At 61.4% G+C, this 57,225-nt stretch carries 51 protein-coding genes (2 of these 51 only partly in view); 26 read left to right on the forward strand and 25 right to left on the reverse strand.

Annotated elements, in window-relative coordinates; genetic code table 11:
• The 3 genes in view from ABK249_RS19655 to ABK249_RS19665 are tightly spaced (at most 39 nt apart) and all read right to left on the reverse strand, a layout consistent with a single transcriptional unit that may run on beyond the window.
• Positions 1–1,916: the 5' portion of an efflux RND transporter permease subunit gene (locus tag ABK249_RS19655; RefSeq protein ID WP_227703884.1), read on the reverse strand. Its footprint begins 1,249 nt before the window's first position; 1,916 of the gene's 3,165 nt are visible here — the first part of the coding sequence; it begins with the start codon at positions 1,914–1,916; its stop codon lies beyond the left edge, outside the window.
• 32 nt (positions 1,917–1,948) lie between these two features.
• The gene (locus tag ABK249_RS19660) at positions 1,949–3,106 is read right to left on the reverse strand and encodes an efflux RND transporter periplasmic adaptor subunit (protein WP_227703885.1); all 1,158 of its coding nucleotides are present in this window, start codon (positions 3,104–3,106) and stop codon (positions 1,949–1,951) included.
• Positions 3,107–3,145: 39 nt separating this feature from the next.
• Positions 3,146–3,748, reverse strand: a complete 603-nt coding sequence (locus tag ABK249_RS19665) for a TetR/AcrR family transcriptional regulator (protein ID WP_227703886.1) — start codon at positions 3,746–3,748, stop codon at positions 3,146–3,148.
• A gap of 187 nt (positions 3,749–3,935) precedes the next feature.
• On the opposite strand from ABK249_RS19665, the gene ABK249_RS19670 reads away from it, so the two are divergent.
• On the forward strand, positions 3,936–5,876 hold the full coding sequence (locus ABK249_RS19670; RefSeq protein WP_227703887.1) for a hybrid sensor histidine kinase/response regulator: 1,941 nt from the start codon (positions 3,936–3,938) through the stop codon (positions 5,874–5,876).
• 54 nt (positions 5,877–5,930) lie between these two features.
• Positions 5,931–6,233, forward strand: coding sequence for a BON domain-containing protein (locus ABK249_RS19675; protein WP_227703888.1), 303 nt, complete (start codon positions 5,931–5,933; stop codon positions 6,231–6,233).
• A gap of 117 nt (positions 6,234–6,350) precedes the next feature.
• On the opposite strand, the gene ABK249_RS19680 is transcribed toward ABK249_RS19675, so the two are convergent.
• Positions 6,351–8,690, reverse strand: coding sequence for a glucose/quinate/shikimate family membrane-bound PQQ-dependent dehydrogenase (locus tag ABK249_RS19680; protein ID WP_227703889.1), 2,340 nt, complete (start codon positions 8,688–8,690; stop codon positions 6,351–6,353).
• 177 nt (positions 8,691–8,867) lie between these two features.
• On the opposite strand from ABK249_RS19680, the gene ABK249_RS19685 reads away from it, so the two are divergent.
• Both ABK249_RS19685 and ABK249_RS19690 read left to right on the forward strand, forming a co-directional pair.
• Positions 8,868–9,503 carry a UdgX family uracil-DNA binding protein gene (locus ABK249_RS19685; protein WP_348863720.1) on the forward strand — a complete coding sequence of 212 codons (636 nt, stop codon included), beginning with the start codon at positions 8,868–8,870 and terminating at the stop codon, positions 9,501–9,503.
• 2 nt (positions 9,504–9,505) lie between these two features.
• A complete protein-coding gene (locus tag ABK249_RS19690) occupies positions 9,506–10,234 on the forward strand; it encodes a glutathione S-transferase (protein WP_227703890.1) in 729 nt (242 codons plus the stop codon).
• Between the two features lie 4 nt (positions 10,235–10,238).
• On the opposite strand, the gene ABK249_RS19695 is transcribed toward ABK249_RS19690, so the two are convergent.
• On the reverse strand, positions 10,239–10,745 hold the full coding sequence (locus ABK249_RS19695) for a sigma-70 family RNA polymerase sigma factor (protein ID WP_227703891.1): 507 nt from the start codon (positions 10,743–10,745) through the stop codon (positions 10,239–10,241).
• A 151-nt stretch (positions 10,746–10,896) separates the two neighbouring features.
• On the opposite strand from ABK249_RS19695, the gene ku (ABK249_RS19700) reads away from it, so the two are divergent.
• Positions 10,897–11,763 (forward strand): non-homologous end joining protein Ku, encoded by an 867-nt coding sequence (gene ku, locus ABK249_RS19700; protein ID WP_227703892.1) that lies wholly within the window; start codon positions 10,897–10,899, stop codon positions 11,761–11,763.
• A gap of 2 nt (positions 11,764–11,765) precedes the next feature.
• Positions 11,766–14,288, forward strand: a complete 2,523-nt coding sequence (gene ligD / locus ABK249_RS19705; protein ID WP_227703893.1) for a DNA ligase D — start codon at positions 11,766–11,768, stop codon at positions 14,286–14,288.
• Between the two features lie 326 nt (positions 14,289–14,614).
• On the opposite strand, the gene ku (ABK249_RS19710) is transcribed toward ligD, so the two are convergent.
• The gene (gene ku / locus ABK249_RS19710; RefSeq protein ID WP_227703894.1) at positions 14,615–15,421 is read right to left on the reverse strand and encodes a non-homologous end joining protein Ku; all 807 of its coding nucleotides are present in this window, start codon (positions 15,419–15,421) and stop codon (positions 14,615–14,617) included.
• A 108-nt stretch (positions 15,422–15,529) separates the two neighbouring features.
• On the opposite strand from ku (ABK249_RS19710), the gene ABK249_RS19715 reads away from it, so the two are divergent.
• Positions 15,530–15,733 (forward strand): hypothetical protein, encoded by a 204-nt coding sequence (locus ABK249_RS19715; RefSeq protein ID WP_227705276.1) that lies wholly within the window; start codon positions 15,530–15,532, stop codon positions 15,731–15,733.
• 213 nt (positions 15,734–15,946) lie between these two features.
• On the forward strand, positions 15,947–16,126 hold the full coding sequence (locus ABK249_RS19720) for a hypothetical protein (protein ID WP_227705277.1): 180 nt from the start codon (positions 15,947–15,949) through the stop codon (positions 16,124–16,126).
• Between the two features lie 8 nt (positions 16,127–16,134).
• Here the strand turns inward: ABK249_RS19720 and ABK249_RS19725 are convergent, their stop codons facing one another.
• Entirely contained in the window at positions 16,135–16,464 is a 330-nt protein-coding gene (locus ABK249_RS19725) for a hypothetical protein (protein WP_037154734.1), read from the reverse strand.
• Positions 16,465–16,619: 155 nt separating this feature from the next.
• Here ABK249_RS19725 and ABK249_RS19730 point away from each other — a divergent pair, with 155 nt between their 5' ends.
• From ABK249_RS19730 to ABK249_RS19755, 6 genes are all read left to right on the forward strand, one after another.
• Positions 16,620–17,207 (forward strand): cysteine hydrolase family protein, encoded by a 588-nt coding sequence (locus tag ABK249_RS19730; protein ID WP_037154762.1) that lies wholly within the window; start codon positions 16,620–16,622, stop codon positions 17,205–17,207.
• Between the two features lie 78 nt (positions 17,208–17,285).
• Positions 17,286–17,471, forward strand: coding sequence for a hypothetical protein (locus ABK249_RS19735; protein WP_037154736.1), 186 nt, complete (start codon positions 17,286–17,288; stop codon positions 17,469–17,471).
• Positions 17,472–17,558: 87 nt separating this feature from the next.
• Positions 17,559–18,056, forward strand: coding sequence for a YciE/YciF ferroxidase family protein (locus ABK249_RS19740; RefSeq protein WP_227703895.1), 498 nt, complete (start codon positions 17,559–17,561; stop codon positions 18,054–18,056).
• A 395-nt stretch (positions 18,057–18,451) separates the two neighbouring features.
• Positions 18,452–18,811, forward strand: a complete 360-nt coding sequence (locus ABK249_RS19745) for a DUF2934 domain-containing protein (protein ID WP_037154741.1) — start codon at positions 18,452–18,454, stop codon at positions 18,809–18,811.
• Positions 18,812–19,110: 299 nt separating this feature from the next.
• Positions 19,111–20,589: a glycogen synthase GlgA gene (glgA, locus tag ABK249_RS19750; RefSeq protein ID WP_227705203.1), complete on the forward strand. Its 1,479-nt coding sequence runs from the start codon at positions 19,111–19,113 to the stop codon at positions 20,587–20,589.
• A gap of 117 nt (positions 20,590–20,706) precedes the next feature.
• On the forward strand, positions 20,707–21,192 hold the full coding sequence (locus tag ABK249_RS19755; RefSeq protein WP_227703896.1) for an NUDIX hydrolase: 486 nt from the start codon (positions 20,707–20,709) through the stop codon (positions 21,190–21,192).
• A 17-nt stretch (positions 21,193–21,209) separates the two neighbouring features.
• Here the strand turns inward: ABK249_RS19755 and glgX are convergent, their stop codons facing one another.
• Positions 21,210–23,288, reverse strand: coding sequence for a glycogen debranching protein GlgX (glgX, locus tag ABK249_RS19760; protein WP_227703897.1), 2,079 nt, complete (start codon positions 23,286–23,288; stop codon positions 21,210–21,212).
• A gap of 307 nt (positions 23,289–23,595) precedes the next feature.
• Positions 23,596–23,880 (reverse strand): hypothetical protein, encoded by a 285-nt coding sequence (locus ABK249_RS19765; protein WP_227703898.1) that lies wholly within the window; start codon positions 23,878–23,880, stop codon positions 23,596–23,598.
• Positions 23,881–23,993: 113 nt separating this feature from the next.
• Between ABK249_RS19765 and ABK249_RS19770 the strand changes: the two genes are divergently transcribed.
• On the forward strand, positions 23,994–24,260 hold the full coding sequence (locus ABK249_RS19770; protein WP_227703899.1) for a hypothetical protein: 267 nt from the start codon (positions 23,994–23,996) through the stop codon (positions 24,258–24,260).
• Positions 24,261–24,489: 229 nt separating this feature from the next.
• Here the strand turns inward: ABK249_RS19770 and ABK249_RS19775 are convergent, their stop codons facing one another.
• The 5 genes from ABK249_RS19775 to coxB form a co-directional block, all read right to left on the reverse strand.
• Positions 24,490–25,554, reverse strand: a complete 1,065-nt coding sequence (locus ABK249_RS19775; RefSeq protein ID WP_227703900.1) for a c-type cytochrome — start codon at positions 25,552–25,554, stop codon at positions 24,490–24,492.
• Complete coding sequence (locus ABK249_RS19780) at positions 25,551–26,213, reverse strand: cytochrome c oxidase assembly protein (protein ID WP_227703901.1); 663 nt, start codon at positions 26,211–26,213, stop codon at positions 25,551–25,553. The genes ABK249_RS19775 and ABK249_RS19780 overlap by 4 nt, the downstream gene beginning before the upstream one ends.
• A gap of 206 nt (positions 26,214–26,419) precedes the next feature.
• Complete coding sequence (locus ABK249_RS19785) at positions 26,420–26,803, reverse strand: hypothetical protein (RefSeq protein WP_037152605.1); 384 nt, start codon at positions 26,801–26,803, stop codon at positions 26,420–26,422.
• Complete coding sequence (ctaD, locus tag ABK249_RS19790; protein ID WP_227703902.1) at positions 26,800–29,316, reverse strand: cytochrome c oxidase subunit I; 2,517 nt, start codon at positions 29,314–29,316, stop codon at positions 26,800–26,802. The genes ABK249_RS19785 and ctaD overlap by 4 nt, the downstream gene beginning before the upstream one ends.
• Positions 29,313–30,386, reverse strand: a complete 1,074-nt coding sequence (gene coxB, locus ABK249_RS19795) for a cytochrome c oxidase subunit II (protein WP_227703903.1) — start codon at positions 30,384–30,386, stop codon at positions 29,313–29,315. The genes ctaD and coxB overlap by 4 nt, the downstream gene beginning before the upstream one ends.
• Positions 30,387–30,586: 200 nt before the next feature.
• Between coxB and ABK249_RS19800 the strand changes: the two genes are divergently transcribed.
• Both ABK249_RS19800 and ABK249_RS19805 read left to right on the forward strand, forming a co-directional pair.
• Positions 30,587–30,787 carry a hypothetical protein gene (locus ABK249_RS19800; RefSeq protein WP_037152610.1) on the forward strand — a complete coding sequence of 67 codons (201 nt, stop codon included), beginning with the start codon at positions 30,587–30,589 and terminating at the stop codon, positions 30,785–30,787.
• A 40-nt stretch (positions 30,788–30,827) separates the two neighbouring features.
• Complete coding sequence (locus ABK249_RS19805; RefSeq protein ID WP_227703904.1) at positions 30,828–31,388, forward strand: type 1 glutamine amidotransferase domain-containing protein; 561 nt, start codon at positions 30,828–30,830, stop codon at positions 31,386–31,388.
• 2 nt (positions 31,389–31,390) lie between these two features.
• Here ABK249_RS19805 and ABK249_RS19810 read toward each other — a convergent pair whose 3' ends face one another.
• The 6 genes from ABK249_RS19810 to ABK249_RS19835 form a co-directional block, all read right to left on the reverse strand.
• Entirely contained in the window at positions 31,391–32,494 is a 1,104-nt protein-coding gene (locus ABK249_RS19810) for a DNA topoisomerase IB (RefSeq protein ID WP_348863723.1), read from the reverse strand.
• Between the two features lie 57 nt (positions 32,495–32,551).
• Complete coding sequence (locus ABK249_RS19815) at positions 32,552–34,252, reverse strand: sensor histidine kinase (RefSeq protein WP_227703906.1); 1,701 nt, start codon at positions 34,250–34,252, stop codon at positions 32,552–32,554.
• Positions 34,253–34,488: 236 nt separating this feature from the next.
• Positions 34,489–35,595, reverse strand: a complete 1,107-nt coding sequence (locus tag ABK249_RS19820) for an ABC transporter ATP-binding protein (protein ID WP_227703907.1) — start codon at positions 35,593–35,595, stop codon at positions 34,489–34,491.
• Between the two features lie 6 nt (positions 35,596–35,601).
• Positions 35,602–36,483: a carbohydrate ABC transporter permease gene (locus ABK249_RS19825; RefSeq protein WP_052182913.1), complete on the reverse strand. Its 882-nt coding sequence runs from the start codon at positions 36,481–36,483 to the stop codon at positions 35,602–35,604.
• Positions 36,480–37,406, reverse strand: coding sequence for a carbohydrate ABC transporter permease (locus ABK249_RS19830; protein ID WP_227703908.1), 927 nt, complete (start codon positions 37,404–37,406; stop codon positions 36,480–36,482). Before ABK249_RS19830 ends, ABK249_RS19825 begins: the two co-directional genes overlap by 4 nt.
• Positions 37,407–37,687: 281 nt before the next feature.
• Positions 37,688–38,944, reverse strand: a complete 1,257-nt coding sequence (locus tag ABK249_RS19835; RefSeq protein ID WP_037152618.1) for an ABC transporter substrate-binding protein — start codon at positions 38,942–38,944, stop codon at positions 37,688–37,690.
• A gap of 260 nt (positions 38,945–39,204) precedes the next feature.
• Here ABK249_RS19835 and ABK249_RS19840 point away from each other — a divergent pair, with 260 nt between their 5' ends.
• A complete protein-coding gene (locus ABK249_RS19840) occupies positions 39,205–40,257 on the forward strand; it encodes a LacI family transcriptional regulator (RefSeq protein WP_227703909.1) in 1,053 nt (350 codons plus the stop codon).
• A 66-nt stretch (positions 40,258–40,323) separates the two neighbouring features.
• Here ABK249_RS19840 and ABK249_RS19845 read toward each other — a convergent pair whose 3' ends face one another.
• From ABK249_RS19845 to ABK249_RS19865, 5 genes are all read right to left on the reverse strand, one after another.
• Entirely contained in the window at positions 40,324–41,829 is a 1,506-nt protein-coding gene (locus tag ABK249_RS19845) for a tripartite tricarboxylate transporter permease (protein ID WP_037152622.1), read from the reverse strand.
• Between the two features lie 9 nt (positions 41,830–41,838).
• The gene (locus ABK249_RS19850; protein WP_037152624.1) at positions 41,839–42,300 is read right to left on the reverse strand and encodes a tripartite tricarboxylate transporter TctB family protein; all 462 of its coding nucleotides are present in this window, start codon (positions 42,298–42,300) and stop codon (positions 41,839–41,841) included.
• A gap of 202 nt (positions 42,301–42,502) precedes the next feature.
• A complete protein-coding gene (locus ABK249_RS19855) occupies positions 42,503–43,486 on the reverse strand; it encodes a tripartite tricarboxylate transporter substrate-binding protein (RefSeq protein WP_037152626.1) in 984 nt (327 codons plus the stop codon).
• 211 nt (positions 43,487–43,697) lie between these two features.
• Complete coding sequence (locus ABK249_RS19860) at positions 43,698–45,083, reverse strand: sigma-54-dependent transcriptional regulator (protein WP_037152628.1); 1,386 nt, start codon at positions 45,081–45,083, stop codon at positions 43,698–43,700.
• Positions 45,080–46,906 carry a sensor histidine kinase gene (locus ABK249_RS19865; RefSeq protein WP_265105706.1) on the reverse strand — a complete coding sequence of 609 codons (1,827 nt, stop codon included), beginning with the start codon at positions 46,904–46,906 and terminating at the stop codon, positions 45,080–45,082. The genes ABK249_RS19860 and ABK249_RS19865 overlap by 4 nt, the downstream gene beginning before the upstream one ends.
• Positions 46,907–47,146: 240 nt before the next feature.
• Between ABK249_RS19865 and ABK249_RS19870 the strand changes: the two genes are divergently transcribed.
• The 8 genes from ABK249_RS19870 to ABK249_RS19905 all read left to right on the forward strand — a co-directional run.
• Entirely contained in the window at positions 47,147–47,641 is a 495-nt protein-coding gene (locus ABK249_RS19870) for a DUF4126 family protein (RefSeq protein WP_227703910.1), read from the forward strand.
• A complete protein-coding gene (locus ABK249_RS19875; protein WP_227703911.1) occupies positions 47,638–49,011 on the forward strand; it encodes an FAD-containing oxidoreductase in 1,374 nt (457 codons plus the stop codon). Before ABK249_RS19870 ends, ABK249_RS19875 begins: the two co-directional genes overlap by 4 nt.
• 103 nt (positions 49,012–49,114) lie before the next feature.
• The gene (gene asnB, locus ABK249_RS19880; protein ID WP_227703912.1) at positions 49,115–51,082 is read left to right on the forward strand and encodes an asparagine synthase (glutamine-hydrolyzing); all 1,968 of its coding nucleotides are present in this window, start codon (positions 49,115–49,117) and stop codon (positions 51,080–51,082) included.
• On the forward strand, positions 51,079–52,392 hold the full coding sequence (locus ABK249_RS19885) for a lipopolysaccharide biosynthesis protein (RefSeq protein WP_407721502.1): 1,314 nt from the start codon (positions 51,079–51,081) through the stop codon (positions 52,390–52,392). Before asnB ends, ABK249_RS19885 begins: the two co-directional genes overlap by 4 nt.
• Positions 52,389–53,546, forward strand: coding sequence for a GNAT family N-acetyltransferase (locus tag ABK249_RS19890; RefSeq protein WP_227703913.1), 1,158 nt, complete (start codon positions 52,389–52,391; stop codon positions 53,544–53,546). Before ABK249_RS19885 ends, ABK249_RS19890 begins: the two co-directional genes overlap by 4 nt.
• 112 nt (positions 53,547–53,658) lie before the next feature.
• Positions 53,659–55,323: a GumC family protein gene (locus ABK249_RS19895; RefSeq protein ID WP_227703914.1), complete on the forward strand. Its 1,665-nt coding sequence runs from the start codon at positions 53,659–53,661 to the stop codon at positions 55,321–55,323.
• Between the two features lie 2 nt (positions 55,324–55,325).
• Entirely contained in the window at positions 55,326–56,666 is a 1,341-nt protein-coding gene (locus ABK249_RS19900; RefSeq protein ID WP_227703915.1) for an O-antigen ligase family protein, read from the forward strand.
• Positions 56,659–57,225 carry the 5' portion of a polysaccharide deacetylase family protein gene (locus ABK249_RS19905; RefSeq protein WP_227703916.1) on the forward strand. 207 nt of this gene lie beyond the right edge of the window, so 567 of the gene's 774 nt are visible here — the first part of the coding sequence; it begins with the start codon at positions 56,659–56,661; its stop codon lies off the right edge, out of view. The genes ABK249_RS19900 and ABK249_RS19905 overlap by 8 nt, the downstream gene beginning before the upstream one ends.

Below are 57,225 nucleotides of genomic sequence, written 5' to 3' on the forward strand. Positions count from 1 at the left end.
TCCTCATCCTTCGACATGACGAGGAGCTGCGCATAGTTCGGATTGCGGAGCTGCTGGTCGAGCGGCAGGAAGAAGCGCGGCACGCCTTCGCCGATATAGGTGGCGACGAAAGTCTTGTCCTGATCGGGCAGGATCTTGGTTTCAAGCGCCTTCGCCTGCCGTTCCACTTCCTCGATCGCGGTCCCTTCCGGCAGCCACATGTCGACCAGGATTTCCGGCCGCGAGGACTGCGGGAAGAAGCTCTGCGGGATGAACTGGAAGGACCAGAGGCTGCCGAAGAAGGCGGCGAGCGTCAGGGTGAGCACGATGATCCGGTGGCGCACCGCCCAGCCGACCGTGCTGCGCAGGCGGTGATAGAAGCGGGTGTCATAGGCATCGTGATGGGTGCCGGCATGCGCCCGCTGCTTGAGGATCATGTAGCCGAGCCAGGGAGTGAAATAGACCGCCACGAACCAGGAGGTGACGAGCGCGATGCCCACCACGTAGAAAAGCGTGCGGACATATTCGCCGGCGGTGGATTCGGCAAAGCCGACCGGGATGAAGCCGGCGGTCGTGATCAGCGTGCCGGTCAGCATCGGGAAGGCGGTGGACGAATAGGCGAAGCTCGCCGCATCGATGCGGTGCAATCCCTCCTCCAGCTTGCGCTCCATCATCTCGACGACGATCATCGCGTCGTCGACGAGCAGCCCGAGCGCGATGATCAGCGCGCCGAGCGAGATGCGCTGCAGCTCTATGCCCATGTAATACATGATGGCGAGCGTCGCCGCGAGCACGAGGGGGATTGCGATCGCGATCACGATGCCCGAGCGCCAGCCGATCGAAATCAGCGAGACGATCAGGACGATCACGAGGGCTTCCATCAGCGCCTTGGTGAATTCGCCGACGGCTTCGGTCACGACCTCCGGCTGGTTGGAAATCTGGTGCACCGAAACGCCGACCGGCAGCGTCTCTTCGAAGCGGTGATAAGTTGCCTCGATATCGTGACCGACATCGGTGACCTTGAACCCGTTCGCCATGACGACGCCAAGCTGCACGCTGTCCTGGCCGTCGAAGCGGAACTTGCGCTGGTAGGGGTCCTCGAGACCTTCCTTCACCGTCGCTATGTCGCCGAGCCGGATCACCTGGCTGCCGGCGCGCAGGCGCAGTTCCCGGATATCTTCGGGCGTCGTGACATCGCCTTCGACGGAAATGCGAACCGAGCGCTCGGCGGTCTCCACGCTGCCGGCCGGATCGACATTGTTCTGGCCGGCAAGCGCATTCTGGATGTCGACGACGGTCAGGCCGCGTTCGGCCAGCGCCTTTGAGGAAACGTCGATGAAGATCTTCTGCGGCTGGTCGCCGAGGATGACCGCCTTCTCGACACCCGGCGTGGCAAGCAGCATGTCGCGCGCCTGGATGGCGAACTGCTTCAGCTCCGGATAGCTGTATCCCTCGCCGACGATCGCGTGCATCGTGATGAACGTGTCGCCGAATTCGTCGTTGAAATAAGGACCGAGCAGGCCGGAGGGCAGATCCTGCTTGATGTCGCCGATCTTCTTGCGCACCTGATAGAAGGCGTCGGCCACTTCCTCGGAATTCGTATCGCCCTTGACCTGCACGGTGGTGATCGCAAAACCGGCGCGGGTATAGGACTTCACCCAGTCGAGATGCGGCGTTTCCTGAAGCTTGCGCTCGATCTTGTTGACGACCTGGTTCTGCATGTCGTCGATCGAGGCGCCGGGCCAGACGGACTGCACGACCATGACGCGGAAGGTGAAATCCGGATCCTCCTTCTGACCCATGTTCATGACGCCGAGCACGCCCATGGCGATGATCAGACCGAAGAGGAAGCGGGCAATGCTCGGATGGCCGATCGCCCAGCGGGACAGGTTGAACCTGGCCTTTTCCGGAGGATTGTCCTGATGGGAGGAGTTCATGATCGTGGTCCTTTAGGGCCGGGTTCTTGAAATCAGGGCATAACCGAAGCGGTGCTGATGCTGCTGGCGCTGCCGAAGCGGGAGGCAACTGCTTCCGGCAGCTTCACCTTCATGTCTTCACGCATGAATTGCGTGCCCGCCGAGACGACGAGGTCACCTTTCGAAAGCCCTTCGGAAATGCGCACGCCGTCATCGGAAAAATCGGCAACGGTCACCGGGCGCGAACCCACCATCCCTTTTTCACGATCGACGATCCAGACGACCGACTGGCCGTCCTTCTTGGCAAGAGCCGCAAGCGGAATGGACCAGGTCGGCGCGGCGTTGTCCTCGATAGCCTCGATCGTCGCGGTCATGCCGAGCAGGACGCGCGGGTCCTCCGGCAGGCTGACGCGGATCGCAAAGGTCCGCGACTGGGGATCGGCGCTGCCTGCGATTTCCCGAACCTTGCCGTCAAGCACAAGGTCGGTCGCCGACCAGAAGCGCGCCTTGACCGTCTTGCCGGGGCTGAACTTGGCGACGTCCATTTCCGGAACGGCGATCTGCACTTCCTTACCGCCATCAACGGCGACGGAAATGACCGCCGTTCCGACGCCCACGACCTGGCCGATATCGGCGCTGACGGCGGTGACGATGCCGTTCTGATCCGACTTGAGTTCGGCATAGGCAACCTGGTTGCGCGCCTCCTGCAAAGCCGAAACCGCCGACTGGCGGGAGGAGACGGCCTGGTCATAGGCAAGCGCCGCCTGCTCCATGTCCGATTGGGAGGCAACGTTCTTGGAATAGAGAGAATCGGCACGGCGCTTGGCGAGCTCGGTGATCTCCGCCTGCTTCTGCGCGGCGGCGAGATCGGCCTCCGCCCGGCGGACGGCGAGCTGGTAATCGGTCGCATCAAGCCGGGCAAGCACATCGCCCGGCTTGACCCGCTGACCGATATCCACCAGCCGCTCGGTGATCTTGCCAGCGACACGGAAGCCGAGATTCATCTCCGTGCGCGCCTTGACGGAGCCGGAATACTCTACCTTCCGGCCCTGATCGGCGGCAGAGACCTCGATTACCTTGACAGGCCGAACCACCTCTGGCGCTTCGGCCTTCTTCTCTTCCGAGCAGGCCGCCAGCGCACCAAGCGCGGTCGCAACAACGAGGCCTTTGACGAGAAACGAGACATCACGTCTGGTCTTCACAAAAAACATGGCGCCGCACTCCTGATGGCGGGATTTCGATAAGGACAGTTATTTCAAGGCACGCAGGCCGAATTCCACGAGATCTTCCGGCTGCCCGATCTGCCTTTCGAGCAGGCAATCGGCGATCAGCATCGGATGGCACAGCTTCACCATGCACGACATGAAGTTCTCGGCCGCCAGCAGCGGGTTCTGTTCCCGGAATTCACCAGCATCGATGCCTTCCCGGATGAGGTCGGCGATCAGCAAGCGGAGGCGGTCCAGATGCTGCTGGATCACCGGCCATTGCTGCTCGATGGCGATCACCACCATCTCGTGCACCTTCTTCTCGTCGAGCATGGTCTCGAGGGTCAGCCGATGCTGTTGCAGGACGTGATCGTGCAGGCGCTCCGTCGCGCTCGCCGGCCGCTTCGCATTGGCCAAAGCCATCTGATAGCTGCCGTCGAGCATGCGGTTCGCCAGCGCCTGGTGAATATCCGCCTTCGACGAGAAGAAGCGGTAGATATTGGCGGGCGACATCCCGAGATCGCGGGCGATATCGGCGACATTGGTCTTGGTATAGCCGTAGTGCTTGAAGAGGCGTTCCGCCGCATCGAGGATGCGGCTGACGTTCTCCTGCCTCGTCGCCTCTATGGTATTTTCACTGGCTTCCATGGATTGACGGCTTTCACTTAACGACTGACGATTTTCATTTTTCGTCAGTCGTAAAGCGAAAACTGTCATCTGTCAACCTTTACGGAGCGGCTACGCTTTGTGACAAAAAATCATCTCTGGCGGGAACCAAAAGTTACAAATGACGTTTGAGCGTGTTGAACCGCGTTCGGCGGGCCGGGGAAATTGGATGAGCATGCCGCAAAGCTACGACGTTTCGCTACTTGATGAGGAGCGCTATCGGCTTCTTGTTGATGCGATCACCGATTATGCCATCTATATGCTCGCCCCTGACGGCAGGGTGGCGAGCTGGAATCCGGGGGCGCAGCGCTTCAAGGGCTACGAGGCGTGGGAAATCCTCGGAGAGCATTTTTCCTGCTTCTACACGAATGAAGACCGCCTCGCCCGGGTGCCCGAAAACGCCTTGCGGACGGCGGCGACGGAAGGACGTTTCGAAAGCGAAGCCTGGCATGTTCGCAAGGATGGCACTCGCTTCTGGGCGCATGCCATCATCGATCCGATCTGGGGCCGGTCCGGTGAGATCCTGGGCTTCGCCAAGGTCACCCGCGATCTGACGGAGCGGAAGCAGGCGGAAGTCGACCTCAGGCAGAGCGAGCAGAAGTTCCAGCTCCTCGTGCAGGGCGTCACAGACTACGCGCTCTACATGCTTGATCCGGAAGGCTATGTCAGCAACTGGAATATCGGAGCCGAGCGCATCAAGGGATATACGGCCGATGAGATCGTCGGAAAGCATTTCTCACAATTTTATACGGAAGAGGACCGCGAGCGCGGCGAGCCGGCAAAAAGCCTGGAAACCGCCAGGAGAGAAGGACGCGTCGAGAAGGAGGGGCTGCGGCAACGCAAGGACGGCAGCCGTTTCTGGGCACATGTGATCATCGATGCCATCCGCAACGAGCATGGCGAGCTCCTGGGCTTTGCCAAGATAACCCGCGACATTACCGAAAAGGTTGAGGTGCAGAAAGCACTCACCCAGGCACGTGAGGAGCTTTTCCAGGCACAGAAGATGGAGGCCATCGGCCAGCTGACCGGCGGCGTCGCGCACGACTTCAACAATCTTCTGATGGCTGTCCTCGGCAGCCTGGAAATCCTGAAAAAACGCCTGCCGAACGATCCGGCACTGATGCCGTTGATCGACAATGCCATACAGGGCGCCGAGCGTGGTGCCGCCCTGACCCAACGCATGCTCGCCTTCTCGCGTCGGCAGGAACTCAACATGGAGGCCGTCGACGCACAGGCCCTGATGAACGGCATGATGGATTTCGTACAACGCTCCCTCGGTGCCGATACCCGGATCGAGACCCACTTCCCGCCCCATCTTCCCCCGGTCATGACCGACCCCGTACAACTCGAAACCGCACTTCTCAACCTTGTCGTCAATGCCCGCGACGCAATGATGAACGGCGGTCTGATCACCATCGATGCCGAGGAACATGTGGTAGACGGAGGGTCGGAAAAGCTGAAGCCCGGCCGTTACGTCCGGCTTTCGGTCGCCGACACCGGCGAAGGGATGGATGAGGAAACGCTGGCGCGGGCGACGACGCCTTTTTTCACCACCAAAGGCGTCGGCAAGGGAACAGGACTTGGCCTTCCGATGGTCCAGGGTTTGTCCGAGCAATCGGGTGGCAAGCTCGTGATCCAAAGCGAGAAGGGCAAGGGCACCACGGTTTCGCTCTTCCTGCCCGTCGCAGACGCAAATGACGCCCCGCAATTTTCGGAGACATCCATGCCCTCACCCGCCGAGGCTCCCAAGGGAGCCTTCACCATCCTCGCCGTCGATGACGACGCCCTGGTCCTCATGAACACGACGCTGATGCTGGAGGATCTGGGGCATGTGGTGATCGAAGCCTATAGCGGTGCAGAGGCGTTGGACACGCTGCGCAAAGGGGAGCGTCAGTTCGATCTCGTCATTACCGACCATTCCATGCCGCGCATGACCGGCTCGGAACTGGCGGCCGCCATCCGCGAAAAATGGCCGGGGCTGCCGGTCGTGCTCGCAACCGGCTATGCGGAATTGCCCACCGGTGGCGACAACCGTCTGCCGCGGCTGCCGAAGCCTTTCTCGCAAAATCAGCTTCAGGACGTCATCGCTTCGGTCCTTGGCGCCTCCTGAAACCAATTCGCCGGGACAAACGTTGTTTTCCCATCGGAAACGGGAGAACGACAGATGGTCTTCAAACACCAGCATTTTCATGAGACGACCGCCGAAGTGGAGACGGAGTTTCCGCCGCGTGCGGTGCTTGAAAGCGCGGTCGCCGATGCACTGGCTTCGGCCGGTGGCGTCGACGCAAGCGACGTGACCGTGACGGTGCAAGGCGGCGAGGTGACGCTCGGGGGCGTGGTCCAGGTTCCGGAGGAAATCAGCCGGGCCGAAGAGGTGGCCCGCGGCGTACCCGGCGTCACGACGGTTCGCAACGAGATTCGCTCTATTGCTCCCTCCTTCTTCAATGACGCGCCAAGGCCGCTGTAACCGGCTTGCCCAATCCTCGAGGAGAAGGATCGGATCGAAGGTCGGGGGGTGGAGTGATCGTCGCACCCCATCCATCGCCTCGTGGCGGCCCGCCCCTCAGAGGGAACCGAACAACGATCAGCGCGGCAGCGCGTAGGCGATCACGTAATCGCCGGGCTTGGTGCCGACCGAACCGTGGCCGCCCGCGACCATCACCACCAATTGCCGGCCGTCGTCGATCGCGTAGGTCATCGGCGTAGCCTGGCCACCGGCCGGAAGCCGTGCCTTCCACAGTTCCCGGCCATTGGTGAGGTTATAGGCACGCAGATAATTGTCGACGGCTGCACCGAGAAAGGCGACGCCGCCCTTGGTGATCATCGGCCCGCCGATGCCGGGCACGCCGACCTTGAAGGGCAGCGGCAGCGGCGTCATGTCGTAGACCGTGCCGTTGCGGTGCATGTAGGCGATCTTGCCCGTGCGCAGATCGGCGCCTGCCACGTAACCCCAGGGCGGCGCCTGGCAGGGAATCTGCAAAGGTCCCAGGAACGGCCCCATATAGACGCCGTAGGGCGCGCCCTCGTTGCGGTTGAGCCCCTGCTCGCTGCCCTTCTCGTCCTGTCCCTTCGGCGGGATTTCCGCGCGCGGCACGAGCCGCGAGGTGAAGGCGAGATAGGTCGGCATGCCGAACATCACCTGCCGTTCCGGATCGACCGCGACGCTGCCCCAGTTGAACGTGCCGAAATTGCCGGGATAGACGATCGTGCCTTTGAGCGAGGGCGGCGTATAGCGGCCCTCGTAGTTGTACTGGTGATACCGGATACGGCACACCATCTGGTCGAACATGGTGATGCCCCACATATCCTTTTCTCGCAGCGGCTGCGGCTTGAAGGTCAGTGCCGAGGTCGGCTGCGTTGGCGCGGTGTGATCTTCGGGGATGGCACCGCCCGGTGCCGGCTCCTCGGTGACCGGAATGATCGGCTCCCCCGTACGCCGGTCGAGAACATAGATGTCGCCCTGTTTGGTCGGCCCGACCAGCGCCGGCACGACCGTATTGTCCGGCATGGTGAGATTGAGGAGCACCGGCTGGGCGGGAACGTCCATGTCCCAGAGATCGTGATGCACCGTCTGGCGCACCCAGCGATCTGCGCCGGTATTCAGGTCGAGGGCCACGATCGAGGAGGAGTATTTCTCGACGTTTTCGCTCCGCCCCATGCCGAGCTGGTCGGGCACCTGGTTGCCGAGCGGGATATAGACGAGGCCGAGTTCCTCGTCGATACTGAAGACGGACCAGCTGTTCGGCGAATTGGTCGTGTAGGTTTGCCCCGGCTGGAGCGGCTGCGTCTGGGTGGGGTTGCCGGAATCCCAGTTCCAGATGAGCTGCCCCGTATTCACGTCATAGGCGCGGATGACGCCGGACTGTTCCTGTGTTGAATAGTTGTCGTTGACCGCCCCGCCGATGATGATCTTGTTGCCCGCGATCGCCGGCGGCGAGGTCGAGTAATAATAGCCGGCGGGATTGTACTGCATGCCGGTTTCGAGATGCAGCGTGCCGTTGTCTGCGAAGGACGCGCAGACCTCACCGTTTGCCGCATCGAGCGCGATCAGCCGCGCATCCGAGGTGGGCAGGTAAACCCGTTCGGCGCAGGGTGTACCGGGAGCCGCCTGGTCTCGATAATAGCTGACGCCGCGGCAGGTCTGGTGCTGGCGGTCAGGGTTCATGCCGGAATTCGGATCGTATTTCCATTTCTCCTGACCGGTCGTCGCATCGAGCGCAATCGCCAGATTGTGCGGCGTGCAGAGGTAAAGCGTGTTGGCGACCTTCAGCGGCGTCACCTGATAGGTCGTTTCGCCCACATCGTCCGGCCGCTTCACGTCGCCCGTCCGGTAGCGCCAGACCTCCTGGAGATTCGCGACGTTCTCGACATTGATCTGGTCGAGCGGCGAATAACGCTGGCCGTAGGGGGTGCGGCCGTACTGGTGCCATTCGCCGGGCGGCACGTCGCCCCCCATTGCGGGGGCTGCGGCGACGGACTGCTCCGGCAGCTCGCCACTCTGATCCAGCGGATCGATGAACATCGAGAAGATCGCCACCGCGATGGCGATGACGACCGCAAGCGCCAGCGGCGTGCTGCTTGCGCCGTAACGCATGCCGGTCGGGCTTGAAAAACCGAGCGGCCTGCGGATCCAGGGCGTCAGCAGCCAGATACCCAGCAGAATGATGACGCCACCGCGCGGACCGAGTTGCCACCAGTCGAACCCGACCTCCCAGACCGCCCAGACGAGCGAGGCGAGTATGAGGACGGCATAGACCCTGAGGGCGATAGCAAGCCTGAGAAACAGAAGAACGGCGGTCAATATGAAACCGAGACCGCAAATCAGATAATAGGCGCTTCCGTCGAGCAGCACCAATTGCCCACCCCCGACAGCCAGCGCGATCCCGATCAGCGTGAAGAGGATCGCGGTAATCTTAACGGCCATAGTGAAATCCTGTCCCTGAAAACAATAAAGCGAGGTGCGCGGGAACTCTGCGGCACCTTCGCGCTTTCAACACGGGTTTTGCGCAAAAGTTCCAATGGATATTGGACAACCTTTTCCGACAACTTCCGGAACCGCCGGACATCGAACTGGTTTGGCGCCCATGAAGGGAGTTCCGCCATGTTGACGTCGCGCAAGGGCCCCGCCTTCGAGACAACCGGTGCAGAAGGCTCAAGCATTTCCAGGGTCAGGGAAGAGGCGGAAAGCTGCACCCGTTGCGATCTCTACAAGAGCGCCACTCATCTCGTCTTCGGAAACGGGCCGGCAAGAGCGAAGGTTCTTTTCGTCGGCGAACAGCCGGGCGACAGGGAAGATCAGGCCGGACAGCCTTTCGTCGGCCCCGCCGGCAAGCTGCTCGACCGTTGCCTCGATGAAGCCGGCATCGATCGCGACCTGTGTTACGTCACCAATGCAGTGAAACATTTCAAATTCACGCCGCGTGGCAAGCGGCGCATCCATTCAAAACCGAATACCGGAGAGGTGCAGGCCTGCGCCTGGTGGCTGGCGGCGGAATTGCGCCTCATCAAGCCGGCACTGGTAGTGGCGCTTGGCGCGACTGCGCTCTATTCTCTGCTGGGCAGACAGGCGAAAGTCATGCGTGACCGCGGCCAGATCCTGAATTCGCCGAACGGTGTGCCTATGCTTGTGACGATTCACCCCTCGGCCCTGCTGAGGAGCCGGGATCGGGCGGATGCGGAGCTCAACCGTGCCCGCTTTATCGAGGACTTGAGGAAAATTGCCGATTTTCTGGAGTGATCATGGCTTACGAACTTTATTACTGGGACGGCCTCCAGGGGCGCGGCGAATTCGTGCGGCTGGCCTTGGAAGAGGCCGGTGCCAAATATGTGGATGTCGCCCGATCGAGCCACGGCATGTCGGCGATGATGGCCTACCTGCATGGCAAGCAAGGGTATCTGGCGATGCCTTTTGCACCTCCCTTCCTGAAGGACGGCGATATCGTCGTCTCGCATGTGGCAAATATCCTCCATTATCTCGGGCCGAAGCTGAACCTCGTGCCCAAGGAGGAGAAAAGCCGCATCTTCATCCATGGCCTTCAGCTTACCCTGACGGATTTTGTCGCGGAAGCACATGACACCCACCATCCGATCAGCACCACAGACTATTACGAGGATCAGAAGGAAGAGGCGAAGGCCCGCACGCAGGCCTTCCTGAGGCATCGGGTGCCGAAATTTCTGGGCTATTTCAACCACGTCATCCAGGTGAACCCGGCAAAGAACGGTCACACCGTCGGTGACGCCCTGAGCTATGCCGATCTATCGCTCTTCCAGATCGCCGAAGGGCTCGCCTACGCCTTTCCCCGTGCCATGCGGAACTTCGACAGGGACTATCCGGATGTCGCGAAGCTGCGCGACCTCGTCCGCAGGCGTCCCAATATCGAGGCTTATGTCAATTCGAAGCGCCGGCTCGCATTCAACGACTCGGGCATATTCCGGCACTATCCGGAATTGGACCAGGACCCGGCCTGATGGCTTAGGTCGTCTCTTCGCCCAATTCCTGCAGGATCTGGTGCCGGGCCCGGTTGAGCCGGCTTTTGACCGTACCGACGGCGCAATCGCAGATTTCGGCCGCTGTCTCATAGCTTTCGCCGAGAATCGCCACCAGCGTCAGCACCTCGCGATAATGCGGCGGCAGTTTCTGGAGCGCCCGCTGCACCTCCCTCGCCCGCGCGGCCATTTCCTGCGATGCGGCTACGGCCGTATCGCCCGAAACGTTCTCCTCGATTCCCGGCGCCTCGCGTCCCAGCACCTTGGCGCGCGTGTAGAACGTGTTGCGCATGATCGTGAAGAGCCAGCTCTTCAGCTTGGTGCCCGGCTCGAACTTGTCGAGATTGGCGAGCGCCTTCATCAGCGTTTCCTGCACCAGATCGTCTGCATCGGTGGGATTGCGGCAGAAGGTACGGGCAAATGCGCGGAGAGCCGGAATGAGCCTCACTATGTCTGCACGTGCAAGATCACCATTCAACTGTGATTCAGACACCGTTGCCTACCTCTCCGAAGTCTCGATGGGCGGGGATTTTGGTGGCAAACGCGCGCCTTGCGCATTTGGTTCCCCCAAGATGAACGGCCTGTTCATACCGATGACGGAACAAAGCGGCCGGCAGGCCGGTTGATAGGTTTTTCACGGAGTTATGATCGTGGCACCGCGTGCGAACTGGAAAGGTTATCTCAAAATCGGGGAACTGAGCTGCCAGGTAGGGCTTTATACGGCCGCCTCCACATCCGACCGCGTCAGTTTCCATATTATCAACCGTGAGACCGGCAACCGTGTCCACCGCCAGATGATCGATGCCGACACCGGCAAGCCGGTGGAAAGCGACGACATCGTCAAGGGCTACGAAATTTCAAGCGGCGAATACGTCTTCCTCGAACCGGACGAAGTGAAGGCGGCGGTACCCGAAAGCGACAAGACGCTCGAACTCGAAACCTTCATCCCCTGCGATGGGGTGGACACAATCTATCTCGACCGCCCCTATTATCTGATGCCGGTGGACAGGCCGTCCGCCGAGGTCTTTGCGCTGATCCGCAAGGCGCTGGAAGAAAAGAGCGTCGCAGCACTGGCCCGCACGGTTCTCTTCCGGCGCCTGCGGACGCTGCTCATCCGTCCGAGCGAAAGCGGCATGATCGCCAGCACGCTCAACTATGAATACGAGGTGCGATCCGCCAAGGAAATCTTCTCCGATATCAAGGACTTCAAGATCGAGGGTGAAATGCTGGACCTTGCCGGGCACATCATCGACACCAAGCGCGGAAAATTCGACCCGACCGAATTCGACGACCGATACGAGGCGGCCCTCGCCGAACTCGTCAGAGCGAAGATCGAAGGCCGCAAGCTGAAGAAGAAGCCCAAGCCGGAGGTCAAGAAAGTGTCGAACCTGCTTGACGCGCTCCGCCAGAGCGCCGGCGCTCCCGCCACGCGGAAGAAGACGACCGCCAAGAAGACCGCCTCCAGGGCAACCTCGCGTAAGACGACCACCCAGCAGAGAAAGGTCGGCTGATCATGGCGCTTGAAACCTACCACCAGAAGCGCAACTTCAAGGTTTCTCCCGAACCAACAGGAAGGGTATCTCGCACCCGCAAGACAAAGGCGGCCGGCAACAGTTTCGTGATCCAGAAGCACGACGCGACCAGGCTGCATTACGATTTCCGGCTGGAAATGGATGGCGTGCTGAAAAGCTGGGCCGTGACCCGCGGTCCGAGCCTCGTGCCCGGCGAAAAGCGCCTTGCGGTCCATGTGGAAGACCACCCGCTCGACTATGGCGGCTTCGAGGGCATGATCCCGGAAGGCAATTACGGCGCCGGCGCGGTGCTGCTCTGGGATCGTGGGGCCTGGGAGCCGATCGGGGATCCGCACAAGGCCTACCGGAAAGGCCACATGGAATTCGAATTGAAAGGCGAGAAGCTGGAAGGCCGCTGGCACCTCGTCCGCATGGGGCAGAGGCAAGGTGAGAAACGCGAAAACTGGCTGCTGATCAAAGGCGAAGACGAATTCGCCCGCGACGAAGGCGACCCTGACATTCTCGAAGAAATGCCGCTTTCCGTGAAAACCGGCAAGACGATCGAAGAGGTCTGGGGCAGGAAGCGGCCGGCAAAAAAGGCGCGCTCGAAAACGAAGCTCCCGACCGATCCAGACCCGCAAGGCACGGACATCGCGGTTTCGAAGATCCGGGGGGCGAAGAAGGCCAAGCTGCCGGATTTCATCGAACCGCAGCTTGCGACGCTGGTCAAAAGCGCCCCTTCCGGAAAACGCTGGGTCCACGAGATCAAGATCGACGGCTATCGGCTTCAGGCACATATCGAAAACGGCGAGGTGACGCTGCTCACCCGAACCGGCCTCGACTGGACCCACAAGTTCGGCAAGCAGATCGTTGCGGCATTCGCGAAGCTTCCGGTCTCCGAGGCCATCATCGACGGCGAGGTCGCGGTCGAAGCAGGCTCCGGCGCGACGGATTTCTCGCTGCTCCAGCAGGCTCTCAGCGAGGGCCACACCGATCACTTCACCTTCTATGCCTTCGACCTTCTTCATCTCGATGGTTATGACCTGACCGGCGCAACCCTGCTCAGGCGCAAGGAAGCGCTTGAAACACTTTTCGCCGACAGCGGCTCGGTGCTGCGCTACAGCGAGCATTTCAGCGACGAGGGCGCGCTGGTGCTGAAACATGCCTGCCGGCTGAGCCTGGAGGGCATCATTTCGAAAATCGCCGATGCCCCTTACCGCCCCGGTCGCGGGCGCGATTGGGTCAAATCGAAATGCTCGGCAAGGCAGGAATTCGTGGTTGCGGGTTACGTTCCTTCCTCCGTCAACCGCAAGGCGATCGGTTCGCTGGTCATGGGTTATTATGAGAAGGGAAAGCTTCGTCATGCCGGCCGCGTCGGCACGGGCTATTCGAATACCGTGGCACAATCGCTCTTCAAGCGGCTCAACGGCATTCGAAGCGACAAGAGCCAATTTGACGAAAAGCTCGCGGCAGTGGAAAAAAAGGATGCCGTCTTCGTCAGACCGGAACTGGTGGCGGAAGTCGAGTTTCGCGGCTGGACGGCGGATGCCCATATCCGCCACGCCTCTTTCAGAGGTCTGAGGGAAGACAAGGATCCGAAGGATATCGTCCGGGAGGGCGGGCCTGTGAATGCTGCGGAAGAACCGAAACCGCCCAAGCGGACGGTCAATCTCACCCATCCGGATCGGGTGTACTGGCCGGATGCCGGGGTGACCAAGGCCGGACTTGCGGACTATTATACCGAGGTCTGGCGGCTGATGGCGCCTTTCGTCGTCAACCGGCCGCTGGCGCTCGTTCGCGGGCCGGACGGAATTACCAAACCGCTGTTTTTCCAGAAGCACGCCTGGAAAGGCATGACGAAAAATGTGGTTCTGGTGAAGGATCCCGCCGACCCGAGCGAGGAATATATCTCCATCCGCGACCTCGACGGGCTGCTCGGGCTCGTGCAGGGCGGGACACTGGAAGTCCATCCCTGGGGGGCATCGCTCAACGATTGGGAAAAGCCGGATATGGTCAATATCGACCTCGATCCCGGTGAAGGCGTTTCGTGGACGGAGATCATCGCCGCGGCCCACGAGGTGAAACGGCGCTTTGAGGACATGGGCCTCGCGCCCTTCGTCAAAACGTCCGGTGGCAAGGGGCTGCACGTCGTCGCCCCCGTGAAGCCCGAGGCGGAATGGCCTGAGGTAAAGGCTGCGATGAAGGCGCTCGCCGACGGCATGGCCGGTGACGACCCGGACAAATACGTCTCGACCATCACCAAGTCGAAACGCAAGGGCAAGATCCTGATCGACTACCTGCGCAACGGCCGGGGCAACACCGCGGTCGCTCCCTATTCCACCCGCGCGCGGCCGGGCGCGCCCGTCTCCATGCCGCTCGCCTGGGACGAGCTCGGCGGCGTGATCGGCCCCAACTATTTCACGGTCAACAACACCCCGACGCGGATTGCCCGGCAGGCGAGCGATCCCTGGGCTGATTTCCGCAAGGCGGAAGCGCCGATCGAATTCAAGGTGAAGAAGAGATAGCTGCAAAGCCGGAACGATACGGCATCCGTTCAAGAGCAGGGCAATCGCATATGCGGGTTTTGCCCCTCCCGGCTTTCGCCTCGCTCGGCGACCCTCTCCCCGCAAGTGAAGAACGGCCGGGAGTCTCCACACATCCCGGCCGCCTGCATACCGCTGGAACCCCTGCCCCAGAGAGATGCGTGGGCAGTAAACATGCTAAAGACGGACAATGCAAGTTCGTGGATATCCCAATCGTTCGAGTCGCATGGGTTCGGCATGCGATAGCCCCGTCAGCAGGACATCCGGGCGCCCGCAGCACGCACATCCTCAAATATTCCGGAGACGATTCACTTCCGAGGCGATTTCCGTTCTGCCTCAAGGCTCTTCTTGAGCGCCGCCGTGATGTCGATGACATTGCTCGGCCGCTCCGGCGACTTCTCCTGGGTACGCTTCTTCGTCTTGCGGCCTTTCCTGCGCTCGGCGATGATGTCGAGCAGCCGGTCCTGCACCGGATCGTCTACCATCGAAGGCTTCCACGCTTCGGTGCGCTCTTCGATGATCTTTTCCATCATCGCCAGATGCTTGGCGCCCGGCTTTTCCTTTGGCATCTCGGCCGCATAATCGTCGGCGTCGCGCACCTCGTCGCCGTAGCGAAGCGTCCAGACAACGATCCCCTTGTCCTTCGGCAAGAGAAGCACGGCCCGCTCGCGGCGGTACATGACAAGCCGGGCGACGCCGCCCGTTTTGGTCTTCGCCATCGCCTCGCGGATGACGGCAAAGGCCTCTGCGCTCACCTCGTCGTCCGGAGCGAGATAATGCGGCCGGTCATACCATATCCAGCCGATCGAATTGGCCGGCACGAAGGTCTCGATGTCGATCGTGCGCGTGCTCTCAAGTCCGACGTCATCGAGCTCGTCGTCCTCGAAAAGCACGTAGTCGTCCTCACCCTTGGGATAACCCTTCACCTGATCGTCGTCTTCGACCGCTTCGCCGGTATCCGCATCCACATACTGGCTGAGGACACGGTTGTGGGTCTTTCGATTGACGTTGTGGAAGCGCACCTTGGCGCCTTCGGAAACGGCGGGCGTCATCGTCACCCGGCAGGTGACGAGCGAGAGCTTCAGATAACCTTTCCAGAATACACGCGGCGCCACGGCAGGACTCCTTCTTTTCCGCGATAACCCGCACGATACGGCTTGGTTCCGGAACAAACATCCAAGAGAAACCGTTTGCTTCAGACACCTGCACAGGAGGGCATTCCCATGAGCACCAGCAGCAGCCAGAACGCTTCACGGAACGAAGGGGACAAGAAGACGACCGAGCGCTCCGCACGTTCAAAGCACGAAACCAGGGAGCTGGAGGAACAGCTCAACGAGGGGCTGGAAGACACGTTTCCGGCAAGCGACCCCGTTTCGACCACGGTGACCTCCATCCCGGCCGGCACACCAAAACCGCCAAAACACTAGACAACAGTAAAATCCGTATGGAACAATTCGGGCGTCTTCCGTGATAGGAAGTCGCCTTATTTCATTTGTGTCGGTATTTCATCCATCCCTGTGACTTTTTCGGGATACCCCAAGTCGACCATATTGCGGTAAGGAGAGCGATAGCAGAATTATCGGCGAGGCGGACATTCTTTCGGCGCGAGTTTGCCGATATTGGTTACGTCAGAGGTCGGGATGGCGAAGCAAAACACTCCGGTTGCGGAACAGGAAGTCAGGATGGGAAAGCGCGTGAACCGCCGGGTCTCGGTCCTGCTCGCCGAAATCGAGAAGGAAGAAGTCCCCGATCGTCTGCTCGAACTGGCGCGCGAACTGCAGAAGGCGCTCAACGAAAAGATGGGCAGCCCTGCCGGCTGAAGCGCGTCTCAAAGCTGGGTCGAGATCAGATTGTCGGTGCGCACCCGGCCTGCCACGACACCTCTCGGGCCCTCCGCCTCATAACGCCCGCTCCCGTCCTCGATCACCGTATAGAGCTTTTCGTTGCGGAAGGCGCTTGCCATTTCGGTCGAGTTACCTTCCGAAGGTGAAGCGTCGATCTCGGTAAAATCGAGCTCCGCCGCACTCGCGACGAGGCGCGCATCACCCGCGGTTCTGGCCCGGACCACCACCTCGCCGTGCGGCGGCGAATTCTGCCAGTTCGGGTCATCGGAAGCGGCGTTCGGCACCAGCCGGTAGATCTTCAGCTTTTCCTGCATCTCTCTCTCCCTTGAGACATCGCATCTGCTGCTTTTCGCAACGTTCTCGGTCAAGCCCGGTTCCATCATCGGCGGTGGAACTTTTGCCGCCGCTTTTCTGTTCCTGACCACCGTGGAAGTTTTCTGTCCTGACAAGCATGGAAGCTGAGGAAGACATGGAGGACCCGCATCACTGCCGGCATCTTTGCGTCGACATGCAGCGCATGTTCGCGGAAGACACGCCCTGGAATATTCCATGGATGCAGCGCGTGCGCCAACCGGTCGCGATGATTGCCGGAGCCTTTCCTGCAGGCACGATCTTCACTCGCTTCGTCCCCCCGACAACGCCTGCCGAAGCCCAGGGGAGTTGGCGCGACTATTACGAGAAATGGCCGATGATGACGCGCGGCGAACTCGGCGACGAGATGGTCGACATTCTTCCGGAGCTGAGGGCACTGGCTCCTCCCGCAATCGTCTTCGACAAGATGGTCTACTCGCCCTGGTTCGACAACCGGCTTCATCATTTCCTTCGAGGCCAGGGCGTCACCACGCTGATCATCTCCGGCGGGGAGACGGATGTCTGCGTCCTTGCCGCCATTCTCGGCGCCGTGGACCTCGGCTATGCGATCATTCTCGTCAAAGATGCAATCTGCAGCACCTCCGACGAGACGCATGACGCATCCCTCGCCCTTTTCGGCAGGCGTTTTTCGAACCAGCTCCGGCTCGCCGATACGGACGAGGTGTTGCGCTGGTGGCAAGGATGACGACGATTTCCGGAACCTTTGCAGCAACCGGCAGTTTTCCCGACATAGGCGACAAGTTCCCCGGACAAGGAGAAAGCAATGGCCGATAACTTCTGGTTCATAGTCGTGGCGATCGGGCCGATCCTTCTCGGCGCTGCGATCGCCTATGCGCTGTTACAGCGCCGTCGCCTGACGGACCGCGAAAAAGAGCAGCAGGAAGAGGCGATAGAACGTCTCTACGACAAGCCGCCGGGCGGCCGCGAACCTCATCCGCACAGCCGCTGACTGGAACAGGAACCTTCGAGGCACCTCGTCGTTAGATGCCTCGCAATACCTTTTCACCCAACACCTATAAAACCCAAGGAGAGAGCAATGGCCAGCAAGACCCTCGACGACCTTTTCCATGAAACCCTGAAAGACATCTACTATGCCGAACGCCAGATCGTGAAGGCTCTTCCGAAGATGGCGCGCGGCGCCCGGGATGAAAAGCTGAAGGCCGCTTTCGAGAAACACCGCGATGAGACTGAAGGCCAGATCGATCGCCTGAAACAGGTCTTCGAGATCATCGGCAAGCGGGCCCAGGGCAAGACCTGCCCGGCAATTGACGGCATCATCGAAGAGGGCGAAGAAATCCTCGACGAGTTCAAGGGCAATCCTGCGCTTGACGCTGGCCTGCTCGCTGCCGCACAGGCGGTCGAGCATTACGAAATCAGCCGTTATGGTACGCTGCGCACCTGGGCCCAGCAGCTTGGCCTCAAGGAGGCTGTGAAGCTGCTGGAGGAAACGCTCGCCGAGGAAAGCAAGACGGACGAGGCCTTGACCAGTCTCGCCAAATCCGCCGTGAACATGGCGGCTCAGAAGGCCGCCTGAGGCCTTCGATGAACGGGGCGCCGGCAAAGGCCGCATAGCCCCGTTCCCTGAGCAAAAGCCCGGTCAAAGCTGGGCTTTTGCTCACCCCAGGCGGAACGAGATGAGCATTTGCCATGTCCGGAGCGGAATGCCGGTGTGATAATAGGACGCAGATCGAACGGCGCTTATAATATGGACCCGAGCAGTTGCATGAGGGATTATATCGCAGTACCTTTGATTTGGATGCGCTCCTTCCCGGCGGCGACAAACATACCCCCAATTGCCAGAAAATACCCCCCGGGGCCGATTTTTGAGTTCATGGCCCTGCTCTGCTGGCCAGGGTGCAATTTTTCGTTTGGACGATGGAACTTTTTTGCGCTGCACACGTTGGGGCGTTCGGTCGAATGGAGACGATAATGGCGGAATCCGAGGAAGATTGGATCAAGAGACGGGCATACGCTTTGTGGGAAGAGGAAGGCTACCCTTCCGGTAAGGATCGGGAGCATTGGGAAAGGGCGAAGCTGGAGCATGCGACGCTCAAGCCGACCGCCTCGAACACACCACCAATGGCAAGTCCCCGTAAGAAGGCAGCCGCAGTCGTAAAGGCTCCAAAGGCAGCAGCGCCGAAAGCTCCAAAGACTGTCACGAAGACGGCCCCATCGAAGCCGGCATCGACAGGGACTGCTGCCAAGACGACCTCGAAGACCCCCGCAGCTATTCCGGCAGCGGTCGAACCGGCGAAAAAGCGCTCCAAGAAGGTGCCGGCCGGCCAATAACGCCGCCCGGATCGTATACATCAAGACCAGTTTCATCAATCGCGGCGATTGGCATTGTCGCGAGAGCGTATTTTCTTGCCTTGGAAGATTGAGATGACAGTTGCGTCTGAACTCCGCCCGACACCGAACCCGGCAGGGAACGTTGGCCATGGCCGAAATGTTCCGAGGGGTGCAAACGGCCCACGGCGGAGGCAGACATGATGAACGCTCACGCCCCCCTCGGCAATACGCACCGCGATCAGCACGCCATGTCTGGGAGCGTGGTCACCCCGGTCGAGGAAACGCGGGTGCTGCCGCAAATGAGGGTGCTTTCGGTCACCTCCGAGATCTTTCCATTCGTAAAGACGGGCGGCCTGGCGGATGTGACAGGTTCCCTGCCCAAAGCGCTCGCCCCGCTCGGCATAGAAACGACGTCGTTGATCCCCGGATATCCGAATGTGATGCGGCAATTGCAAAGCGCCGTGCCGCTCGTAGCCTTCGACAGCCTGCTGGGCGAAAAGGCCTCGCTCCTGCACACCCGCATCGAGGGCCTCAGCCTTTTCGTGCTCGACGCGCCCACTCTCTATGACCGTCCGGGTGGTCCCTATGTCGATGAACGGGGCATCGACCATCCCGACAACTGGAAGCGGTTTGCCGCTCTTTCGCTGGCCGCGGCGGAAATCGCCGGCGGCGTCCTGCCCGGCTGGCGTCCCGATCTCGTCCATACCCACGACTGGCAATCGGCGCTCGCCTCCGTCTACATGCGGGAACGGGGCTGCTCGACGCCGGTCGTGCTGACGATCCACAACCTGGCCTTCCAGGGCCAATATCCCGCGAGCCTGCTCGACAAACTCGGACTGCCCCCGGAAGCATATTCCATGGATCGGATGGAATATTTCGGGGACATCAGCTTCCTGAAGGGCGGGCTGCAGACAGCCGACGCGATCACCACCGTCAGCCCGACCTATGCGCGCGAAATCCTCACGCCACGCTTCGGCATGGGCATGAACGGCGTTCTGAACGAACGCGTCTCGGTCCTGCGCGGCATCGTCAACGGCATCGATCTCGATGTTTGGGATCCATCGACGGATCCGCACCTGCCGCGCAACTACGACATCAACAGCCTGCGCCGCAAACGCGAGAATCGCGCCGTTCTGCTGGAGAGATTCCGCCTCGACCCGTCGGGCGTCGGTCCGGTCTTTTCCGCAGTGAGTCGGTTCACCTGGCAGAAGGGTATCGACATGCTCGCCGAAACCGCCGACGAGGTGATTCACAACGGCGGCAAGGTGATCGTGTTCGGCCAGGGCGACCGCGAGATCGAACAGGCGCTTCTGGACACTGCCTCGCGTTTTCCCGGCCGCATGGCCGTCCATATCGGTTATGACGAGCCGACGGCGCATCTGATCCACGGCGGCTCGGATGCGATCGTGCAGCCGTCCCGCTTCGAGCCGTGCGGCCTCACCCAGCTCTATGCCCTGCGCTACGGCTGCGTGCCGGTCGTCTCGCGAACCGGCGGGCTCTCGGAGACCATCATCGACGCCAATGATGCAGCAATGTCGGCCCGCGTGGCAACAGGCTTCCAGTTTCATCCGGTCACGACGGACGGGTTGCGCCTGGCGCTTCGCCGCGCCCTGCAAACCTATGCCGATCCGAAAATGTGGGCTCGTTTGCAGAACCAGGGGATGAAAGCAAAATTCTCCTGGGAACGAAGCGCCCGCCAATATGCTGCCGTCTATGCCAGCCTGGCCCGCAAATCAGGGCGGGTTCCGGCGAGCGAGATACGTCGCGCCACGCTCTGAACGATCTGTCCGGACCGCCCGGCGTTTGTCGCCAGCTGAAGAATCGGATAGCGGATCGTCCGCTGCAACGCAGATTTGCTTCCGACAGGCCTTCCGATGGACAATCCGACACGCACCATGATTGTAATGGACTCTGGGCGTTCGCGTTTCCAGTTTCGAACCGCAGCGCTCATCCGCTCCAATGGACATCTTCTCATCCACCGGGGAACGACTGAGCCCTTCTGGTCGCTTCCGGGCGGTCGCGTGGAGTTTCAGGAAGCAACGACGGAAACGCTGGCGCGGGAAATCGAGGAGGAAATCGGATCCCGGGCAGCCATCGGTCCGTTGCGCTTTGTCATCGAGAACTTCTTCACCCTGGAGGGGCGGACGGTCCATGAAGTCGGCTTCTATTACGAGACCGAACTACTCCGCCCCCTGCCTTTCCACGAAAATGAGGTCGTCCACCGTTGTCGCGACGGTTCCAACGACCTGGAATTCCGCTGGATTCGCCCCACGGCAAGCACGCTTGACGAATATGACCTGAAGCCCTTTCCGCTCCGTGCGTTGATCGCCGGCACGTCAAGCGACATCACGCATCTGGTCTATCGAGATCATGCCACCTGAGAGATTCTTGACGAGCCTCACGGTCTGCGAAAGAGCGCCAGACTGCGGCCTTCGAGCTCGAAATCCTTTTCCTTGGTGATCACCAGGCCGCGCTTGGAAAGATCGGACGTGGTGAGTTCCAGCACCCAGCCGCCCTCGCCGAATTGCGGGATGCGGAAGGGAACATTTCCTTCGAACGGGTTGAAGAGCAGCAGGACGTCGTGCCAGATGCCTTCCTGCCCCTTGAGATCCTCCCGGCCGATATGCAGGCCGAGTGTCGTGCCGTCATCCCAATGCTCGGGCTTCTGCTCGCCGCCGCCGGCATTGAACCAGTTCACCTCCATGCCGTCGCGCCAGTTTTCACGCCTCAGCAACGGCTGCTCCTGGCGCAACTTGATCAGGCAACGCGTAAACTCCCGCAGTTCTTCGCAGGTCTCCGGCAAGTTCTCCCAGTGCACCCAGGAAATCTCGTTGTCCTGGCAATAGCCGTTGTTATTGCCCATCTGGCTGCGGCCAAACTCGTCGCCGGCAAGCAGCATCGGCGTACCGTGCGAAAAGAAGAGCGTCGCGAGGAAATTGCGCTTCTGACGCTCGCGGATCGCGTTGATCGCCTCGTCGTCGGTCGGGCCTTCGGCTCCGTAATTGTAGCTGTGATTGTCGTTATGGCCGTCGTTGTTGTCCTCGCCGTTCGCCTCGTTGTGCTTTTCGTTGTAGGAGACGAGATCGTTGAGCGTGAAGCCGTCATGGGCGGCGATGAAGTTGACGCTCGCCCAGGGCCGGCGGCCGCGCTGGTCGTAGAGATCGCCGGAGCCAAGCAGGCGGGCAGCGAAATCGGTCGAGACATTGGTCCCTTTCCAGTATTCCCGCACGGTATCGCGATACTTGTCGTTCCACTCTGACCAGCCGGGCGGAAAGCCGCCGACCTGATAGCCGCCGGGACCGATATCCCAGGGCTCGCCGATCAGCTTCACCTTCCACAGCATCGGGTCCTGCGTCATCGCGTCGAAGAAGCCGCCGCGCTGGTCGAAACCCTGCGGCTCGCGACCGAGGATGGTGCCGAGGTCGAAGCGGAAGCCATCGACATGCATGGCATCTGTCCAATAGCGGAGCGAATCCATGATCAGTTGCAATACGCGCGGATGCGAAGTGTTCACCGTGTTCCCGGTGCCCGTATCGTTGATGTAGTAGCGATGCTGATCCGGCATGGTCCGGTAATAGGAAAAGTTGTCGATACCCTTGAAGGAGAGCGTCGGGCCGAGTTCGTTGCCTTCCGCCGTATGGTTGTAGACCACGTCGAGGATCACCTCGATGCCGGCATCATGGAAGGCCCGCACCATGTCGCGAAGACCCTGGATCCCTCTCGGACCGTAGTAGCACGGGGCCGGCGCGAAGAAGCCGAGCGTGTTGTAGCCCCAATAGTTCTTCAGGCCTTTGTCCAGGAGATGCTGATCATCGGGGAAATAATGGACGGGCATCAGTTCGACCGACGTGATGCCGAGGCTCTTGATGTAGTCGACCGAAGCCTTGTGGCCCATGCCCTCGTAGGTGCCGCGGAGCTCTTTCGGGATCGCCGGGTTGAGCTGGGTAAACCCCTTGACGTGAGTTTCGTAGACGATCGCAGCCGGCCACGGGATGCTCGGGCGATTCTGATCCTGCCAGTCGAACGCGTCCGGATCGATCACCCGGCATTTCGGCATGAAGGGCGCGCTGTCGCGCTCGTCAAACGTCAGGTCCTTGTCTTCATTCTGCAGGTCATAAGCGAAAAGCGCCTCGTTCCACTGCACATCACCGACAAGCTCGCGGGCGTATGGATCGATGACCAGTTTGTTCGGATTGAAGCGGTGACCGTTTTCCGGATCGTAAGGTCCGTGGACACGAAAGCCGTAAAGCGCGCCGGGCTTCAGGCCGGGAACATAACCGTGCCAGATCTCGTGCGTATATTCCGGGAGTTCGAGACGCGCAGTCTCGATCCTGCCGCTCTCGTCATAAAGGCAGAGTTCGACGCGTTCCGCATGCGCCGAGAAGATCGCGAAATTGACGCCCTCGCCATCAAAATTGGCCCCAAGCTGGTGCCAGGAGCCCGGCTCAATGACGATATTGCTCGATTTGGTATCCATGCCACACCTGATGAAAGATTCGCGGAACAATGGTGCGACACAGCATTTCGTTCCCTCGGCCTTCGAGATTACGGGTTATTCGATCCCGAAGGCGCAGGATTTGCAGGCGGAGTGTTCGTCGTCCCAGAGGGTGAGGTGGCCGAGCTTTGTCCTCCGGTACCGGTTTGCGGCGTGGAATCCTTGTCCGCCGGAGCTGTCGCATTCGGCTGTTGCGCAGGCGTGTTGTTGATCGGGTCGTTCTGGTTTTCGCCACTGTCGCTACAGGCACTCAGGAGCATGAGGACAGAAAGGGCGGCGATCAAGCGTTTCATGTCCGGTCTTCCCCTTCGGATGTGCCGGATGCGGCCCGGCGGCGTGTATCGAGCGCAATGACCTTTTCAACGGCAGCAATATCTTCCGCCGCCGCGACCGGGACGGGGTCGCCGGCAATGGCTTCCAGGATTTCCGGTGCCAGTGCTCCGTTGCGGATCACATATTCCAGTGCTTCACGGGTCTGACGTTCTGCTTTCAATTGCGCGTAGAGGGCCAGGATCAACCGGTCGCGAATATCGCGTCCATGCTGGTCAGCCCCTGATTTGATGACTTGCGCCATGGTCTTCTCCATGTCCTTGTTCAGGAGGCCAACTTTCGGCGGGGCTGATTGTTCCCTCCTGAAAAGCCTCCCCTATCTTCATGAGGAAACAAAACATGACGAGGAGGCCACCTATGTCCGCGATGACGCCGGAGGAGCTGGAGGGGCGCTTGAACGCCCACCGCGAACTGCTGATCGAGCTTCTTGCCGCGATGATCGGCGGCGAAGTCACCATCACCGCTTTCCTGCAACGGCTGAGGGATGATGCGACTTTCAAGGACAGCGAAGAAGACCCGGGCGTGATCCCTGAAGAAGCGTTTGCGATCGAGAATTCGGCTGCCCGTGAAGTGCGCGCGATCCTCGAAGCGGCCCGTGCCAGGGCGGAAGCGGATGGTCGTTAACCATAGCGCTTCACATTTATGACGATCTCGCCACGTTTATGGCCATTTCATGGAACTAGAATGCCGCTTTCACGTTCATCTACCACCGATGCGGAGGGAGGCGTCTATGGTCAGGGAATGGGTGGAGGCAGCAGGTTTCGTTCTGGTGATCGCAGCCTGCTACATGATGGTCGTTCCGGTCTGATACCGGTTTTCCGGACTCCTGGGGAGGAGAGCGTGGCCTGAAACTTCAGGGCACCCTGCTCTCGCGGCCGGCAAAGAAGGCTGCGAGAGCAGCAAAATCCTCTTCCTTCAGCTTGCTGGCGACCTCGATCATGAGGTGGCTGAACGACGACCCGCCTCGGACGCCTGCATGGAAGAGCCGGAGCTGACGCATGATATAGGCGGCGTTCTGGCCCGAGATGCGCGGATAGGCGGGATTTCCTCCGGGTTTTTCATGACAGCTGAAGCAGGCGGGAACCTTGTCCGCCGGCCTTCCCTTTTCGGCAAGTTCTCTTCCTTTTTCGATCAACTGCGCATCAGCAGGAGAAACCGCGCGCGGCGGCCGCGCCTGTTTCGCGTAATAGCGCGCAAGCTCCGGCAGGCTTTCATCGGCCAACGTGCCGACCGCCACCTCCATGACGCCACTCGGCCGCTGCCTTTGCGCATAGGCGCGCAGGCTGTTGAGCAGATAGGGCTCCGACTGGCCGGCGAGGCGCGGAATGATGCTGTCATTGGTAAGCCGCTTTTCCGCGTGGCAGCTCTCGCAGGTGATCGGCAGCGGCGAAACCTCGCCCGCATTGCCGATGCCGTGCAGGCCGGAGACCTGCAGATAGGCGTTGGTGTCCATCTCCGGCAGCTTTCGCAGGAAGGCGACCATCGCCCAGACCTCGTCGTCGCGCATTTGCGTCGGCCAGGCAGGCATGCCGGTGAAGCGCACGCCATGCTTGACGATCTCGAAAAGCTGCGCATCGGTCCAGGTCGGTACCACGGTCTTCAGGTCTGGCGGCGGGGGAAGCATGGCGCGCACCGCATCCGACCGGCCTTGCGCCGGCGAGCCGTGACAGATGGCGCAGCCCGTTTCGAAATGACCTGCAGCTGGCGGCAGGAGCGCCGGATTGTCAAGCGGGGGCGCCTCGACGGACAATGCAGCGGTGCGGACGGAATTCCGCATGACCCAATGCAGGAACCAGTCCGTCGCAGCCCAATGGCCGCTGCTCGCCCCGACGCTCATAAGACCGGACCAGGCGACCACAAGTCCAAGCACAGGCAGCACGATGACCAGGACAATCAGATGCTTCCAGCGGATCATCATAGAGCTTTCCTCCCCAACGGCTCTGGCACATTGTCTCCCAGCGTCCGGGCAAGCAGGGCAATGCCGCCGGCGAGGTAGACGACGGCACCAACCAGCAGCATGACCACCCCGCCGACCTGCTGATCCGCCGCCGCTGTCAGCGTCACGCCCAGACAGCTTGCCTCCCCGCCACCGTAAAGCGGACGAGGCGAAAGAGAAAGAAGCGCTCCAAGCAGTGTCATATGCATGGAGGTGAAGAGGAGCCCGAACGTGCCGGAAAGCCGACGCTCTTCCCGTCCGCTCGATGTCCCGCCGAGGCAGGAAAGCCAGAGCGCCAGTCCTGCGCCTAGGAAGATTGCCTGTTCGATGGCCGCGAAAAGGACGGAGGATTCCGACAGGGCCCGCATTGCCGGGACATGCCAGACCCACACGGCGAAGAGTTCGGCAACAGAAGCAATGAGCGGCGTCATCCAGGCACAGCCGGCGGTAAAATCGAAACGCGTCCCGGAAAGCGCGATGGCGATCAGCGGCGCGGCGCCCGCGACCACGCCCATATGGGCGATCATGTGAACCGAGAAGGATGTCCGGTCGGCCAAAGGCAGGAGGACAATCCAGAGCAGGAACAGCATAACTGAGCTGACAATCAATGCTGCACGCTTGAACGCCGAGAAGGATGGCATGGCGTCACCGCGAACTCCCTCCGATCCCCCCCCTTGTGGGGGAGATGTCGCCGAAGGCGACAGAGGGGGGTGTGACGACAGTGCGGCAGATGGAGAGATCAATTCCCCGGGCAGATACCCCCCTCTGCCCTGCCGGGCATCTCCCCCACAAGGGGGGAGATCGGCAAGAGGCACCGCTTTCCGTCCCATATCCGCCTGTCTCCTTCTCATGGCTGGCACTCCGCGATGAACATCAGCGGGATGGCCATATAGGCGACAGCCACGAAGCTGAGGCCGGACAGCAGCAGCGTGGCAAAGCCCTGGAAATATCTGCGATCTTTGCGGGTCGGAGCGTCATGCGGCGGATCGCCGGAGCCAAAACCCCATTGCCGCCAGGCGAGATAGGCCGAGAGAACGATCATCGCCAACGCCAGCAGGGTGAAGACCGCAAGCGCAAGGCGGACGGTATCGAACGAAATGTCGGAGGCAAGCCCCCTGGCGCAGAAGATCGCAAAGGTCGCGTAGCAGACGATGAAATGCAGCGCCCAGACCGTCGGCGCGGTAAACAGTGTCCACAAGCTCTCGACTTCACGCGGAATGACGCTCTTCATGCGCTCACCATCGGGAAAAGGCCGATGACGCCGAAAGTCACCACGGCAGTCACCGCCATGAAGTGCCAGTAAAGCGCGACATTGCGGATATCCTGGTCGTATTCGGCAGTCATCCTGCCCGCAAAACTGCGAGCCAGGCAGTAGAGTTGCATGATCGCGCCGACTGCTGCGTGCGCCACCGTCCAGATCGCCAGAATCCAGACTGTCGCCGGATAAACGTTGGCTGTCGGGTCCATGCCATGGACGTAAGGTCCGGCAAGGCCTGCAAACGAAGCCGCGACCGTAACGGTAAAAGCCGCAACCAGCGCCATGCGCGCACCGATCGCACCCTTGTTGTTGAACTCGCGGGCCAGCAGCGTCAGGACCCAGGCGACCACGAAAAGCACCAGCGCCACAATCGGCCAGAAGGTCCCTGGCCCGGAAACGACAGCGGTGAAATCCTCGTGGATGGTCCAGTAGAAGAAATAGCCGAAGACGAGGCTCGCAAACGCCGTGCCGTCACCGACCATAGTGATGAACATCGCCCACCAGCCGACCGAGGCAGGGCCGGAAACATAGATCGGCAGCTTCAGGCCAAGTCCCACATCGATCTCCGGAGCCTCCGGAATAGGCGCAGTGCCGGTCCACAGCCAGACGATGATCGCGATGAAGGTAATGATGGCGAACACGATCGTCGTGATCCACCAATGAAACGTCAGTGCGATGAAAACGCCGCCGAGTGCCATGGCCGCAATAATCGTCACATAGGAAAGGCCGCCCACCCGCAGACATTGGATCGGCTCGGCATCGAGCACGGAGGTCACCAAGGTCTCGCGCTCCCCGGATTTCGCATCCGGCAGGTAATAACGCCCTTCCTCGATATTCCGCCGAAGATCCGGCTGGTCCCAGAGCGGATAGCGGCTGGTGATGATCGGCACCGAACGCATGCCCCAGCTTTCTTGCGGGTCGTTCGTCCATTCCAGTGTGCCGGAATTCCACGGGTTGAGGTTGCGCTCCCGAGGCCCGGGCTTCGGGCGGAGAATATCGATCACGAGGGTCGCCACGCCGGCCGCGAAGATGAAGGCGCCAACCGTAGAAAGCAGGTTGAACCAGTCCCAGCCGATCCCTTCCGGATAGGTGAAGACGCGCCGCGGCATGCCGCGCAGGCCGGAGAAATGCATCGGGAAGAAGGCGATGTTGAAGCCTGAGAACATCAGCCAGAAGGCGACCTTGCCCCACAAATCGCTGAGCTTCTTTCCGGTGAAGAAGGGGAAATAGTAATAGATGCCGGCGACGACCGGGAACAGCATGCCGCCGATCAGCACATAATGCAGATGGGCGACGACGAAATAGGTGTCGTGTGCCTGCCAGTCGAACGGCACCAGCGCCACCATGACGCCGGTCAACCCGCCGATCACGAAGATGATCAGCCCGCCGGCGCCGAACAGCATCGGCACGGAGAAGATGACGCGGCCCGCCAGCATCGTGGCGATGAAGACGAAGATCTGCACGGCGGTCGGAATGGCAACGGCCTCCGACGCCGCCGAGAAGAAAGCGAGCGAGATCTGCGGCAGGCCGGTGGCGAACATATGATGCACCCAAAGCCCGAAGCTCAGGAAACCCGTGCCCACGGCTGCCAGCACGATCCACGAATAACCGACGATCGGCCGCTGCGAGAAGGTCGGGACGATCATCGCCATCAGCGCGATCGCAGGCAGGAAGATGATGTAGACTTCCGGATGGCCGAAGATCCAGAAGAGGTGCTGCCAGAGCAGCGGATCGCCTCCCCTCTCCGCGTCGAAGAAGGGCCAGTCGAACATCCGCTCCATCTCGAACAGGATGTCGCCCGCGATCAGCGGGGGAAAGGCGAAGAGGATCATTCCTGCGACGATCAGCAGATACCAGGCGAACATCGGCATCAGATTGATGCGCATGCCGGGCGCCCGGCATTTCATGATGCCGACGATGATCTCGACCGCCGCGGCGATCGAGGCCACTTCGATGAAGGAAAGGCCGAGCAGCCAGATATCCGCGCCGATACCGGAATATTCCTCGTCGGTCGCAAGCGGCGGATACATGAACCAGCCGGCATTCGGCGCGGCATTGAAGAAGATTGAGCCGCACACGAAGATGCCGCCGATGAGAAAACTCCAGAAACCGAAGGCCGAAAGCCGCGGGAACGGCAGTTCACGGGCGCCGAGCATGGAGGGCAGCAGGAAGATCGCGATCGCCTCGAAGATCGGCACCGCGAACAGAAACATCATCACCGTGCCGTGCAGCGTGAAGGCCTGATTGAAGAGATCGGCGGAGATGAGATCGTTCTCCGGCACTGCAAGCTGCAACCGCATCAGCAGCGCCAGCAGGCCGGCAAACAGCATGAAGGCAAACGCGGTGACGCCGTACCAGAGGCCGATCTGGCTGTTGTTGACCGAGGTCCAGTAACGGATGCCCTTCGGCGTCTCCCACACCTTGCGGAGCCGTTCTTCCTGAGCGGCCCTCTCCTGAGGCGAGAAATTGCCCAATTCCTCGGTCATCTGAGCCCCTTCAGGTAAGCGGCGATCCGGTCGATCTCGGCATCCGGCAGCATGGAAAAATGCGGCATGCGGGCTTCCGGCTTGATCGCGCCGGGGTCGCGGATGAAGCGGGCGATATGTTCCTCCACATTCTCCAGAGTGCCGGCTGCGACCGAGCCACGTTCTCCGAAGGCGGTGAGATCCGGCCCGATCGTGCCGCGCGCCTCGGTTCCGGAGATCGCATGGCAGCCGTCACAGCCCTGTTTCAGGAAAAGCGCCAGTCCGTCCATATCCTCGGTGCCGGATGCAACCTGCCGTGCAGCCATCCAATTCTCGAAATCCTGCGGCTCCATGGCGAGTACGGTGAACGCCATCAGCGCATGCGACGAACCGCAGAATTCCGCACAGACGCCGCGATAGGTGCCGGACTTTTCTGCCATAAGGGTGAGCTGGTTGTCGCGGCCGGGGATCATGTCCATCTTGCCGCCAAGCACGGGAATCCAGAAGGAGTGGATGACGTCGGGCGATTTGAGCGAGAAGATGACACGCTCCCCGACCGGAATCCGTACCTCGTTCGCCGTCTCGAATGCGACCGTGCCGTCTTGCCGGAGGTACCTCACACGCCACCAGAACTGCTCGCCGGTGACCTCGATGCGACGCACGCTGCCAGCCTCTCCCTGGAACCACGGCCGGATGTTCGGCATCAGCCAGACGGCATAGGCAAGCAGTGCTGCCAGCACGACGGTGGGAAAGATTGCGCCTCCCCAGAGGATGAGCTGACCGGCACCCTTTTCCGAATGAACACGCCGCTTGCGCGCGGCATAAAACAGCAGACCGACCACCGCGAGCCATATCACCGCGCCACCGATCAGCATGGTGAAGAAAAGCGTCGCCACATGCGCCGCCTCGCGCCCGGCGGGATCGAGCGCCGATTGAATGCCGGAGCATGAAACGAGCAACGGGCAGAAAAAAAGTGCGGAGGCGATCGGCCGGACCGATCGGCAATAGCTACCCTTGATGCCCTGCTGACCGAGGCTTCTTTTTGATCGGATTGGCCGGCGGCAGGGGCCGGTCAAGCGGTCATCATCCATTCAGCATGCACCCGGGCCAGAAGTCGTTTGCGACAGGAGATCACAGAAACGGTTGGCAAAAACACGCAAGCCGGAATTTTGTTCCAATGCCTGCGATAACTTTCTGTAACAGGCTGTGAAAAACGTGGAACGAATTCGCCACAGGGGGGTTTGCATTTTCGTGAGGGCAGACGCCCTTGTTCGCGCGACGGGAGATTATCATGCGACACTTTTTCAAAATGCTCAGGAACAGACTGAAGGGGACCCGGCAGGAGAAGAAGACGTTTGCCGTTGAACACCCGGAAGACGTGCAGGTCGTCGTACCTGAAGCCGTTGTCCTTCCGCTGCCGAAGGCACCTCGTGACGAAATCTGCGTTCCTGCCTCCATCAACGGCCGAGACCTTTCCAGCGGCCGCCTCTGAGCCCAACAGCAATGGAATTCGACTGAAAGGAGCACAGCATATGACCGCTATTGATACCGCTTCCATCCTGATCCTTGCCACTGACGGCTACGAACGCTCGGAACTGCGGGTCCCGCTCGATGAGTTGAGGAAGCGCGGCGCGAATGTGAAGGTCGCCTCGATCAAGACCGGCGAAATCAAGAGCTGGGACAAGAAGGACTGGGGCGATACAATCGGTGTCGATCTGGAGGCAAAAAACGTCAAGGTCGAGGATTTCGATGCGCTCGTTCTGCCCGGCGGCCAGATCAACCCGGACCTCCTGCGCGTCAACGAGGATGCCGTGCGCGTCGTGCGTGATTTCGTGAAGAGCGGCAAGCCGGTTGCGGCGATCTGCCATGGTCCTTGGCTGCTGGTCGAGGCTGACGCCCTGCGCGGCCTGAAGGCGACATCCTACTGCTCGATCCGCTCAGACATCCGCAATGCAGGCGCCTCCTGGAAGGACGAAGCAGTCGTCGTCGATAACGGCATCATCACCTCGCGATCGCCGAGCGACCTGCCGCAGTTCGTTGACAAGATCGTCGAGGAAGTCCAAGAAGGACGCCACAATCGCCGGGCTGCGTAGAATTACGCCCGCTCGGCCTCGGCCGCCCGCTGCTCCTCGCGGGCGGTCGTCGCGGGAACATCGGACACTTCCCGCAGGAATGCCAACAGACGCCGCTCGTTCGACCTCAAGCCCCTCGGACCGCTCAATACGGTCTCGTCCGCCATCACCTTTTCAAGCGGCGAGATATCTTCAGACAGCGCAAGAATCCCCGGATGGATATAGCTTGACCGGCAGACCGCAGGTGTATTGTGCAGGGCAGCCGATGCTGCATTGGCCATCGTTTGGATCTTCGGGCGGCCACCATTCATCTCCACCGCCTCCCACGCCGCCATGAACGCTGTGAGACTGCCACCCCAGGTACGGAATGTCTTGGCCGAGATGGCAAAGCCCGCCGCCTTGGCAAGATAGGCGTTCAACCGTCCTGAATCGACCGGATGCGGCACGCCCTGCTCGTCCGGCCAGGAAAAAAGCTGCCGGCCGGGCAGGTCCGCAATGTCCTCGAGGATGCGCTGCAGACGCGGATGCCTCAAGGTATGCCGGACACGCTTGCCGCCCTTGGCCGTGAAGCGAAGCAGGATCGTATCGCCCGAGAGGGTCATATGCCGCTTGAGCAACGTCGTGGCGCCGTAGGTCTTGTTTTCCTTTGCATAAGCGCGATTGCCGACACGCAGATGCGTCGCATCCAGAAGGGCCACCAGAGCGGCGACAACCGTATCGGACCCCTCGAGATCAAGCGCGAGATGCCGCTTCACCTTGCGGCGTATGCGCGGCAGCGCCTCACCGAACCGGATGAGCTGGTCGAACTTCTGCTCGCTGCGGAAATTCTGCCAATCGGAATGGTAGCGATACTGCTTCCGCCCGCGGGAATCATAACCCGTTGCCTGAAGGTGCCCGCGCGGATCAAGGCAGATCCAGACATTCTCATAGGCCGGCGGCAGGCCGAGAGCGGCGATCCGGCGCCGTTCCTGATCATCCGTCAGCAAGCTCCCGTCGGGCAGACGGTAGCAGAAACCCCTGCCGCGGCGGAGCCGCCGGATGCCCGGCTCCGTATCGCTGACATAGGTGAGGCCGGTGATTTCGAGAAAACCCTGATCGATATCGAGCGAGTTGAGACGGGCGTCCATGTCCATGGCCGCTTAACGGCAAGCATATCAACTTCGTTCCAGCGATGTAGCCGGCGATCAGATCACGATGTCCTTGAGGCTTTCGGTACCTTCGCCCCGCTCGAAAGACGAACGCGGCGCAGTCAGTATCCAGCAGAGCCCCTCGGATCGGAAATCCACGTCGACCTGCCCTGAAAAAGCTGCTGCCGCATGGCGCTTGATGATCGTCGTGCCGAAACCGGTCCGTGCCGGCTCGTGGACCGGCGGGCCATCCCTTTCCTCCCAAACCAGCCGGAGATTGGGTTCGCTACCGGCCTCGTCGAGCACATCCTTCCAGGCGATACGGACCTTGCCCTGCGGCACGGAAAGAGCCCCGTACTTCACGGAATTTGTGGCAAGCTCATGCAGGATGAGGCCGAGATTTTGCACCGCCTCGGCCTTCAGTATGAAATCCGCACCTTGCAACTCCACCCGGTCGGCCACTTCGGCAAAGGTGCTCATGTGGATTTCCACCACGCGCCGGATCGACACCCCGGCCCACTGCTCCTTCGCGAGCGCCTCGATCGATTTCCCGAGGCCCTGCAAACGGTTGCCGATCGCCTTCTGGAATTCCTCCATCGTGGTGTCCTTCCGCGCGAGCTGGCGCATCATCGCCTGGACAAGCGTGAGGATGTTCTTCGTACGGTGCACGAGTTCATGCAGGATAAGGTGGATGCGGTCCTCTGCCTGGCTGCGGTCGAAAGAAGCATTCGAAAGCGCAATGGCCACCTGATTCGCTTCCCTGATCTTCGTCTCCACCGGAGACACGATCTCGCCCTTGCCGATACGTTCGGCCATTTCCGCGATCTGACGGATCGGGATGCGAAGCTGACGGCCGACAAGCCAGGCGATCAGCATGCCGACGGCAAGGAAAACAGCGCCACCCGAGATCAGCTGCCGCCATGTGGTCAGAATGCTCGCCTGCGCTGCATCGATCGGCCCCCAGACCACGGCCTTCCATGTCCAGCCGGTGATCTGCGCATAACCGTACATCTGCTTCAACTCGCCATCGACATCCTCGATCGTCCCCTTGAAGCCGGTCATCAGCTTGAGCGTATCGGCCGGGAAAGCCGTGCCCGACGACAGCGCATGGGCACCCAAAGAGGTAACCACGTGTCCCGAACCGTCAACGATCGCGACCGTCCAGCCCTCGGAAAGCCCCTCAGTGGAGATGAGCTTCTGCAGGTCTTCGGCATTCTGGGTGATGATCATTGCCGCGCCCGAGGCGGAAACCTCCCTGGGCAGCGGCATGCTGATATTGAAAACGTGCTTTCCGCTGGTGGTGCCGAAAAAGACGTTGGAAGCCTCGGTCACGCGGCGACTGAGCACCGATTCGAGCGCCGGCATGTTGGATACCTTGCCGAGGGGCGTCCCGAAAGGCAGGCGTGTGTTGAGCTGCTGCTGGCCCGCGGCATCGACCAGGATGACATAGAGTGAATTCGACCGCAGGCTGTTCTGTGTCCTGTTGTGGAAGGCGCGCAGATCGCGCCTTTCCAGTTCAGGGGACGTGACGAGCAGCCGCAGCGTCGTCGCCATGTCCTGCAATTCGCGATCTATCGATCGCGCAATAAGCTGCGCATCCTCGGCTGTCTCGTTCGCCAGGATTTCGCGTTCGTTCGCCTCGAGCTCCATCATCAGATAGGCGACGAAAACCAGCAAGGGCAACGCAACGCCGACAGCGAGCGCAACCAGATAAGCGCCGATGGGCGCCGTCGGGAAAAACCGCGAAACCCTAATCATTCCGCGCATTTACCCAAAAGGAAAAACGCAGGCGCCTATGTCACCTGCCCCCGTATTCATTTTAGCATCCCGCCTTTTGCTAATACAACTAGCGGGTCTTTCTAACCGGTTTTGAAAGCTTGGCCAAGGATTGATTGCTGACCATACGCTTCTCCAAAAGGCACAATCCTCCGCCGGAAGGAGGCCTCCCGGCACCCCCTGCAAGCCGAAGGGTAAAAGGGCCGAACCTGCCCGCGTCAATCGATGCGGCCGGTCGTTTCCGGATCGAAGACGACCGCCTTGTCGAGATTGAAGGCGAAGGGGAATTTCTGGCCGACCGAGACATGCACATCGGCACGGGTGCGGGCCGTGAAGCTTGCTCCATCCAGCCTGCCGGTCACGAACGTGTCGGAACCCGTCGGCTCGACCATGGTCACATCCGCTTCGATTTGCGCTACGGAACGCACCTGCGGATCGAGAAGGCCGGTGTCGGTAATCGCTTCCGGACGCAGCCCCAGGATGATCTCCTTACCATCGGCGAGGCTCTTCGTAACGGACGGCGGCATGGCGACCTTGACGTTCTCGTTGCCGAAAAGCGCAATTGCCTGTGCACCGTCCGAGGAAACGACGTTGCCCTTCAGCATGTTCATCGCCGGCGAGCCCATGAAGTCCGCAACAAACAGGTTGGCCGGACGATTATAGATTTCCGAAGGCGCCCCGACCTGCTGCACGGTGCCTTCCTTCAAGACGACGATCTTGGAGGCCAGCGTCATCGCCTCGATCTGGTCGTGGGTGACGTAGACGATCGTCGCATGGGTGTTCTGGTGCAGCGCCTTGATCTCGGCGCGAACCTCGACACGCAGCTTGGCATCGAGGTTCGAGAGCGGCTCGTCGAACAGGAAGACGCGCGGCTGGCGGACAAGCGCCCGGCCCATGGCGACGCGCTGGCGCTGGCCGCCGGAAAGCTGGCTCGGACGGCGCTTGAGCAGATGCTCGATCTGCAGCGTCTTTGCGACCTGCTTCACGGCCGCCTCGCGGGCGGCCTTGTCGACGCCGCGCATTTCCAGCGCGAAAGCGATGTTTTCCTCCACCGTCATGTTCGGGTATAGCGCGTAAGACTGGAAGACCATCGCGATGTCGCGCTTCGAAGGATGCAGATCGGTCACCACCTGACCGTCGATGACGATATCGCCCGACGACGGCGGCAGAAGGCCGGCGATCGCGTTCAGAAGCGTGGACTTCCCGCAGCCCGACGGACCGACAAGGACCAGGAAGCCGCCCTTTTCGAGATCGATATTGATGCCCTTCAGTATCTCGACATTGCCGATCTTCTTGCGAATGTCCTTGATTTCAAGAAAGCTCATAAGCGGTCATCCCTTGACTGCGCCGGCCATCAGGCCACGCACGAAATAGCGTCCGGCGACGATATAGACGAACAGGGTCGGCAAGGCGGCGAACACGGCTGCGGCCATGTCGACATTGTATTCCTTGACGCCGGTGGAGGAGGAAACGAGGTTGTTGAGCGCAACCGTCATCGGCGAGGCTTCGCCTCCCGCAAACGATACGCCGAACAGGAAGTCGTTCCAGATATTGGTGAACTGGTAGATGATGGTGACGACGATGATCGGCCCCGAACTCGGCAGCAGGATGCGCCAGAAGATACGGAAGAAGCCGGCGCCGTCGATCATCGCGGCCTTCACGAGTTCATCCGGGAAAGCCTCGTAATAGTTGCGGAAGAACAGCGTCGTGAAGCCGAGACCGTAGATCACGTGCACCATCACGAGGCCGGTCGTGGAGTTCGACAGCCCCATCAGGCCGAGCAGCCGCGCCATCGGAATGAGGACGGCCTGGAACGGAATGAAGCAGGCAAACAGCATCATGCCGAAGATGATCTTGTGACCCGGGAAGCGCCACTTGGTCAGCACGTAGCCGTTCAGCGCTCCGAGCAGGGTCGAGATGATCACCGCCGGAACGACCATCTTGATCGAATTCCAGAAATACCCCTTGATGCCGACGCAGGAGACACCGATGCAGGCCTCGCCCCAAGCCCTCACCCAGGCGGCGATCGAAGGCTCGCGCGGCAGCGCCAGCATGTCACCGCCGCGGATTTCGTCGAGCGGTTTCAGCGATGTCGTGAGCATCACATAGAGCGGCAGCAGGTAGACGACCGCCAGGATGATCAGGGCCGCGTAGATGAAATAGCGGGCGGTGCGGGCCGAACCGGCGCTGATGGTTTCGTTCGCAGCGCTCATTGCTTCTTCTCCCGCAGTTCCGAATAAAGATACGGCACGATGATCGCGGTGATGCCCATCAGCATCATCACCGCGCTGGCCGAACCGACATTCATCTGGTTGCGCGTGAACGTGTAGGAATACATGAAGGTCGACGGCAGTTCGGTCGCATTGCCCGGTCCGCCGCCGGTGAGCGCGATGACGAGGTCGTAGGACTTGATCGCCATATGCGCCAGCACGATGAAGGCGGAGAGGAAAACGGGGCGAAGCAGCGGGATGATGATGCGGCGGTAGATGGCGACGTTAGAAGCCCCGTCGATCTGCGCTGCCTTGACGATCTCGCCGTCGATGCCGCGAAGCCCCGCGAGGAACATCGCCATGACGAAGCCGGATGCCTGCCAGACGCCGGCGATCACGACCGTGTAGATCGCCATCTTCGGATTGACCAGCCAGTCGAACCCAAAACTCTCCCAGCCGAGATTGTGCATGGTGTTTTCAAGCCCGAGACCGGGGTTCAGGAACCATTTCCACGCCGTCCCCGTCACGACGAAGGAAAGCGCCATCGGATAGAGGAAGATCGGCCTGAGCACCCCTTCGGCGCGGATGCGCTGGTCCATCAGGATGGCGATGAAGAGACCGAGCGCGATGCAGATGCCGATGTAGAGAACGCCGAAGACCGCCAGATTCTGCATGGCCACATACCAGTTCGGCTGCGACCAGAGACGGTAATAGGCATCGAACCCGCCCCACTTGTAGACCGGCAGGATGCGCGAGGTCGTGAAGGACAGAGTGATCGTCCAGAGGATGAAGCCGTAGACGAAGACGAGGATCACGGCGAACGAGGGCGCCAACACGATCTTCGGCAGCGCATTGCGCAATCCATCCGCAAAAGTGCGGCCCTGCCTCTGCGGTTCCGCAACGGGAACCGGTTCGATTGTCGTCATCATGACCTCCGGGTAGGGAGTAGGAAGAAATTACGAGTTCTAAGGATACCTGGCCTACCCCCTCACCAACAAAATCTAGCACTTAGCCTTTGGCTAAGGTGCTGATTTTGTAACCTCTCCCACCAGGGGAGAGGTAGGCCCGCGGCGGCGCGGCATCCTTATCTCTCCCCTGTGGGAGAGAAAGCGATTTCAACATCTTAGCCAAAGGCTAAGTGTTAGAAATCGCAAGTGAGGGGGTCGCTTCTGGGCAACCCCCTCACCCGTTTCATTCAAACCAATGCTTACTTCGCGGCAGCCACCGCTTCCGGCAGGCGCTTCAGCGCTGCATCGGTAGTGAGCTGACCGTTGAGGTGCTGGGTGATGACGTCCAGCATGGCTTCCTTGATGGCAGCCGGCTGGGCGTAGCCATGGGCGAGCGAGCCCATCATCGTGCCCTTCGAAGCAGCCTCGGCGAGATCCTTCATGCCCTTCTTGCCGCAATCATCGAACTTTTCGTCCGAGACGTCGGTACGGGCCGGAACCGAACCCTTGACCGTGTTGAAAGCGATCTGGAAGCCCGGATCCTCGACGGCGGACGCCATCTTGAGCTGGGCGTCGCGCTGGTCGTCACCGACGTCGAACATCATGAACTGGTCGGCATTGAAAAGCACGGAGCCCTGTGTGCCGGGGAAGCGGATGCAGACGAAGTCGGTGCCCGGCTTCTTGTTGGCGCGTAGCCATTCGCCCTTCGACCAGTCGCCCATCTCCTGCGCGCCGGCCTTGCCTTCGATGACCATGGCGGTCGAGAGGTTCCATTCGCGGCCCGAGAAGTTCGGATCGAAATAGGTGCGGATCTTCGACATGGTGTCGAAAACCTTCTTCATCGTGTCACCGGAAAGCGCTTCTGGATCGAGGTCGAGGACGGCTTTTTTGTAAAACTCCGGGCCGCCGATGGAAAGAACGACGGCTTCCCACATCGTGCCGTCCTGCCACGGAACGCCGCCATGCGCGATCGGCGTGATGCCCTGCTCCTTGAACTTGTCGAGCATGGCGATGAATTCGTCGATATTCGTCGGCGGCTGAAGGCCGGCCTTGTCGAGGGCAGCCTTGTTGATCCACAGCCAGTTGGTCGAGTGGATATTCACCGGAGCAGCGATCCAGTGGCCATCATACTTGGAGAAATCCTGGAGAGCAGCCGGGATGACCTTGTCCCAGCCTTCCTTGGCTGCAAGGTCGTCGAGGTTTGCGGCAACGCCCATTTCCGCCCAGTCGCGGAGGTCGAAGCCGAGAAGCTGGACGGCTGTCGGCGGATCGCCGGCCGTGACGCGGGCGCGAAGCGCGGTCATGGCAGCGGAGCCGGCACCGCCGGCAACCGGCATGTCCTTCCAGGCGACGCCTTCCTTCTGGAGGTTTTCCTTCAGCACGTTGAGAGCCGCAGCCTCACCGCCGGACGTCCACCAGTGAAGGACTTCGACACTCTCCTGTGCCTTGGCGGCACCGGCCGTCAGGGCGATGATCGCCGCACCGGCGGCGAATTTGCTGATCATTCGAATATTCATTGAGAAATCTCCCTTTGCATCCGGGCTCCTCTCCGGATATGGCGATTTATAACGATATAAACGCAGTCGGTGTCAACCCAGCCGGAGGATTTTTTGCAGAGTTTCAGATGACACCTAACATGATGAAAAAACTTGCAAATCTTGAAATCGACAAATTTTTCCTCAGGAATCGAGAAAATTTCCTGACGGCATTTGAAAAATTTGCAACGATGTAGATGAGGCCTGTTCCGATCTCGGAGCAGGAGCGGAGGAAAGAAGACATGTCGCTGGAAGACCTGGAGGACGAGGGTCGGCGGGCGAAGCCGGAGCCTGTAAGGGAGAGAGCCGGCGCGGATACGAAGCCCACGCTGAAAACAATCGCCGAAATGACGGGCCTCGCCGTCACCACCGTGTCGCGGGCGCTCGCCGACGCGCCGCAGATCGCGCTTGAAACGCGGATGCGCGTACGGCAGGTCGCAGAACAGATCGGCTATCTGCCGGACCGGGCGGCGCAGCGCCTGCGTACCGGCCGCACCAATGTCATCAGCCTCGTCCTCGACCCGCACGAGGAAATTTTAGGCTATGCGACGTCGATGATCCGGGGACTGACCGAGGCGCTGCGGCGCACGCCGTATCATCTCGTCGTCACACCCCATTTCTCCGACACGCCGCAAATCGACCCGGTGCGCCACATCGTGCGCAACCGCATGGCCGACGGCATCATCTTCACACGCACCGAGCCCTCGGACCCGCGGGTGAAGCTGTTGATGGAGAACGGCTTTCCCTTCATCTGTCACGGCCGGACCGAACTTGCGACCGCCCACCCCTATGTCGATTACGACAATTACGGGTTCGCCTATCAGGCCGCGCGCAAGCTGATTGACGCCGGTGCGAAGAAGCTCTCGATCATCCTGCCGCCGGAGCGGTTCACGTTCGCCCATCACATGCGCCACGGCTTCATGACGGCGGTACGCGAGGAGGGTATCGGCTTCGAGATTGCCAGGGGCGTGACGCTCGACAGCAACTCGAATGACATCCGCGACTATTTCTATCGCCGGATGGACGAGCCGGAACGTCCCGACGGGTTCATCTGCGGCGGCGAGGTGTCGGCACTCGCGGTCATGGCCGCCGCTTACGACCACGGCCTCGCACTCGGAAAGGATGTACGGCTGGTCGCCAAGCAGACCTCGGGCCTTTTCGATCAGGTTCGTCCACGAGTCGAGACGATCTACGAGGACCTTTCCGAAGCGGGCCTCTTGATGGGGCGGCTGCTCCTCAAGCGCATCGCCGGGCCGGTGCCCGTCCACGAACTACAGGCGCTCCAGACGGTCTGACCGTCCGGAGCGCTCCCCGCATGATCCCGTCAGGATTGATCATGCGAAGGTAAGGCTTCCAGTGTCTCAATCCTCTTCCTGGAACACCGCCTCGCGCTTTGCCTTGACGCTCGGCAGGAAGACAATCACGAGGACGACAACCGCTATAAAAAGCAGGGCTGCGCTGATTGGACGCGTGACGAACGTGCTCGGATCGCCGCGCGAAAGGATCATCGCCCGTCTCAGGTTTTCTTCGAGAAGCGGACCGAGCACGAAGCCGAGCAGGAGCGGCGCGGGCTCGCAGCGCAGTTTCGACAACACGTAACCGATGAAGCCGAAAAAGGCGACGGAATAGAGATCGTAGACGTTCGAATTGACGCTGTAGACCCCGATCGAGCAGAAGGCCATGATGATCGGGAACAGCACGTAATACGGGATGGTGAGCAGCTTCACCCACAGCCCGATCAGCGGCAGGTTCAGGACGACGAGCATCAGGTTGCCGATCCACATGGAGGCGATGATGCCCCAGAAGAGCGCCGGCTGCTCGACCGCGACATTCGGGCCGGGGACGATACCCTGGATGATCATCGCGCCGATCATCAGCGCCATGACGGGGTTCGCTGGAATGCCGAGGGTGAGCAGCGGGATGAACGAGGTCTGCGCGCCGGCATTGTTGGCCGATTCCGGCCCGGCGACGCCCGCCACCGCTCCATGGCCGAATTCCTGCGGGTTTTTCGAGACCTTCTTTTCGACGGTGTAGGACGCGAAGGCCGCAAGGATCGCCCCGCCGCCCGGCAGGATGCCGAGAACCGACCCGATGACAGTGCCGCGCAGCACCGGCGCGATCATCGCCTTGAAATCCTCCTTTGTGGGCATCAGGCCGCTGACCTTGGCCATCAGCACCGTGCGGCTCTTTTCGTTTTCGAGATTGCGCAGGATTTCCGCAATGCCGAAGACGCCGACCGCGACCGCGACGAAATTCAACCCGTCGGAATATTCGCGGATGCCGAGCGTGAACCGCGGCGTGCCGGTATAGATGTCCGTGCCGACCAGGCCGAGAAGCAGGCCCAGCACAACCATTGCCAGCGCCTTGACCATCGAGCCATGCGCCAGCGCGATCGAGGAGACGAGGCCGACCACCATCAGCGAGAAATACTCGGCAGCGCCGAACTGGAGGGCGATTTCAGTCAGGGGCGGAGCAAAGATGGCAACCAGGAAAGTCGAGACCGTGCCGGCGAAGAAGGAACCGAGCGCTGCGATCGCGAGCGCCGCACCCGCCTTGCCCTTGCGTGCCATCTGATAGCCGTCAATGGCGGTGACGGCAGACGAGGATTCGCCCGGGAGATTGATCAGGATCGCCGTGGTCGAGCCGCCGTATTGCGCACCGTAATAGATGCCGGCGAGCATGATCAGCGACGAGACCGGTTCGAGCTGGAACGTGATCGGCAGCAGCATGGCGATCGTCGCGGTCGGCCCGATGCCCGGCAGGACGCCGATGAGCGTCCCGAGCAGCACGCCGATCAGGCAGAAGAACAGGTTGGCGAGTGAAGAAGCGGTCGAAAAGCCGAGCGCGAGATTGTCGAGAAGATCCATGCTCAAACCTCAAAGACCGAGCCAGGGCCCGAAGCGGCGGAATGGCAGGCCAAGACCGTAGCTGAAGACCAGGACGCAGAAGATTGTCAGCGCCACGGACAGGACGATTGCCGTAAGCGGCTTCATGCGGCCGGACGCGAAGCAGGCGAAGAGCGCGGTGATGAACAGCGCCGGCACGAAGCCGAGCCCCCTCACCGTCAGCCCGAAGAGGATCGGCGCCGGCAGGATGAACAGCATGCCGCGCCAGGCGATATGGCCGATCGGCTCCCCCTGGACCCGTGCCGACTGGACGAGGATGACCAGTCCGAACAGCATGAGCGCGCAGGCGAGGATGAACGGGAAATAACCCGGCCCCATGCGCAACGCCGTGCCGAGATCGAGTTCAAAGGACTGATAGGCGAAGAAGATGCCGATCGCGATGAACAGCAGTCCGCAGATCAGATTGGTCGTGTCGAATTTCAGAGAATTCATGGTGTCTCCGTAAGGGTGGAGATGCTTGGCCGCGCTGCCCCTCATCCGCCTGTCGGCACCTTCTCCCCGCTTGCGGGGAGAAGGACCTGTGCCGCACCGGCTTCCCGAAACGTAAACGGTGGAGGTATGGCACGTCCCCTCTCCCCGCTCGCGGGGAGAGGGTTAGGGTGAGGGGCGAACTATCCAATCGCCGGTAAAAGTCTCAGTCCGCGTACTGGCCGGCAGCTTCGATGACCGGCTTCCAGCGGGCGATCTCGCCTTCCAGCTTGGCCTTGAGCGCTTCCGGCGTCGCATCGGCTTCCGGCGAAGGCTTGGTGCCGAGCTCGGCGAAGCGGGCTGCGACATTCGGGTCCTTCAACGCCACCTGCAACGCCTTGGAGAGCTTGTCGACCGCCTCCTTGGGCGTGCCCTTCGGAGCATAGATGCCATGCCAGATGCCGACTTCCATCTGCGGCAGCCCGGCTTCCCTGACGGTCGGCAGGTCCTTGAGCACGTCAAGCCGTTCCGGCGAGGTGACTGCATAGGCCTTCACGGTGCCGGCCTGGATCTGCTTGGTCGTGTTGGTCGTCTGGTCGCACATGATATCGACCTGGCCGCCCAGAAGATCGGTCATCGCCGGACCGGTTCCCTTGTAGGGAACGGTGACGAGCGAGGTCTCGATCGCGCTCATGAACAGCATGCCGCACAGATGCGAGGCGGCGCCGATGCCGGCATTGGCGACCGTCACCTTGTCCTGGTTGGCCTTGGCATATTCGATCAGGCCCTTGAGGTCGGTCGCCTCCATGTCCTTGCGGGCGAGAAGCGTCATCGGAACGTCGGTGACGAGGCCGACATATTCGAATGCGTTCAGCGTGTCATAGGGAAGCTTGCGGTAGAGCGTCGCGCTGGTCGCCATGCCGATATGATGAAGCAACAGGGTATAGCCGTCCGCCTCGGCATTGGCCACGCGGGCTGCCCCAAGCGTGCCGCCGGCGCCGCCGACGTTTTCGACGATGATCTGCTGGCCGAGATCCTTCGACATGGATTCCGCGACAAGCCGGGTGACGGTGTCGGTCGGGCCGCCGGCGGCGAACGGCACGATCATGGTGATCTGGCGTTCCGGATAGCCTTGCGCATTGGCGGAAGCGGAAAAAAGCGAAAGTGCCGCAAGAGCGGTTGCGCCTAACACGGCGTTCAGGATTTTCATCGGGGTCCTCCAAGATGAAATATATGGCAAAGCCGGCGCTCAAGTCTCCTCCGGCGCCAACCTGGCAGCCATTTGCTGCAAGCCGTGAAAGGCATTCAACCGGTGCGAAAGTATTAAAACCGCATTTCTGCCGATATCGCGCCGCAACATGGGTGGATTCGGAAACAACGCGCAAAAAGCATGGGTGGATTTCCACCCATGCAGGGAGCAATCAGCCGTCTCTTTCGTCTTGAAGCAAGTGTTCCGGGCCAAGCAGCTTCTTGTCGAGCCCGTATTTCTGCATCTTTTCATAGAGCGTCTTGCGCGAAATACCGAGGGACTCGTAGACCGGTCTCAGCGCCCCGCCATGGGCGGCGATCTCGCCCGCAATCAGATTCCGCTCGAACGCCGCGACCTTGTCGGCAAGCCGACCCATCCCTTCCTTGCCCCCGTCCCGTACCGATCCGGCAGTTTCGCCTGGCTTTACGTCGAGGCCGAGCACCAGCCGGTCGGCGGCATTGCGCAGCTCACGCACATTGCCGGGCCAGTCGCGCTGGGCAACCGCCGAGATCATGTCGGCCGGCACATCCATATCCTCACGGCCGTAACGGGCCGCCGCCTCACGCACAAGCTGCAGGAAAAGCAACGGAATGTCCGCCCGGCGCTGCGCCAGTGACGGCACATGGATCGTCGCGACGTTGAGCCGATAGAAGAGATCGGCGCGAAAACGCCCCGCTGCGACTTCCGCTTCAAGATCAACTTTGCTGGTGGCGATGAAGCGCACGTCGAGCGGCACCATTTCGTTGGAGCCGAGACGGGTGATCACGCGCTCCTGCAGCACGCGAAGGAACTTCGCCTGCAGGTCGACGGGCATCGAGCCGATCTCGTCGAGCAATATCGTGCCGCCGCGCCCATGCTCGAACTTGCCGTAGCGGGGCCTGAGTGCGCCCGGAAAAGCGCCGGCCTCGTGGCCGAAAAGCTCGCTCTCGATCAGGTTCTCCGGCAACGCCGCGCAATTGATGGCAATGAAGGGCCTGTTGGTGCGCGGGCTGACGTCGTGCAGCGCCCTGGCCACCACTTCCTTGCCCACTCCCGTCTCGCCGATGATCAGCGTGTCGGCATCGGCGGCGCCGATCGCGCGGATGCTGTAGCGCAGGTCGACCATCACCTGGGTGCGGCCCGGCAGCCGCGTTTCGAGATCGTCGCGCTTGCCGGCGACCGCCTTCAGCCGCCGGTTTTCCAGCACGAGGCCGCGGCGATCAAGACCGCGGCGGATGATGCCGGCCAGATGCTGCGGCGTGAACGGCTTTTCCAGAAAGTCGTAGGCCCCTTCCCGCATCGCCTTGACTGCGAGTTGCACATCGCCATGGCCCGTCACCAGGATGACCGGGATTTCAGCATCGAGCTCGCGGATGCGGTGAAGCAGCGTCATGCCGTCGATCCCTGGCATGCGGATATCGCTGACGACCACGCCGTCGAAACCGAAACCGGTGAGTTCCAGCACATGATCGGCATTGGAAAAAGTCTGGACGTCGAGGCCGAAAAGTTCCAACGCCTGTGCGGTCGAGCGGCGCAGTTCCTCCTCGTCGTCGACCAGCAAGACCCTTTGCCCGTTCACTCAGCCGCCTCCAGAAAGTTGCCGTCGGCGACTTGCAGCTCGATGAGAAAGACCGCGCCGCCTTCGGGGTGATCGGCGACGCTCAGACTGCCGCCGAAATCCTTGACGATATTGTAGGAGATCGAAAGACCGAGGCCCAATCCCTTGCCGACGCCCTTGGTGGTGAAGAAGGGATCGAAGATGCGCTCGCGGATTGCCGCCGCGACGCCCGGCCCGCGGTCGCGTACCGATATCGTCACCTTGTCCCCGTCACGTCCGGCGGAAACGGTGATGCGCCGGTCATCGAGCCCTTCGACCGCATCGGCGGCATTGGTGATGATATTGACCAGAACCTGCTGGAGCCTGACGGCGCCCGCCTTCACCGCCGGCAGCGCGGGATCGATCTTGATTTCGAGTGTTGCATCCGCAGCCTTGAGCCGCGCTGCGACGATTTCGAGCGTGTCTCGCATCGCCTCGTCCAGCGTGACTGCCCCGAGCTTTTCGTTCGGCTTGCGGGCGAAGTTGCGCAGGTGCTTGCTGATCGACGCCATGCGGTCGATCAGCGCCGAAATGCGGCTGACATTGTCTCTTGCCTCTTCGATGCGTCCGAGGTCGATCAATACACCGGTTGTCTCCGTATAGGTCTTGGCGGCCGCAAGCGGCTGATTGAGTTCGTGGGAGAGCGCCGCCGACATCTGTCCGAGACCGGCGAGTTTGCCGGCCTGGATGAGATCCGCCTGGGTCTGACGCAGCCGCTGCTCGGTGAGCCGCCGTTCGGCGATCTCCTCCTCGATGCGGCTGTTGACGCGGGCAAGATCGGCGGTGCGCTCGGCCACCCGCCGCTCGAGTTCGTTGCGCGCTTCCGCCTGCAACTGCATGCGCTCGTTCAACCGGGCGCGGCGCTGCACGATGATGGCAAGCGCCAGTCCGGCAAGACAAAGCGTCAGGAAGGCGGCAACGGTTACGGTCTGCGCCTGGACACGAACGGAACCGGTATCCATCAGGACATTCACGGTCCAGCCAGCCTCTGGCATCAGCTGCGACACGACGAGATATTCCTTCTCGGCCCTGCCGTCGGCAATCATCATCACATCGCGGCCGGCAAAGCTTCCCCGTTTTACCGGCAGTTCGCGCAATTTCGCATCAGCATACCGGCGCGACGCTTCGGTGCGGGCGATCCGGTCCGGCGTCAGCGGCAGGATGCTCGCATAGAGCCATTCCGGGCTGCCGGTCATGAAGATGATGCCTTCCGGATCGGAAACGAAAATACGGTCGTCGCCACCGCCCCAGGAAGCCTCGATGGAATCGATATCCACCTTGAAGACGATCACACCGCGGATGACGCCGTCGATCTCGATCGGCGAGCCGAAGTAATAGCCGCGCTTGAGCGACGTGGTGCCGAGCGCATAGAACCGCGACTGCCGGCCCCCGACGGCATCCTGGAAATAGGGACGATAGATGAAATTCTCACCAACGAAGCTGACGGGGGAATCGTAGTTGCTGGCAGCGATCGTCTCGCCGTCCAAGGTCATCACATAGATGTCCGAGGATGTCAGAAGCGCGTTGATCTCCTTGAGATAGGCATTCGTGCGCGCCCGCAGGCCCTCGTTCTTCGGATCAAAAATGAGTGCCTCGATATTGTTCTGGTCGGCGATCAGCGCCGGCAGCGCCTCGTAGCGCTTCAGATGCCCGTCCAATGCCGACACCGCCAGGCGCAGCGTCGTGCCGGCCTGCGCCTCGGCCTCGTTCATATAGCTGCGCGCGGCAATCTCGCTGCCCTTCAAGACCAGCACCAGACCAATCGCTGCAAGTATGGCGAGCGGCAGAAGAATGCGATATCTCAACAGGTTCCCGGCTCCTCCATCCTCCCGGTGCTTCTAACGGAATTAGACGGCCATTTTAATCCTTGCACAACCGATTTCCATAAAATCCTGACACCGTACCGAATACACGCTTTGCGGGCGCTCAAGCCCTTCAAAGCAGACATATGCCAAGCTTTATACAAGTTTTGCTTGACCGGGTGCGAGGTCGGGAACAGTCTTGCAACCGGGCAGGTCAAGGTCGACAAGGCAAACGGGGGTCTCATGCTTTATGTGCTTGCACTTCTGATCGGCGTCGTGGCCGGCCTTCGCGCCATGACGGCACCGGCTGCCATCGCCTGGGCCGCCTATCTCGGCTGGCTCGATCTCTCCGGCTCATGGCTGGCCTTCATGGGCTCCGTCTGGGCCGTCGGCGTCTTCACGATCCTGGCGGTCGTCGAACTCGTCACCGACCAGCTTCCCTCGACGCCGAGCCGCAAGGTGCCGCAGCAGTTCGGTGCTCGGCTCGTCATGGGCGCTCTGACGGGGGCCGCGTTGAGCATGCCCGGTTTCGCGGCAATGGGGATGAGTTCCGTCGTCATCGGCGTGATCGCCGGTATCATCGGAGCGGTCGTTGGCACCTATGGCGGGGCCGCCGCCCGCTCCAGGCTGGCCGCCAGCTTCGGCAAGGACCCGCCCGCCGCCTTCATCGAGGACGCGGTCGCCATCATCGGCGCCTATCTCATCGTCGCCACTCTGCCCGTCCCGGTCACACCATGAGAACTTTTGACGCGATCATCATCGGAGCAGGCCAGGCCGGCCCGTCGCTTGCCGGGCGCTTCAACGACGCCGGCAAGACGGTTGCGATCATCGAGCGCAAGCATGTCGGCGGCACCTGCGTCAACACCGGCTGCAAGCCGACCAAGACGCTCGTCGCCAGCGCCTATGCCGCCCATCTCGCCCGCCGCGGCGCAGATTACGGCGTCGTGCTCGACAGCCCCGTGAAGATCGACATGCCGGCCGTGATGCGCCGTTCGCATCAGGTGACGCTCGATTCCCGCCACGGCAACGAAAGCTGGCTGGAGGGCATGCCGAACTGCACACTGATCCGCGGACACGCCCGCTTCGAAAGCAAGGATACGGTACGCGTCGGCGACGAGCTTCTGACCGCTCCGCAGATTTTCCTGAATGTCGGAGGACGCGCCGCGATCCCGGATTTCGAGGGCATCGGCGACGTGCCCTACATGACCAACAGCGACATCGTCATGCTGGACCGGGTGCCGGAACATCTCGTCATCGTCGGCGGCAGCTATATCGGGCTCGAATTCGCCCAGATGTACCGCCGCTTCGGCGCGCAGGTGACAATCGTCGAAAAAGGCCCCCGCCTCATCGGCCGCGAGGACGAAGAGATTTCCGAGGCTGTCCGCGGCATTCTCGAAGCGGAGGGCATCAAGGTCCGCACCGGCGCGGAATGCATCCGCTTCAGCAAGCACAGGGATGGCGTCGCGGTTGGGGTGAACTGCACCGAAGGCGAGCCGGAGGTCATCGGCTCGGATATCCTGCTCGCGGTCGGCCGCAGCCCGAATACCGACGACCTCGGTCTCGACAAGGCGGGCGTGGAGACGGACACACGCGGCTATATCAAGGTCGGCGACGATCTCGCGACCAATGTCGAGGGCATCTGGGCGATGGGCGACTGCAACGGCCGCGGCGCCTTCACGCACACCGCCTATAACGACTTCGAGATTGTCGCGGCGAACCTCTTCGACGGCGAGAGCCGCAAGGTCTCCGACCGGCTGCTCGGTTATGCACTCTATATCGACCCACCGCTCGGCCGCGTCGGCATGAGCGAAACGGAAGCGAAGAAGGCGGGCAAGAAAATCCTTGTCGGGCGGCGGCCCATGACTCAGGTCGGCCGCGCGGTCGAAAAAGGCGAGACGCAGGGCTTCATGAAGATCGTCGCCGATGCGGAAACGAAACAGATTCTAGGGGCCGCGATCCTCGGCACCGGCGGGGACGAGTCGATCCACGGCGTGCTCGACATGATGAATGCCGGCGCAACGTTCGACGAGCTGCGCTGGGCGGTTCCAATCCATCCGACCGTCTCGGAACTCTGGCCGACGGTGATCCTCAGCATGCAGCCAGGGTGAACCTCTTTTGCACACAATTCGAATTTTACCGATCATGTAAGGGGACCGGCAAGCATTTCGATTTATGAACGACGGCACTAGTCCCTGTTCATGATGGAAACAGATGTGCGGTTTTGCTGGCTTCATAGGTGAGGCATGCGGCTTCGGGAAGCCGGAACGCCTCCTGTCATCGATGGCGCATGCGATCGCCCATCGCGGGCCGGACGGCCAGGGCGTGTTCGCCGCGCCGGGCGTCGGGCTTGCCCATGTAAGGCTTTCGATCGTCGGCCTTTCCGACGGACAGCAGCCGATGACGGGCAGCGACGGCCGCTTCACGATCGTCTTCAACGGCGAGATCTTCAATTACGTCGAACTGCGTGACGAGTTGAAGGCGCGCGGGGTCGTTTTCCGCACCGGCAGCGATACGGAAGTGCTGTTGCAGCTCTATGCAGCATACGGCGAAGCCTGCCTGTCGCGCCTCAACGGCGATTTTTCCTTTGCCATCTGGGATGCGCGCGAACGCCGGCTGATGCTGGCCCGCGACCGGATGGGCGTGCGGCCGCTGTTCTATGCCGAGCACAAGGGTGCGCTCTACTTCGCATCGGAAATTAAGGCGTTGCTTGAAGTGCCGGGCATCGAGGCGGAACTCGACCCCGTCGCGCTCGACCAGATCTTCACACTCTGGACGCCGATCCCGCCGCGCACCGCGTTCAAGGACAATTTCGAGCTCGAACCCGGCCATCTGATGATCGCCGAGGGCACGCGAAGGGACATTCGCCCCTACTGGACCCTCGACTTCCCCGATGCCGGCGACCACAGGCAGGCCGATGAGGCTGCGAGTGAGGAGGAGCTGAGAGCGCTGCTGACGGATGCCACGCGTCTGCGCATGCGGGCCGACGTGCCGGTCGGCGCCTATCTGTCCGGCGGCCTCGATTCCTCGCTGATCACGGCGCTCGCCGCGCCGATGGCTCCGAACGGCCTCAATACGTTCTCGGTCACGTTCGACGACGCCGAGCATGACGAAAGCGCCTTCCAGATGGAAGTCGCCCGTGCGCTCGGCACACATCACCGCGCCGTCGCCTGCGGCCCGGCCGATATTGCCCAAAACTTCCCGGATGTCGTCCGCTTCACGGAGCGGCCGGTATTGCGCACCGCGCCCGCCCCGCTCTATCGCCTTTCCGGCCTCGTCCGCGAGGCAGGCATGAAGGTCGTGCTGACCGGCGAAGGCGCCGACGAGGTCTTTGCCGGCTACGACATCTTCCGCGAGGCGCGCGTGCGCCGCTTCTCCGCCCGCCAGCCGGGCTCGAGGATCAGGCCGCATCTCTTCCGCAAGCTCTACCCCTATCTCCCGGGCCTCAAACAGCAGTCGGCGGAGTATCTCGCCGCCTTTTTCGGCGCCGGCAGTGACGCGATGGACGATCCGCTCTTCTCGCACCGGCCCCGCTTTCGCACCACAGCAGCCGCCAAGATCTTCTATTCCGACGACCTGCGCGCTACGCTCGGCACTTACGACGCAGCCGAAGAACTCTCCTCGCGCCTGCCGGAAAATTTCGGCCGCTGGCACCCGCTGCATCAGGCCCAATACCTGGAAAGCCGCTTCCTGCTGCCCGGTTATATCCTGTCGAGCCAGGGGGACCGCATGGCCATGGCGCATGGCATCGAAGGCCGCTTCCCTTTCCTCGATCATCGGTTGGTGGAGTTCGCGGGTCGCCTGCCGCCCGGCATGAAACTGAGGGGCCTCGAGGAAAAGCATATTCTGCGCCGTGTGGCGAAGGACCTGTTGCCGGAGGCAATCAGCAAGCGGCCGAAACAACCCTATCGCGCGCCCGACAGCCGATCCTTCACCGGAAACGAAGAGCAGGCTTATGTCAGCGAAATGTTGAGCGGACAGGCCATCACCTCCAACGGCCTCTTCAATGCCCGGGCGGTGGAAAAACTTCATCAGAAGTGCCGTACGCAGCCTGTTTCTGGCTTCCGCGACAACGCCGCCTTCGTCGGCATTCTTTCCACCCAGCTCTGGCTGAAGAATTTTAGCTCCCGCGCGACGGCAGACATACCGAACCTCGCAGCGGCGGCAGGAGGCCGAGCATGACAATGCCCCACGCGATCGGAAAGCTGCGGCGCTATCGCGGACTCGTGCCGATGATCGTGTCCTATGCAGCTTCCGGCGGCAGCCTGATCGTCAGCTCGGCAGCCCAGCTCCTGACGTTTGCGATCCTCGCCCGATTTCTCGGCGTCCACGAATTCAGTCTGTTCGTGGCGATCACCGCCGTTGCGGCAATCGCCGTGCATCTCTGCGGCGTCGGCGCCACCGAATGCCTGGTGCGGCGCGTCGCTCGCGACCACGCCATGTACCCGGCCATGCTGGGGCACAACATCATCCTGATCTCGGTGAGTGGTATCCTGCTCGTCGTGATCGGCGCGATCATCCTGCCCTTCTTCTTTGAAGTCGCTCCCAACGCGGCTGTAAACAGCATCGAAATCGCCATGATGCTGGTGACCAATATCGTCCTGGTGCGCTGCATCCTCTTTTCCGAGCAGGTCTTCATCGCATTTTCCGATTTCGGTTCGGCCAACAAGGTGGTGATGGGCTTCGCGCTGATCCGCACCGCAGCCGCCGTGCTGGCCTGCCTCGTCTTCGGCGTCTCGACGCTCTCCGGCTGGATCGTCTGGCAGTTCGCCGCCCATGCGATCATGCTGGCCTTCTGCATCAGGGCGCTGCGTAACCTCGGCCGGCCGAAATTCCGGATCGTCCGGGAAGAATTGCAGCTCGGCCTCTTCTTCAGCATTCCGTTCATCCTGAAGGCGGCGCGCCAGAACGCCGATCTCCTGGTGCTCAGCCTCGTCACCACGGCCGAGATCGTCGCAAGTTACAGCGTCGCGCGGCGGATCATCGAAAGCAGTTATCTGTCCGTCGACGCGCTGAACCGCATCGTCTATCCGGGCACCGCCAAAGCGAGCCTCGGCGGCCTGCATCAGGCGACGGAGAGAGTCTCGAAAATCTTTGCGGCGGCGATCGCGATCAGCATCGGCGCTGCCATTGCAGTCTATATCCTCGCACCCGTGCTGCCCTATCTCTTCGGCCACGACTACACCTCGCTGGTGCTGTTCGTCCGTATCCTCTGCTGGGTCGTCATTCCGGTAACATGCTGGGCGATCGCCGTGGAGGCTCTCGGCGCAGCCGGCCACCAGGGTGCGCGCGCGTCCGTCCTTGGTCTGGGCAGCCTGCTCGGAGCGGCACTGGCCGCGTTGGCCACGTGGTACGCACCGCCCACCGGAACCTTCGTCTCATACTATGTCATCGAAATCGCGATGGCGCTCGCCGCCTGGGTGGTCTATTCCCACGTGGTCGGCAAGAGCAGGAGACAGGCAGGCCTTGCGGTTGGGGAGCCTGCCGAATGAATCTTCAGCCCGGCCTCATGCAGGCGCTTCGTCCTCAAACCTCCGTCGCTGCTCGTGAACATGCCCATGGCGTGCGACCGATGGAGGTTGCCGATCTTCAATCCGTCGGGCGGCTTTTCAACAAGGCATTCCGCAGGAAAAACGAAGAACCTCGCCCGGATCTCCTCGACTATCTCGATCGCGTTTTCCTGAAGAACCCCGGATATGCGCCGGATTACGGCAGCATCGTGCACGAGGATGGCGCAGGCCGCATCGACAGCGCGCTGCTTGCACTTCCGATGGCCTTTCACGCTGCGGGCCGCCGGATCACGGCCCGGCTTCTCTGCGCCTTCATGGCGGATGGCAAGGCAGGGTTTGCGGGTGCTGCGAGACTGGCGCGGGCGGTCCGGCTTTCACAACCCGACCTCTGCTTTTCCGACAACGCCTCCCCCGTCAGCGCCGATCACTGGACGACCGGCGGCGGCTTCATGCTGCCGATCCAGAGCCTCGAATGGCGCCGCACCTTCCGGCCCTTCCATACCGGGTTCAATCGCGTCCGGGAAAAGTTGCCGCTTGCCCGGTATCTGCCGCTTTCCCCATTCCTGAAGCCGGCCGATCTCGCCGCTAGGCGCCGCTTCGCAGCCTTCACGCCGCCGAGCCCCGAGGGCACGGCCTCCATCGAGGCGGGCTTCGACGAATTCTTCGCCTGCGCCGGCAGGATGACGGAACGCTTTGCCATCCGCCCGGACTGGTCGCGCGACGACCTGCTGTGGCTGATGGACACCGCTGCATCGAACATCTCGCTCGGCCGGCTCCGCTGCAAGCTCGTGGTAAACGGCCAGGGCGTCACGATCGGCTGCTACCTCTTCTTCGGCAAGCCGGGCGAGGCGGCGCATGTGCTCAACATCCTCTGTCTCGAAGGCCGCGAATTCGATGTCGTCGGGCAGATGTTCGCCGATCTCGCCGCATCCGGTTATGCCGCCGCCCATGGCACGGCTCAGCCTTTCCTGATGAATGCGCTGATGCGTCAGCGGCAGATGAGCTTCAAGCATCGCGGCTATTTCTGCATGGTGACCCGGCATTCCGATATCCGTGAAGCGGCGACCCGCAACGACATCTTCGTCGGCGGCCTGGCATCCGAAAGCTGGAGCCGCCTGCTGACGGACTTTCGATAGGACCAATGCCTTGGTTAACGCGATATTCATCGTGCTGACCTAGTGATTGACGCGATGTTATTTGCTGAAACGCGGTCTCTCCCATGCGAAGGCTGCATGGCTGGAGGTGTGCATGTACCGGCCGAAGGAGCCCGAGAACCGACGACCGGCATCATATGCTGCGTCCACCGGCCAGGGCACCGGCATGCCTTATCGCGGCTCGCTTCTCGATCGCCTCAATGACGACCGGTTCGAAACCGGAAAGCGGATCGAGGATGAGCGCGATGACGATCATGACGAATACTGGCGGCGCCCGACCCCGCGGCAGCCAGCGCCGGACCGTTTCGAGGAACCCGAAAAGCCGGAGAAATCCTCGCTCGACGGCATCATAGAAGCGCAGGTCCGCAGCCTTTCGGAAATCACGCCGGGAGACATTCTCTCCTGGCTGCGGGGCGGGCTGCGCTGGATCATCGTCATGACCGTCATGGGCGTGATTGCGGCCTTCCTCTATTCGGCAACCGCCACGCCCCGCTACACCGTCTATACGGACCTCATCATCGATCCGCAGAACCTCAACGTCGTCAACGATGATGTCTTCGCCTCCAACCCGCAGCGGGATTCGCAACTGCTGGAGGTCGAAAGCAGGCTGCGCGTGCTCACCTCCCGCAATGTCCTGATGCAGGTCATCCGGGACATGAAGCTGACCGAGGATCCCGAATTCACCAAACCGAGCCTGCTTGCGCCGCTCTACCGGCTGATTTCCGGCAACCGGCCGACCGGTGACAAGGAACTCGGCGTCTTGATGGAACTCGGCGACCGGGTGAAGGCAGGCCGGGAAGAACGCTCCTTCGTGGTCACGCTCTCGGTCTGGACCTCCGATCCGGAAAAGTCGGTCAGGCTTTCCGAGGCGATCGTCCGCGCCTTCGAGGCGGAACTCTTCGAATCCTCCGCCGACAGCGCCGGCCGCGTCGCCGCAACGTTGACCGGTCGACTGGACGAGTTGCGCGCCGCCGTGACGGACGCGGAGGAAAAGGTCGCGCAGTTCAGGCGCGACAACAATATCCAGGAATCCAATACGGGCGAGCTGGCCAGCACCCGCATTTCGAGCGCACTCGACACCCAGGTCCTCGACGCGCAACAGAAGCTGATCCAGGCCGAGGCGCGCTACAACCAGATGCGGTCTGCCGTCGCCGACAGGCGCACGGTCACCGCGACTGTGTTCGACTCGCCCAGTATGGAAACGCTGAGGGCGAGCTACAACACGCTGCAGCAGCAGATCGGTTCGCTGACCCTCACCTATGGTGCACGGCATCCGCGCCTGATCTCCATGCAATCCGAAAAGACCGCGCTCGAAAAAGCCATAGCCGACGAGGCGAACCGCATTCTTCAAAGTGCCAGGACCGACGTCGACGAAGCCCGCTCGACGCTCTCCCAGTTGCGCAGCAAGGCGGACGCGGAACGTTCGACCGTCTTCACCAACAACGACGCCCAAGTACGTCTCAGGGAACTGGAGCGGGATGCGCGCGCCAAGGCCGCCGTCTACGAGACCTATCTCGGCCGCACCCACCAGATCACCGAGCGCCAGCAGATCGACACGAGCAACGTGCGGGTCATCTCCCCGCCCGTGCCGCCGAAGACGAAAAGCTGGCCGCCGCGCACGCTGATCCTGCTTGTGGCAGGCGCGATCGGTGGCTTCATGGCCGGTACTGGCCTTGCTCTGGTACTGGGATTGTGGGGGCATTTCGGCGATGCCCGTGAACGCTTTGCCTATACGCAGAGATACGCCTTGAGGGGGTGACCATGCGCAGCCCCGCCGCCGCAGCGATAAGCTCATCTGAGATCGATCATCGCAGCATGATCGGCTCGCTGCTGTTCATCGCCATATTCCTGTTCGTCGCGATATCGATCAATCCTTTCTACGATCTGACACTGCCTTCATCCGCGAGCATCGAAACCGACAATTCCAGCAGGCTCAACCAGCTCCTGTTCATCTTCCTGCCGCTCGGCGCACTCGCCTGCGCCATGATGACCCCGATGCGGGGCACGCTCCTGCAGCCGTGGTGGCTGATGCTGACACTTTTCCTCTGGCTTCTGTTCGTCTCGCTCATCTCGAACCACAGCTTCAACGGCCTCAAGGCGCTGTTCGTCACATCGCTGATCGTCGTCGGCGCCAATGCCTGCCTGTTGCTGCCGCGGTCCGAAACCCATTTCGCCAAGCTTCTGGCGATTGGAACGCTTGCCTGCATCGGGCTTGCCTATTACGGTATCTTCTTTCTGCCGTACTTTTCCATCCATTCGGCTGCAGAGGTTTCCGAACCCATGCATGCCGGGCTATGGCGCGGCTATTTTCCGCACAAGAACAATGCAGCGGCCGCCATGGTGCTGTTTGCCTTCTGCGGCATATTCATCATGCGAACCTGGTCGCGGCTGGTGGGCCTGACAATAGTCGTCAGCGCAACATGGTTTCTCATGCACACCGGCGGCAAGACCGCTTCGGCCATGCTGCCGGCAATTATCCTGCTGGCCTGGCTGTTCGAAAAATTCCCGCTCCTGCGCATCCCGCTTTCCTTCGGCGGGGTCGCAGCCTTCAACCTCGTCGCCGTAGGCGCCGCCCTTTCCCCGGCCCTGAGCGAACTGGTGACAAGCCTCGGCGTGGATGCGACCTTCACCAACCGCACCGATATCTGGCGGCTCGCCTTCAACGCGATTTCGCAATTCCCGATGACCGGTTTCGGCCTCAAATCCTTCTGGCGCACGCAGGAACTGGTCTATGGCGGCGAAGGTCTGGAGACCTGGGCCATCCAGGCGTCGCATGCACATAATTCCTATGTGGAGATCCTGCTGATCGGCGGAATACCCGCCCTCGTTCTTTCCTTGATCTGGTTCTTCGCTGTGCCGCTGCGGAGCTTTTCGAAGATCGGCGCCCAGGGAAAGATAAGTCATAGCGGACGGCTTTTCCTGCGCATCTGGCTTTACATGATCTTCACCACGTGCCTCGAAAGCCTCCTTTATGAAAGTTCGGCCGGCTACATCATCGGCTGGTTCCTGTTCTGCATGGCGATCTTCGGGCTCCGTTACGAGGCGAATGCGGTCCATATCGAGGAGGAATCGATGCGAAGAGGGAAGCCAGCCCATGCCTGATGCATTGGAGGCAATGGGCAGCTTGATCGACCGGGTCAGCAACCGGCTCATCTGGAAGATGGCCCCGCGAACCCGTACGGTCGCAACCGATGTTCCGATCGTCTCGTTCACGTTCGATGACGTGCCGGATACGGCCCTGACCTACGGCGCGGCGATCCTGGAGAAATACGATGCGCACGGTACGTTCTACATCGCCGGTGGCATCGAAGGTCTGGTCGAACCGGACCGGACCTTGATCAGCCGCGAAGGCTCTCTCGAGCTTTTCCGCCGAGGCCACGAGATCGGCTGCCATACATTCGCCCATCGTCGCGTCCGCTCCTACGGCTCAGCACTGGCCGACGACCTCGACAAAAGCGCCCGCTATCTGCGTGGTATCGGCATTCCCCGCCCGGCCACCAGCTTCGCCTTCCCCTATAACGCCGCCTGGCCGCCGGCACGCCGTGAACTCGCCAGCCGCTACCGGACCTGTCGGGGAGCCGGCGAGGCGATCAACCGCGGCGCAGTCGACCCGTTGATGCTGCAAGCGGTGGAAATCCGTCAACCCGAGGAACATGCGCAC

Origin of the sequence: Neorhizobium phenanthreniclasticum (genome assembly GCF_040066075.1) — a bacterium.
Taxonomy (GTDB): domain Bacteria; phylum Pseudomonadota; class Alphaproteobacteria; order Rhizobiales; family Rhizobiaceae; genus Neorhizobium; species Neorhizobium petrolearium.

Excerpts from the sequence above, each read along its gene's own strand:
- asnB (WP_227703912.1), top strand. The coding sequence starts at position 49,115 with ATGTGCGGTTTTGCTGGCTTCATAGGTGAGGCATGCGGCTTCGGGAAG.
- ABK249_RS19670 (WP_227703887.1), top strand. The coding sequence starts at position 3,936 with ATGAGCATGCCGCAAAGCTACGACGTTTCGCTACTTGATGAGGAGCGC.
- ABK249_RS19845 (WP_037152622.1), bottom strand. The coding sequence starts at position 41,829 with ATGGATCTTCTCGACAATCTCGCGCTCGGCTTTTCGACCGCTTCTTCA.
- ABK249_RS19900 (WP_227703915.1), top strand. The coding sequence starts at position 55,326 with ATGCGCAGCCCCGCCGCCGCAGCGATAAGCTCATCTGAGATCGATCAT.
- ABK249_RS19745 (WP_037154741.1), top strand. The coding sequence starts at position 18,452 with ATGGCGGAATCCGAGGAAGATTGGATCAAGAGACGGGCATACGCTTTG.
- ABK249_RS19665 (WP_227703886.1), bottom strand. The coding sequence starts at position 3,748 with ATGGAAGCCAGTGAAAATACCATAGAGGCGACGAGGCAGGAGAACGTC.
- ABK249_RS19660 (WP_227703885.1), bottom strand. The coding sequence starts at position 3,106 with ATGTTTTTTGTGAAGACCAGACGTGATGTCTCGTTTCTCGTCAAAGGC.
- ABK249_RS19800 (WP_037152610.1), top strand. The coding sequence starts at position 30,587 with ATGCGACACTTTTTCAAAATGCTCAGGAACAGACTGAAGGGGACCCGG.
- ABK249_RS19835 (WP_037152618.1), bottom strand. The coding sequence starts at position 38,944 with ATGAATATTCGAATGATCAGCAAATTCGCCGCCGGTGCGGCGATCATC.
- ctaD (WP_227703902.1), bottom strand. The coding sequence starts at position 29,316 with ATGACCGAGGAATTGGGCAATTTCTCGCCTCAGGAGAGGGCCGCTCAG.
- ABK249_RS19690 (WP_227703890.1), top strand. The coding sequence starts at position 9,506 with ATGGCTTACGAACTTTATTACTGGGACGGCCTCCAGGGGCGCGGCGAA.
- ABK249_RS19895 (WP_227703914.1), top strand. The coding sequence starts at position 53,659 with ATGTACCGGCCGAAGGAGCCCGAGAACCGACGACCGGCATCATATGCT.
- ABK249_RS19890 (WP_227703913.1), top strand. The coding sequence starts at position 52,389 with ATGAATCTTCAGCCCGGCCTCATGCAGGCGCTTCGTCCTCAAACCTCC.
- ABK249_RS19805 (WP_227703904.1), top strand. The coding sequence starts at position 30,828 with ATGACCGCTATTGATACCGCTTCCATCCTGATCCTTGCCACTGACGGC.
- glgX (WP_227703897.1), bottom strand. The coding sequence starts at position 23,288 with ATGGATACCAAATCGAGCAATATCGTCATTGAGCCGGGCTCCTGGCAC.
- ku (WP_227703892.1), top strand. The coding sequence starts at position 10,897 with ATGATCGTGGCACCGCGTGCGAACTGGAAAGGTTATCTCAAAATCGGG.
- ligD (WP_227703893.1), top strand. The coding sequence starts at position 11,766 with ATGGCGCTTGAAACCTACCACCAGAAGCGCAACTTCAAGGTTTCTCCC.
- ABK249_RS19720 (WP_227705277.1), top strand. The coding sequence starts at position 15,947 with ATGGCGAAGCAAAACACTCCGGTTGCGGAACAGGAAGTCAGGATGGGA.
- ABK249_RS19780 (WP_227703901.1), bottom strand. The coding sequence starts at position 26,213 with ATGCCATCCTTCTCGGCGTTCAAGCGTGCAGCATTGATTGTCAGCTCA.
- ABK249_RS19775 (WP_227703900.1), bottom strand. The coding sequence starts at position 25,554 with ATGATGATCCGCTGGAAGCATCTGATTGTCCTGGTCATCGTGCTGCCT.
- ABK249_RS19875 (WP_227703911.1), top strand. The coding sequence starts at position 47,638 with ATGAGAACTTTTGACGCGATCATCATCGGAGCAGGCCAGGCCGGCCCG.
- ABK249_RS19820 (WP_227703907.1), bottom strand. The coding sequence starts at position 35,595 with ATGAGCTTTCTTGAAATCAAGGACATTCGCAAGAAGATCGGCAATGTC.
- ABK249_RS19855 (WP_037152626.1), bottom strand. The coding sequence starts at position 43,486 with ATGAAAATCCTGAACGCCGTGTTAGGCGCAACCGCTCTTGCGGCACTT.
- ABK249_RS19755 (WP_227703896.1), top strand. The coding sequence starts at position 20,707 with ATGATTGTAATGGACTCTGGGCGTTCGCGTTTCCAGTTTCGAACCGCA.
- ABK249_RS19725 (WP_037154734.1), bottom strand. The coding sequence starts at position 16,464 with ATGCAGGAAAAGCTGAAGATCTACCGGCTGGTGCCGAACGCCGCTTCC.
- coxB (WP_227703903.1), bottom strand. The coding sequence starts at position 30,386 with ATGGATGATGACCGCTTGACCGGCCCCTGCCGCCGGCCAATCCGATCA.
- ABK249_RS19730 (WP_037154762.1), top strand. The coding sequence starts at position 16,620 with ATGGAGGACCCGCATCACTGCCGGCATCTTTGCGTCGACATGCAGCGC.
- ABK249_RS19770 (WP_227703899.1), top strand. The coding sequence starts at position 23,994 with ATGTCCGCGATGACGCCGGAGGAGCTGGAGGGGCGCTTGAACGCCCAC.
- ABK249_RS19735 (WP_037154736.1), top strand. The coding sequence starts at position 17,286 with ATGGCCGATAACTTCTGGTTCATAGTCGTGGCGATCGGGCCGATCCTT.
- ABK249_RS19850 (WP_037152624.1), bottom strand. The coding sequence starts at position 42,300 with ATGAATTCTCTGAAATTCGACACGACCAATCTGATCTGCGGACTGCTG.
- ABK249_RS19815 (WP_227703906.1), bottom strand. The coding sequence starts at position 34,252 with ATGATTAGGGTTTCGCGGTTTTTCCCGACGGCGCCCATCGGCGCTTAT.
- ABK249_RS19685 (WP_348863720.1), top strand. The coding sequence starts at position 8,868 with ATGTTGACGTCGCGCAAGGGCCCCGCCTTCGAGACAACCGGTGCAGAA.
- ABK249_RS19680 (WP_227703889.1), bottom strand. The coding sequence starts at position 8,690 with ATGGCCGTTAAGATTACCGCGATCCTCTTCACGCTGATCGGGATCGCG.
- glgA (WP_227705203.1), top strand. The coding sequence starts at position 19,111 with ATGAGGGTGCTTTCGGTCACCTCCGAGATCTTTCCATTCGTAAAGACG.
- ABK249_RS19715 (WP_227705276.1), top strand. The coding sequence starts at position 15,530 with ATGAGCACCAGCAGCAGCCAGAACGCTTCACGGAACGAAGGGGACAAG.
- ABK249_RS19675 (WP_227703888.1), top strand. The coding sequence starts at position 5,931 with ATGGTCTTCAAACACCAGCATTTTCATGAGACGACCGCCGAAGTGGAG.
- ABK249_RS19840 (WP_227703909.1), top strand. The coding sequence starts at position 39,205 with ATGTCGCTGGAAGACCTGGAGGACGAGGGTCGGCGGGCGAAGCCGGAG.
- ABK249_RS19810 (WP_348863723.1), bottom strand. The coding sequence starts at position 32,494 with ATGGACGCCCGTCTCAACTCGCTCGATATCGATCAGGGTTTTCTCGAA.
- ABK249_RS19765 (WP_227703898.1), bottom strand. The coding sequence starts at position 23,880 with ATGGCGCAAGTCATCAAATCAGGGGCTGACCAGCATGGACGCGATATT.
- ABK249_RS19885 (WP_407721502.1), top strand. The coding sequence starts at position 51,079 with ATGACAATGCCCCACGCGATCGGAAAGCTGCGGCGCTATCGCGGACTC.
- ABK249_RS19825 (WP_052182913.1), bottom strand. The coding sequence starts at position 36,483 with ATGAGCGCTGCGAACGAAACCATCAGCGCCGGTTCGGCCCGCACCGCC.
- ABK249_RS19870 (WP_227703910.1), top strand. The coding sequence starts at position 47,147 with ATGCTTTATGTGCTTGCACTTCTGATCGGCGTCGTGGCCGGCCTTCGC.
- ABK249_RS19740 (WP_227703895.1), top strand. The coding sequence starts at position 17,559 with ATGGCCAGCAAGACCCTCGACGACCTTTTCCATGAAACCCTGAAAGAC.
- ABK249_RS19830 (WP_227703908.1), bottom strand. The coding sequence starts at position 37,406 with ATGACGACAATCGAACCGGTTCCCGTTGCGGAACCGCAGAGGCAGGGC.
- ABK249_RS19785 (WP_037152605.1), bottom strand. The coding sequence starts at position 26,803 with ATGAAGAGCGTCATTCCGCGTGAAGTCGAGAGCTTGTGGACACTGTTT.